Annotated in this window: 46 protein-coding genes (1 of these 46 running past the window's edge); 28 read left to right on the forward strand and 18 right to left on the reverse strand. The window is 63.6% G+C overall.

The window, feature by feature from the left end:
• Window positions 1–351: 351 nt before the first annotated feature.
• Genes BT179_RS11970 through selO form a run of 3 tightly spaced genes read left to right on the forward strand, consistent with a single transcriptional unit; the run spans window position 352 to window position 6,990 of the window.
• Complete coding sequence (locus tag BT179_RS11970) at window positions 352–2,094, forward strand: potassium/proton antiporter (protein ID WP_072398015.1); 1,743 nt, start codon at window positions 352–354, stop codon at window positions 2,092–2,094.
• 34 nt (window positions 2,095–2,128) lie between these two features.
• On the forward strand, window positions 2,129–5,491 hold the full coding sequence (mscK, locus tag BT179_RS11975; RefSeq protein WP_072431650.1) for a mechanosensitive channel MscK: 3,363 nt from the start codon (window positions 2,129–2,131) through the stop codon (window positions 5,489–5,491).
• 35 nt (window positions 5,492–5,526) lie between these two features.
• Window positions 5,527–6,990 (forward strand): protein adenylyltransferase SelO, encoded by a 1,464-nt coding sequence (selO, locus tag BT179_RS11980; RefSeq protein ID WP_072431694.1) that lies wholly within the window; start codon window positions 5,527–5,529, stop codon window positions 6,988–6,990.
• Window positions 6,991–7,071: 81 nt separating this feature from the next.
• Here selO and BT179_RS11985 read toward each other — a convergent pair whose 3' ends face one another.
• Window positions 7,072–7,350, reverse strand: coding sequence for a hypothetical protein (locus BT179_RS11985; RefSeq protein ID WP_072398013.1), 279 nt, complete (start codon window positions 7,348–7,350; stop codon window positions 7,072–7,074).
• Between the two features lie 147 nt (window positions 7,351–7,497).
• On the opposite strand from BT179_RS11985, the gene trxC reads away from it, so the two are divergent.
• A complete protein-coding gene (gene trxC / locus BT179_RS11990) occupies window positions 7,498–7,932 on the forward strand; it encodes a thioredoxin TrxC (protein WP_072398012.1) in 435 nt (144 codons plus the stop codon).
• Between the two features lie 87 nt (window positions 7,933–8,019).
• Here the strand turns inward: trxC and BT179_RS11995 are convergent, their stop codons facing one another.
• Window positions 8,020–8,790 carry a ParA family protein gene (locus BT179_RS11995; protein WP_072398011.1) on the reverse strand — a complete coding sequence of 257 codons (771 nt, stop codon included), beginning with the start codon at window positions 8,788–8,790 and terminating at the stop codon, window positions 8,020–8,022.
• Between the two features lie 347 nt (window positions 8,791–9,137).
• On the opposite strand from BT179_RS11995, the gene BT179_RS12000 reads away from it, so the two are divergent.
• The 20 genes from BT179_RS12000 to BT179_RS12095 all read left to right on the forward strand — a co-directional run bounded on the left by BT179_RS12000 (window position 9,138) and on the right by BT179_RS12095 (window position 30,480).
• On the forward strand, window positions 9,138–9,866 hold the full coding sequence (locus BT179_RS12000; protein ID WP_072431651.1) for a beta-ketoacyl synthase chain length factor: 729 nt from the start codon (window positions 9,138–9,140) through the stop codon (window positions 9,864–9,866).
• Window positions 9,842–10,651, forward strand: coding sequence for a lysophospholipid acyltransferase family protein (locus tag BT179_RS12005; protein ID WP_072398009.1), 810 nt, complete (start codon window positions 9,842–9,844; stop codon window positions 10,649–10,651). The genes BT179_RS12000 and BT179_RS12005 overlap by 25 nt, the downstream gene beginning before the upstream one ends.
• A complete protein-coding gene (locus tag BT179_RS12010) occupies window positions 10,632–10,889 on the forward strand; it encodes a phosphopantetheine-binding protein (RefSeq protein ID WP_072398008.1) in 258 nt (85 codons plus the stop codon). The genes BT179_RS12005 and BT179_RS12010 overlap by 20 nt, the downstream gene beginning before the upstream one ends.
• A gap of 9 nt (window positions 10,890–10,898) precedes the next feature.
• Window positions 10,899–11,153 (forward strand): acyl carrier protein, encoded by a 255-nt coding sequence (locus BT179_RS12015; protein WP_030140951.1) that lies wholly within the window; start codon window positions 10,899–10,901, stop codon window positions 11,151–11,153.
• A complete protein-coding gene (locus BT179_RS12020) occupies window positions 11,150–11,695 on the forward strand; it encodes a COG4648 family protein (protein ID WP_072431652.1) in 546 nt (181 codons plus the stop codon). Before BT179_RS12015 ends, BT179_RS12020 begins: the two co-directional genes overlap by 4 nt.
• Window positions 11,692–13,371: an acyl-CoA synthetase family protein gene (locus tag BT179_RS12025; RefSeq protein ID WP_072431653.1), complete on the forward strand. Its 1,680-nt coding sequence runs from the start codon at window positions 11,692–11,694 to the stop codon at window positions 13,369–13,371. Before BT179_RS12020 ends, BT179_RS12025 begins: the two co-directional genes overlap by 4 nt.
• A gap of 170 nt (window positions 13,372–13,541) precedes the next feature.
• The gene (locus BT179_RS12030; protein ID WP_072398005.1) at window positions 13,542–14,276 is read left to right on the forward strand and encodes a glycosyltransferase family 2 protein; all 735 of its coding nucleotides are present in this window, start codon (window positions 13,542–13,544) and stop codon (window positions 14,274–14,276) included.
• Complete coding sequence (locus BT179_RS12035) at window positions 14,273–15,211, forward strand: LpxL/LpxP family acyltransferase (RefSeq protein ID WP_072398004.1); 939 nt, start codon at window positions 14,273–14,275, stop codon at window positions 15,209–15,211. The genes BT179_RS12030 and BT179_RS12035 overlap by 4 nt, the downstream gene beginning before the upstream one ends.
• Complete coding sequence (hutH, locus tag BT179_RS12040) at window positions 15,192–16,736, forward strand: HAL/PAL/TAL family ammonia-lyase (RefSeq protein ID WP_072431654.1); 1,545 nt, start codon at window positions 15,192–15,194, stop codon at window positions 16,734–16,736. The genes BT179_RS12035 and hutH overlap by 20 nt, the downstream gene beginning before the upstream one ends.
• The gene (locus tag BT179_RS12045) at window positions 16,729–17,154 is read left to right on the forward strand and encodes an acyl-CoA thioesterase (protein WP_072431655.1); all 426 of its coding nucleotides are present in this window, start codon (window positions 16,729–16,731) and stop codon (window positions 17,152–17,154) included. The genes hutH and BT179_RS12045 overlap by 8 nt, the downstream gene beginning before the upstream one ends.
• A complete protein-coding gene (locus BT179_RS12050) occupies window positions 17,151–17,744 on the forward strand; it encodes an outer membrane lipoprotein carrier protein LolA (protein ID WP_072398001.1) in 594 nt (197 codons plus the stop codon). The genes BT179_RS12045 and BT179_RS12050 overlap by 4 nt, the downstream gene beginning before the upstream one ends.
• Complete coding sequence (locus tag BT179_RS12055) at window positions 17,728–20,061, forward strand: MMPL family transporter (protein WP_072398000.1); 2,334 nt, start codon at window positions 17,728–17,730, stop codon at window positions 20,059–20,061. Before BT179_RS12050 ends, BT179_RS12055 begins: the two co-directional genes overlap by 17 nt.
• Window positions 20,062–20,100: 39 nt before the next feature.
• On the forward strand, window positions 20,101–21,348 hold the full coding sequence (locus BT179_RS12060; protein ID WP_072431656.1) for an NAD(P)/FAD-dependent oxidoreductase: 1,248 nt from the start codon (window positions 20,101–20,103) through the stop codon (window positions 21,346–21,348).
• Window positions 21,349–21,358: 10 nt separating this feature from the next.
• The gene (locus BT179_RS12065) at window positions 21,359–22,087 is read left to right on the forward strand and encodes a class I SAM-dependent methyltransferase (RefSeq protein WP_072431657.1); all 729 of its coding nucleotides are present in this window, start codon (window positions 21,359–21,361) and stop codon (window positions 22,085–22,087) included.
• Entirely contained in the window at window positions 22,087–22,590 is a 504-nt protein-coding gene (locus tag BT179_RS12070) for a DUF3261 domain-containing protein (RefSeq protein ID WP_371128616.1), read from the forward strand. Before BT179_RS12065 ends, BT179_RS12070 begins: the two co-directional genes overlap by 1 nt.
• The gene (locus BT179_RS12075; RefSeq protein ID WP_072397997.1) at window positions 22,587–23,783 is read left to right on the forward strand and encodes a beta-ketoacyl-[acyl-carrier-protein] synthase family protein; all 1,197 of its coding nucleotides are present in this window, start codon (window positions 22,587–22,589) and stop codon (window positions 23,781–23,783) included. The genes BT179_RS12070 and BT179_RS12075 overlap by 4 nt, the downstream gene beginning before the upstream one ends.
• Window positions 23,780–24,247 (forward strand): hotdog family protein, encoded by a 468-nt coding sequence (locus BT179_RS12080; protein ID WP_072397996.1) that lies wholly within the window; start codon window positions 23,780–23,782, stop codon window positions 24,245–24,247. The genes BT179_RS12075 and BT179_RS12080 overlap by 4 nt, the downstream gene beginning before the upstream one ends.
• Complete coding sequence (gene fabG, locus BT179_RS12085; RefSeq protein ID WP_072397995.1) at window positions 24,244–24,972, forward strand: 3-oxoacyl-ACP reductase FabG; 729 nt, start codon at window positions 24,244–24,246, stop codon at window positions 24,970–24,972. The genes BT179_RS12080 and fabG overlap by 4 nt, the downstream gene beginning before the upstream one ends.
• The gene (locus tag BT179_RS12090; RefSeq protein WP_072397994.1) at window positions 24,972–26,198 is read left to right on the forward strand and encodes a beta-ketoacyl-ACP synthase; all 1,227 of its coding nucleotides are present in this window, start codon (window positions 24,972–24,974) and stop codon (window positions 26,196–26,198) included. The genes fabG and BT179_RS12090 overlap by 1 nt, the downstream gene beginning before the upstream one ends.
• Window positions 26,199–26,394: 196 nt before the next feature.
• Window positions 26,395–30,480, forward strand: a complete 4,086-nt coding sequence (locus BT179_RS12095) for a dermonecrotic toxin domain-containing protein (protein ID WP_072431658.1) — start codon at window positions 26,395–26,397, stop codon at window positions 30,478–30,480.
• 102 nt (window positions 30,481–30,582) lie between these two features.
• Here the strand turns inward: BT179_RS12095 and BT179_RS12100 are convergent, their stop codons facing one another.
• Entirely contained in the window at window positions 30,583–31,485 is a 903-nt protein-coding gene (locus BT179_RS12100; protein WP_072397992.1) for a LysR family transcriptional regulator, read from the reverse strand.
• Between the two features lie 219 nt (window positions 31,486–31,704).
• Here BT179_RS12100 and BT179_RS12105 point away from each other — a divergent pair, with 219 nt between their 5' ends.
• The gene (locus tag BT179_RS12105) at window positions 31,705–32,880 is read left to right on the forward strand and encodes an MFS transporter (RefSeq protein ID WP_231991119.1); all 1,176 of its coding nucleotides are present in this window, start codon (window positions 31,705–31,707) and stop codon (window positions 32,878–32,880) included.
• 36 nt (window positions 32,881–32,916) lie between these two features.
• Here the strand turns inward: BT179_RS12105 and BT179_RS26990 are convergent, their stop codons facing one another.
• The 12 genes from BT179_RS26990 to BT179_RS12165 form a co-directional block, all read right to left on the reverse strand.
• On the reverse strand, window positions 32,917–33,048 hold the full coding sequence (locus BT179_RS26990; RefSeq protein WP_256327883.1) for a hypothetical protein: 132 nt from the start codon (window positions 33,046–33,048) through the stop codon (window positions 32,917–32,919).
• A gap of 113 nt (window positions 33,049–33,161) precedes the next feature.
• Window positions 33,162–34,229 (reverse strand): uroporphyrinogen decarboxylase, encoded by a 1,068-nt coding sequence (gene hemE, locus BT179_RS12110; protein ID WP_072397990.1) that lies wholly within the window; start codon window positions 34,227–34,229, stop codon window positions 33,162–33,164.
• A gap of 252 nt (window positions 34,230–34,481) precedes the next feature.
• Window positions 34,482–35,900, reverse strand: a complete 1,419-nt coding sequence (locus tag BT179_RS12115) for an FAD-dependent oxidoreductase (RefSeq protein WP_047225960.1) — start codon at window positions 35,898–35,900, stop codon at window positions 34,482–34,484.
• A 33-nt stretch (window positions 35,901–35,933) separates the two neighbouring features.
• Window positions 35,934–40,382: a glutamate synthase large subunit gene (gltB, locus tag BT179_RS12120; RefSeq protein WP_072397989.1), complete on the reverse strand. Its 4,449-nt coding sequence runs from the start codon at window positions 40,380–40,382 to the stop codon at window positions 35,934–35,936.
• A gap of 350 nt (window positions 40,383–40,732) precedes the next feature.
• A complete protein-coding gene (locus tag BT179_RS12130; protein WP_072431660.1) occupies window positions 40,733–42,322 on the reverse strand; it encodes an AAA family ATPase in 1,590 nt (529 codons plus the stop codon).
• A gap of 10 nt (window positions 42,323–42,332) precedes the next feature.
• The gene (aroB, locus tag BT179_RS12135; RefSeq protein ID WP_072397987.1) at window positions 42,333–43,433 is read right to left on the reverse strand and encodes a 3-dehydroquinate synthase; all 1,101 of its coding nucleotides are present in this window, start codon (window positions 43,431–43,433) and stop codon (window positions 42,333–42,335) included.
• A gap of 179 nt (window positions 43,434–43,612) precedes the next feature.
• Window positions 43,613–44,131, reverse strand: a complete 519-nt coding sequence (gene aroK, locus BT179_RS12140; protein WP_072397986.1) for a shikimate kinase AroK — start codon at window positions 44,129–44,131, stop codon at window positions 43,613–43,615.
• 4 nt (window positions 44,132–44,135) lie between these two features.
• A complete protein-coding gene (pilQ, locus tag BT179_RS12145) occupies window positions 44,136–46,208 on the reverse strand; it encodes a type IV pilus secretin PilQ (protein ID WP_072431661.1) in 2,073 nt (690 codons plus the stop codon).
• On the reverse strand, window positions 46,205–46,750 hold the full coding sequence (locus tag BT179_RS12150; protein ID WP_072397984.1) for a pilus assembly protein PilP: 546 nt from the start codon (window positions 46,748–46,750) through the stop codon (window positions 46,205–46,207). Before BT179_RS12150 ends, pilQ begins: the two co-directional genes overlap by 4 nt.
• A complete protein-coding gene (gene pilO / locus BT179_RS12155) occupies window positions 46,747–47,370 on the reverse strand; it encodes a type 4a pilus biogenesis protein PilO (RefSeq protein ID WP_072397983.1) in 624 nt (207 codons plus the stop codon). The genes BT179_RS12150 and pilO overlap by 4 nt, the downstream gene beginning before the upstream one ends.
• Complete coding sequence (locus tag BT179_RS12160; RefSeq protein WP_072397982.1) at window positions 47,367–47,933, reverse strand: PilN domain-containing protein; 567 nt, start codon at window positions 47,931–47,933, stop codon at window positions 47,367–47,369. Before BT179_RS12160 ends, pilO begins: the two co-directional genes overlap by 4 nt.
• Window positions 47,933–48,997: a pilus assembly protein PilM gene (locus BT179_RS12165; RefSeq protein WP_072397981.1), complete on the reverse strand. Its 1,065-nt coding sequence runs from the start codon at window positions 48,995–48,997 to the stop codon at window positions 47,933–47,935. Before BT179_RS12165 ends, BT179_RS12160 begins: the two co-directional genes overlap by 1 nt.
• 206 nt (window positions 48,998–49,203) lie before the next feature.
• On the opposite strand from BT179_RS12165, the gene BT179_RS12170 reads away from it, so the two are divergent.
• Window positions 49,204–51,648, forward strand: coding sequence for a penicillin-binding protein 1A (locus BT179_RS12170; RefSeq protein ID WP_168199086.1), 2,445 nt, complete (start codon window positions 49,204–49,206; stop codon window positions 51,646–51,648).
• 147 nt (window positions 51,649–51,795) lie between these two features.
• Here BT179_RS12170 and BT179_RS12175 read toward each other — a convergent pair whose 3' ends face one another.
• The 3 genes from BT179_RS12175 to rpmE all read right to left on the reverse strand — a co-directional run bounded on the left by BT179_RS12175 (window position 51,796) and on the right by rpmE (window position 54,294).
• Window positions 51,796–53,064: a malic enzyme-like NAD(P)-binding protein gene (locus tag BT179_RS12175; protein WP_072397979.1), complete on the reverse strand. Its 1,269-nt coding sequence runs from the start codon at window positions 53,062–53,064 to the stop codon at window positions 51,796–51,798.
• Window positions 53,065–53,245: 181 nt separating this feature from the next.
• A complete protein-coding gene (locus BT179_RS12180; protein ID WP_072431662.1) occupies window positions 53,246–54,031 on the reverse strand; it encodes a thermonuclease family protein in 786 nt (261 codons plus the stop codon).
• 41 nt (window positions 54,032–54,072) lie between these two features.
• Window positions 54,073–54,294, reverse strand: a complete 222-nt coding sequence (rpmE, locus tag BT179_RS12185; RefSeq protein WP_072397977.1) for a 50S ribosomal protein L31 — start codon at window positions 54,292–54,294, stop codon at window positions 54,073–54,075.
• A 207-nt stretch (window positions 54,295–54,501) separates the two neighbouring features.
• Here rpmE and BT179_RS12190 point away from each other — a divergent pair, with 207 nt between their 5' ends.
• Both BT179_RS12190 and argS read left to right on the forward strand, forming a co-directional pair.
• Entirely contained in the window at window positions 54,502–56,721 is a 2,220-nt protein-coding gene (locus BT179_RS12190; RefSeq protein WP_072431663.1) for a primosomal protein N', read from the forward strand.
• Between the two features lie 195 nt (window positions 56,722–56,916).
• On the forward strand, window positions 56,917–57,671 hold the 5' end (the start) of the coding sequence (gene argS, locus BT179_RS12195) for an arginine--tRNA ligase (protein WP_072431664.1). 982 nt of this gene lie beyond the right edge of the window; only the first 755 of its 1,737 coding nucleotides appear in the window; it begins with the start codon at window positions 56,917–56,919; its stop codon lies beyond the right edge, outside the window.

Consider the following 57,671-nt stretch of genomic DNA (forward strand, 5'->3'; position numbering starts at 1 on the left):
GTGTCACCGGGGGTGGGGGCAGCGTGAGCGGGGGGCAGCGGAGAAAGGCACAGCAAAGCCAAGCACAACCTCGCCCAACGGGCGGGTGAGAACATGTTCGATCCCTCGAATAAAACGGCGTCCAAAAATAGCGGCGCGATGCTAGGGAGCGTCATTTGCGCCGTCAATTAAATATTTGTCTCCAGAGTTATTCCGAGAACCCGTTATCCAGAATCAGACGCATCGGTCCGTGCCCTCGGCCCGGCCCGCAAAACCTTTTTGACAGCATCGTATTTCAACAGGTTAGAATCGCTGGCACGCAGGCTGCATGGTCAGCCTGTGCCCGTCTTTCAGTTTTCCGGAGTACTGCCTTTGACTGCGACGACCATCAACAGCCTGTTCTTGATCGGCGCGTTGCTGGTAGGTGCGAGCATTCTGGTCAGCTCCCTTTCGTCCCGCCTGGGTATCCCCATCCTGGTGATCATCCTGGCCGTGGGCATGGTTGCCGGGGTCGACGGCGCCGGAATTCTCTTCGATAACTACGCCACGGCCTATCTGGTGGGCAACCTTGCGCTGGCGGTGATCCTGCTGGACGGTGGCTTGCGTACCCGGGTCTCCAGTTTCCGGGTGGCCTTGTGGCCGGCGCTGTCGCTGGCGACGGTCGGCGTGCTGATCACCACGGGCCTGACCGGCCTGGCGGCGGCGTGGCTGTTTGACCTTAACCTGATCCAGGGCCTGCTGATCGGCGCCATCGTCGGCTCCACCGACGCCGCGGCGGTGTTCTCGTTGCTGGGGGGCAAGGGCCTGAACGAACGGGTCAGTGCCACCCTGGAGATCGAATCCGGCAGCAACGACCCCATGGCCGTGTTCCTGACCGTCACCCTGATCGGCATGCTCGCCAGTGGTGAAACCGGCCTGCACTGGAGCCTGCTCGGGCATCTGGTGCGCGAGTTCGGCATCGGCGCGGTGATCGGCCTGGGCGGTGGCTGGCTGATGTTGCAGCTGGTGAACCGCATCAACCTGGCCAACGGCCTCTACCCGATCCTGGTGATCAGCGGTGGCCTGGCCATCTTCGCCCTGACCAACACCCTGCACGGCAGTGGTTTCCTGGCGGTGTACCTGTGCGGCCTGGTGCTGGGCAACCGCCCGGTGCGCAGCCGCCACGGCATCCTGCATATGCTCGACGGCATGGCCTGGCTGGCGCAGATCGGCATGTTCCTGGTACTGGGATTGCTGGTCACACCCCACGACCTGCTGCCGATCGCCTTGCCGGCCCTCGGCCTGGCACTGTGGATGATCCTGTTGGCACGGCCGCTGTCGGTCATGGTGGGCCTGATGCCGTTCCGGGCATTCCATGGCCGCGAAAAAGCCTTCATTTCCTGGGTCGGCCTTCGCGGCGCGGTCCCGATCATCCTGGCGGTCTTCCCGTTGATGGCCGGCCTGCCTCACGCCCAGCTCTATTTCAACCTGGCGTTCTTTATCGTGCTGGTGTCCTTGCTGGTGCAGGGCACCAGCCTGCCCTGGGTCGCCAAACTGCTGCATGTCACCGTCCCGCCGGAGCCGCTGCCGATCTCCCGGGCCGCGCTGGAAGTACACGTCACCAGCGAATGGGAGCTGTTCATCTATCGCCTGGGCGCGGAGAAATGGTGCATCGGTTCCCCCCTCCGGGACCTGAAAATGCCCGATGGAACACGTATCGCGGCCTTGTTTCGCGGCCAGCAACTGCTCCATCCGTCGGGTAGTACGGTGCTTGAAACCGACGACCTGCTCTGCGTCATCGGCCATGAACATGACCTGCCGGCCCTCGGAAAACTGTTCAGCCAGGCGCCACAACGGGGCCTGGATCTGCGCTTCTTCGGCGACTTCGTTCTGGAGGGAGACGCCCAGCTGGCTGCGGTTGCGGCGCTGTACGGATTGAAGCTCGACGGTATCGATCCGGACATGTCCCTGGGCCGCTTCATTGCCCAGAAGGTCGGTGGTGCTCCAGTGGTCGGCGACCAGGTGGAGTGGAACAACACCTTGTGGACTGTCGCGGCCATGGACGGGAACAAGATCGGCAAAGTGGGCGTCAGATTCCCCGAAGGAAGTCGCCCGGGTCCCGGCTTGTTCCTCTAAACTGCTCCCTTTCTTATTTGCTTGACCGGTCTCTATGCCTACCCTGCGCTCTTTTTTCGCCATTGCCCTGCTGGGCCTGAGTCTTTCCATCTGCACGCTGCAAGCCGCCGAGCCGCCCACCAGCGAATCGGTTCAGGCCAGCCTGGACAAGATCGCCGACCGCAAACTGCCGGAAGCCGACCAGAAGGCTTTGCAAGCGGTGCTGCAAGGCACCCTGGCCCAACTCGCCAGCAAGGCCGAGTACGAGCAGAAACTGCAGGCACTCAAGCAGCAGTTGGCCAACGCCCCCAAGCAGAACATTGAAAACCAGCGTGAACTGACGCGACTCAAGAGCACACCTGTGGTGCCCGTGGCGCAGCGTTACGCGAACCTGCCGATTCCCCAGCTCGAACAAATGCTGACGGATCGCTCCACCCAGCAGAGCGACTTGCAAAAGGCCCTCGCCGATGCCAACAGCCTGATCATCACCGCACAGACCCGGCCCGAACGGGCCCAGGCCGAAATTGCCAACAGCCAGACTCGCATCCAACAGATCAACGCCATTCTCAAGACGGGAAGAGACGCTGGAAAAACCCTCAGCAGTGAACAGCGCGACCAGCTCAACGCCGAACTGGCGGCCCTCAACGCGCTGATCCCGCTACGGCGCCAGGAACTGGCCGGCAACAGCCAGTTGCAGGACCTGGGCAACGGCCAGCACGACTTGCTGATGGAAAAGATCGCCCGCATGGAGCAGGAGATCCAGGACCTGCAGAACCTGATCAGCCAGAAGCGCCTGGCCCAGTCCCAGGAAACGGTGACCCAGCAATCCATCGAAGCGCAGAAAGCCGGCGGCAGCAGCCTGCTGGCCACCGAAAGCGCGGCCAACCTCAAGCTTTCGGACTATCTGCTCAAAAGCACCGACCGCCTCAACGAAGTCACCCAGCAGAACCTGCAGACCAAGCAACTGCTGGACAGCGTCACCCAGACCGACGCGGCCCTGGACGAACAGATCAGCGTACTCAAGGGCAGCCTCCTGCTTTCCAAGATCCTCTATAAACAACGCCAGACCCTGCCGCGCCTGCAACTGGACCAGAACCTGGCCGACCAGATCGCCGACATCCGCCTGTATCAGTTCGAAGTCAGCCAGCAACGCGAGCTACTGAACAATCCGAGCGCCTACGTCGACAGCCTGCTGGCATCGCAACCGGCGGAACAGGTTACGCCGCAGTTGCGCAAGACCCTGCTGGACCTGGCACTGACCCGGATCGACCTGCTGGAACGCTTGAGCCGCGAACTGAGCGCCGTGCTCAACGAATCCATTACGTTGCAGCTCAACCAGAAGCAACTGCTCAGCACCGCGCAAAACCTGCGGGCGACCCTCGAAGAACAGATGTTCTGGATCCCCAGCAACAAGCCACTGGATCTTGAATGGTTGCGTGGCGTGCCAAGCCGCCTGGAAAAACAGGTGGACTCGCTGCCCTGGGCCTCGAGTCTCAGTGAGCTGGCCGATGGCCTGACCCAGCGCCCACTGCTGTTCCTGCCCCTGGCGCTGCTGATCGGTGCGCTGCTGTGGCGACGCAAGAATCTTTATGCCCGGCTGAACAAGGTTCACCAGGACGTTGGCCACTTCAAGCGCGACAGCCAGTGGCATACGCCCCAGGCGATCCTGATCAACATCCTGCTGGCGATGCCGGTGGCCCTGGCGCTGGCGCTCTGTGGCTATGCCTTGCAGATCGACGCCCGCGGCCAGAACGCCAACCTCGGTGCCGCGCTGTTGCAGATCGGCCAGGCCTGGCTGGTGTTCTACACTGCCTATCGCATACTGGCCCCCGGTGGCGTGGCCGAGCTGCATTTCCGCTGGGAGAAACCCCAGGTCGAATTTCTCCAGGGCTGGATCCGTCGCCTCGGGCTGGTGGTGCTGGCGCTGGTGGCCGTGGTGGCCGTGGCCGAGCTGCAACCTTCGACCCTGGCCGACGACGTACTGGGCATGCCGGTGGTGCTCACCTGCTACGCCCTGATGGCCTGGTTGCTCAGCCGCCTGCTGCTGAGCAGCCCGACCCATCGCAACACCTCTCTGTTCCGCAAGGCGGTCGGGGTGGTGTTCACCGCCTTGCCCATCGCCCTGTTCGTGGCCGTGTGCTTTGGCTACTACTACACCGCGCTGAAACTCAGCGACCGGCTGATCAACACCCTCTATCTGCTGATGTTCTGGCTGGTGATCGAGGCGACCTTCGTGCGGGGCCTGTCCGTCGCGGCCCGGCGCCTGGCCTACCAGCGAGCCCTGGCCAAGCGTCAGGCAGCCAAGGAAGCCGGCGATGGCGAGGCGGTGGTCGAAGAGCCGACCCTGGACATCGAGAAAGTCAACGAACAGTCCCTGCGCCTGATCCGACTGGCCCTGCTGGGTGGCTTCATCGCCGCACTGTACTGGGTCTGGTCGGACCTGATCAGCGTGTTCTCGTACCTGGACAACATCACCCTCTACGAATACACCAGCGGCACGGGCGTCAACATGAGCATGGTGCCCATCAGCATCGGCGACATGCTCGGCGCGCTGATCATCATCGGCATCACTTTCGCCCTGGCGCGCAACCTGCCGGGCCTGCTGGAAGTGTTCGTGCTGTCGAAGCTGAACCTGGCCCAGGGCAGCGCCTATGCCACCACCACGCTGCTGTCCTATGTGATCGCCGGCGTCGGCTTCGTCACCACCCTGTCCACCCTGGGCGTGAGCTGGGACAAATTGCAATGGCTGGTGGCGGCGCTGTCGGTAGGCCTGGGCTTCGGCATGCAGGAAATCTTCGCCAACTTCATATCCGGGATCATGATCCTGTTCGAGCGCCCGGTGCGAATCGGCGACACCATCACCATCGGCAACCTGTCGGGCACGGTGAGCAAGATCCGCATCCGCGCGACCACCATCACCGACTTCGACCGCAAGGACATCATCGTACCGAACAAGACCTTCATCACCGGGCAACTGATCAACTGGTCGCTGACCGACACCGTTACCCGGGTGACCCTGAAACTGGGCGTGGACTACGGCTCCGACCTGGACCGGGTGCGCGAACTGCTGCTCAAGGCTGCCCGGGAGAACCCGCGGGTGCTGAAGGAGCCGGAACCGATCGTGTACTTCCTGAACTTCGGCGAGAGCACCCTCGATCATGAGCTGCGCATGCATGTGCGCGACCTCGGTGACCGCAACCCGGTACTGGACGAGATCAACCGCTTCATCAACCGTGAGTTCAAGAAGGAGCACATCAACATCTCCTTCCGGCAGATGGAAATCTACCTGAAGAACCTTCACGGCCAGGAATACAAGCTGGTACCCGCCGAGCCGGACAAGAAAACCATCCCGCCGGTGCCCTCGGCCGTAGCCAGCATCAAGCCGGTGCAAGAGCCGCCGCAAGAAACACTCGACTGATGTGCGATGCCCAAGGCATCGCGCCGGAGACGGCCATGAAAACGCTGGAAACGTTGACCTTCGATAACCGCTTCGCCCGCCTGGGCGACGGTTTCTCGGCCCATGTACTGCCCGAGCCCATCGACAACCCACGACTGGTGGTGGCCAGCCCGGCGGCCATGGCGCTGCTGGACCTGGATCCGGCCGAAGCCCACACGCCGTTGTTCGCCGAGCTGTTCGGCGGGCACAAGCTATGGGCCGAGACCGAGCCTCGGGCGATGGTCTATTCCGGGCACCAGTTCGGTCATTACAACCCGCAACTGGGGGACGGCCGTGGATTGTTGCTGGCAGAGGTGTACAACGAAGCCGGCCAGCACTGGGACTTGCACCTCAAGGGGGCCGGCCAGACGCCGTTTTCACGGACGGGCGATGGACGGGCGGTCCTGCGCTCGTCGATCCGCGAATTCCTCGCCTCGGAAGCGCTGCACGCTTTGGGCATTCCCACCACGCGCGCCTTGTGCGTAATCGGTTCGGACACCCCGGTCTGGCGCGAAAAGCAGGAACGCGCCGCCATGGTATTGCGCATGGCGCCAAGCCACGTGCGCTTCGGCCACTTCGAATACTTCTACTACACCAACAAACCGGAGCTGCAGGCGACCCTCGCCGAGCATGTGCTCAACCTGCACTTTCCCGAGTGCCGCGAGCAGCCGGAGCCGTACCTGGCGATGTTCCGCGAAATCGTCGAGCGCAACGCCGAGCTGATTGCCAAATGGCAGGCCTATGGCTTCTGCCACGGAGTGATGAACACCGACAACATGTCGATCCTGGGCATCACCTTCGACTTCGGGCCGTTCGCCTTCCTCGATGACTTCGATGCCAATTTCATCTGTAACCACTCCGATGACCAGGGCCGCTATTCATTCAGCAACCAGGTGCCCATCGGCCAATGGAACCTCAGCGCCCTGGCCCAGGCCCTGACGCCCTTCATCAGCGTCGAAGCCCTGCGAGAGACCCTGGGCCTGTACCTGCCACTTTTCCAGGCCCATTACCTGGACCTGATGCGTCGCCGCCTCGGCCTGACCCGCGCCGAAGACGACGACCAGAAACTGGTGGAACGCCTCCTTCAGCTGATGCAGAACAGTGGCGTCGACTACAGCCTGTTCTTCCGCCGCCTGGGAGAAGAGTCTGCGGAGCAGGCCGTCGCCAGGCTGCGGGACGACTTCGTCGACCTCAAGGGCTTCGATGCCTGGGGCAGGCTCTACGTCGAGCGGGTCAGCCGTGAAGGCCCTGTCGACCAGGGTCAGCGCCGCAGCCGGATGCACGCCGTCAACCCGCTGTATGTACTGCGCAACTACCTGGCACAGAACGCCATCGACGCGGCCGAGTCAGGCGACTACACCGAAGTGCGCCGCCTGCACACCGTGCTGGCCAACCCGTTCGAGGAACAACCGGGCATGGACAACTACGCGCAACGCCCGCCGGAATGGGGCAAGCACCTGGAAATCAGCTGCTCGTCGTGACGCGGCTCCATGGCTGAGGAGCCGTTCCTTCGCCAGGAGAATCCATGCAATCGACATGTTTATCTGGATGCCCTTCAGCGCTCACCCCACCTTGTCGTTGCCCTGCTCGGGGGTTTCGATGCCCGGCTCGGTCTCGGCGCCTTCCTTGTCGGACGGTTCGGTCGATGGCTTTTTCTCGGGGTAGCCCGGCATGCCGCGGGCATCTTCCGGGGTGAGCTCGTCCCGATCGTGGCGACGATCGGTTGCATAGGCGGGAGCGGCGTTCGGGTCTTCGTCGCGACCGGCCGTGCCGAGCACGAAGCCGTCGTCGTTGGGGTTGTCCGGTGCTTGGGCGAAGGCTTGATCTTTCGTAGGGCTCATGGGACCTCCATGGGTTGCGAACAGATACGTTGTGGTGTTTTTGAGGTCCAGGCGCGACATCAGTGCGACGCACCTGATGAATGGCAACCTTGATAAACCGCCCCGGCGGCACCAGATCAGGCTCATGATCGTTTTCTGGAGCCCGCCATGCCTGACCCGATGCTGATTCCTTGCCCCCACTGCAACGGCCTCAATCGCCTACCCGCCGACCGCCTGGCAGACCGGCCCAAATGCGGGCGCTGCAAGGCCCAGGTGCTGCTGGACGAACCGTTCGAACTCAAAGAGGGTGACTATGCCAGCCAGATCAAGGGTGACCTGCCATTGCTGGTGGACGTGTGGGCACACTGGTGCGGGCCATGCAAGTCATTCGCGCCGGTGTTCCAGCAGGCTGCCGCGCAACTGACCGGCAAATGCCGACTGGCCAAGCTCGACAGCGAAGCCTACCCGCAACTGTCGGCACAGCTGGGGATTCGCTCGATTCCCAGCCTGATCCTGTTCAAGGATGGCCGGGAAGTCGCACGTCAGAGCGGGGCGCTGCCCTTGCCCCAGTTGATGAGCTGGTTGCGCAGCCAGGGCATCTAAACCCCACGATCATTGTGGGAACCTTGCTCGCGCAAGCGGTTTGGCGAGCAACCCTGCCCACACCGGGACTCGTATGAGCCCGGTCAGTCAGGCGTTTTCAAGCAGTCCGTGCAGTTCCACAAACTGCTGGGTCAACTTGTGCCGCGGGTCCAGGTGGATCAGCGGCAGGCTCGCCTGGTGGGATTCGCGCATGCGTACCGAGCTGCTCAGGTACACCGGCAGCACGGGCAAGCCTTCGGCGATCAGTTCGTCAAGCATCTGCTGCGGCAGGCTGGCACGGGCCTGGAACTGATTGACCACGATGCCTTCGATCTCCAGGCCGTCGTTGTGGTCCTCCTTGAGTTCTTCGATTTCCGCCAGCAGGCCATACAACGCCTGGCGGGAGAAGCTGTCGCAATCGAAGGGGATCAGCACGCGGTCGGCGGCGATCAGTGCCGAAACCGCGTAGAAGTTCAGGGCGGGCGGGGTGTCCAGGTAGATTCGGTCGTAGTCTTCGTCCAGCTCTTCGAGCAGTTTGCGCAGTTTGTTGATCTTGTGTTTCGCCTCCAGCTTGGGCTGCAGGTCCGTCAGCTCGGCGGTGGCGGTGATCACGTGGAGGTTGTCGAAGGGCGTTTCGTAGATGTCGACCTTGTTCTTTTTCGAGAAAGGCCCGGATGACAGGGTCTGCTTGAAGAAGTCGGCAATGCCCATGGGAATGTCATCGCCCGTAAGGCCGGTGAGGTACTGAGTGGAATTGGCCTGGGCATCCAGGTCCACCAACAGCGTGCGATACCCCTCGCTGGCGCTGACTGCCGCCAGATTGCAGGCGATGCTGGACTTGCCTACGCCACCTTTCTGATTGAACACCACGCGCCGCATGTCAAAACCTCCGTGTATCAAAGATTCCCGAGTGTAGTAGGGCAAGACCCCGCTTCGCTACCTTCGGTATGGATGGACTACAGCGTTAGTGGCTTTTTCCGAAAAGGGAACGTCAATTCGCGCAGAATCTTACGGAAGTTACCGACAGACAGGCTCGTGAGAATCGCGACAATGACAGGCCTGTGCCGGGAGGGACCGTCAAATCCCCCCGAGCGCACCAACGTAACCATTATTTGCTACAAGCCAACCGCACCGGGATAATGCGCGCCACTTGGGTCGCAAGATCATGCAGGGTTGGACGCGGGTCAAACCACTGAACCGTGACAATAAAAGCCCGCAGGGGTGGGATGAATTCTGTGATCGATTTCAACATCGCCCAATGGCGCGCCTGGGCCCCAGGGCTCGAAAGCGTGGACGACTGGCAGGCGTGGAGCCGACAGCCGGTCATGCTGCCCCCAGGCGATGGCGCCCCTGACGTCTCGTTCCTGCCGGCCATGCAGCGTCGGCGACTCAGCCGCCTGGCGCGGATGGCCTTCAGTGTCGGCTGGCCCCTGGCGGAAGGCCGGCCGGACCTGCCGTTGGTCTTTATTTCCCGCCACGGTGAAACCCCACGCACTTTTGAGATTCTCAAGGACCTGGCAGCCGACCAACCGCTGTCGCCGACCCAGTTCAGCCTGTCGGTGCACAACGCAGTGATCGGCCTATGGTCGATCATGCGCGGCGAAACCAGCGAAATGACGGCCCTGGCCGCCACCGGCGACGGGCTGGAACATGGCGTACTGGAAGCCGCCGCGCTGTTGAACGAAGGCGCACCGGCGGTATTGCTGGTCATTGCCGAAGAACAACCGCCGCAGGTGTATACGCCCTGGGTGGACGACGTGCCCTTTCCCTATGCGGTAGGGCTTTTGCTGACCCCGGGCGAAGACTGGCAACTGACCCTGTCCACCCCGCAGACCCAACCGCAAGGCAGCGAATGGCCCCATGCCCTGGACCTGGTGCGCACGCTGCTGAACAACGAAACCACTTGCCAACATGCCTGGAAGAATCGCGTATGGACCTGGCAACGCAACCGGTGACCGGTAAACATCGCGACGCCTACTACTGGCGTCTGCTCGCAACCGCGGCCAGCTTTACCCTGTTCGGGTTGGGCGGTCTGTGCCTGCGCTTGCTGGTGTTTCCGTTGCTGGCCTGCTGGCCCGGCGACGCCCAGGCTCATCGGCAACGGGCGCGGCGCACGGTCGGACGGCTGTTCTGGTTCTTCATTCGCTTCATGGCCCGCACCGGCGTGCTCACCTACCGCATCGACGGTGCGGAAAAGCTCGGCCGCCCCGGCCAGATGATCATTGCCAACCACCCTTCGCTGATCGACGTGGTGTTCCTGATCGGGCTGGTGCGCGATGCCAACTGCGTGGTCAAGCAAAGCCTGTGGGACAACCCCTTCACCCGCGGCCCGTTGCGCTCGACCCAATACATCAGCAACGACGGCAGCATGGACATGCTCGATGCCGCCAGCGACGCCCTGAAGGATGGCCAGACCCTGATCGTGTTCCCCGAAGGCACGCGAACCCAGCCAGGCCAGGCGCCGGCCTTTCATCGGGGCGCAGCGGCCATCGCCCTGCGGGGTGCGAAAATCCTTACACCCGTGACGATCAAGGTCAGCCCCACCACCCTGACCAAGGCCGAACCCTGGTATCGCATCCCCCAGCGCCGTGTGCACTTCAGTTTCCATGTGGGGGCCGATATAGATCCACAGGCATTCGCCACGCTCGGTCCTCCACCCCAGGCTTCGCGCAGGCTCAACGATTTCTTGCATCACTATTACATCAAGGAGCTCGCCGAAGATGAGCGATCTGCACCGTGACATCAAACAGCTGATCATCGACGCCCTCGGCCTTGAGGACATCAGTGTCGACGATATCGGCGATCACCAGACCCTGTTCGGCGAAGGCCTGGGCCTGGACTCGGTGGATGCCCTGGAGCTTGGCCTGGCGATCCAGAAAAGGTGGGGCATCAAGATCGATGCCGACGCCAAGGACACCCGCAACCATTTCAGCAACGTGGCAAGCCTTGCTGCCTTCGTCACCGCAAAAAGCGCTTGAGACCGGACCATGCAAACTCGTGATGACATCTTCAATACCCTGCGCGACGCCCTGGTGGAGCTCTTCGAGCTGGACCCGGAGCGGGTGACGCTGGAATCGAACCTGTACCAGGACCTGGAAATCGACAGCATCGACGCGGTCGACCTGATCGATCACATCAAGCGCCAGACCGGCAAGAAAATCGCCGCCGAAGAATTCAAGTCGGTGCGTACCGTCAACGACGTGGTCGAGGCGGTCTATCGACTGGTCCAACCGGCCGCATGAGCCGGTTGATTGGCCTCGGCCTGCTGTTGGCGGGCCTGCTCTACCCCTTTGCGGTGTATTTCGGCATGGAGCACTTCGCACCGTGGCAGTTCGGCCTGCTGCTGGGCAGCCTCTGGCTGGCCCGCGCGCTGCTCGGAAAAGGCGGCCCCGGCACGCTCTGGATGGCGGTCACGGCGATCGTGTTCTGCGCCTTGCTCGCCTTGTTCGACAGCCCGCTCCTGCTGCGCTGGTACCCGGTGCTGATCAGCGCCTTCATGCTCGGGCTGTTCGTCCTGAGCCTGAAGTACGGCCCGCCGATGATCGAACGCGTGGCCCGCCTGCGCGAGCCGCAACTGCCGCCCAAAGCGGTGGTGTATACCCGCCAGGTCACGGTGGCCTGGAGTGTGTTTTTCCTGTGTAACGGTTTGCTCGCCGCCGCCCTGACGCTCTGGGCGCCGCTGAGTTGGTGGATGTTGTACACCGGCCTGATTTCCTACGGACTGATGGGGCTGCTGTTTGCCATTGAATGGCTCATACGACAACGGGTAAGAGGCCGCCCATGAATTGGATAAAACTTGAGCAGATGCTGCTCGAGGCTCGACCGGAGCGCACCGTGGCAGTGGATCCGGTCATGGACCACTCGCAACTGCGCGATGAAGCCCTGCGCCTCGCCGCAGGACTGCAAGCCAAGGGCGTGCAGCGTCTGGCGGTGCACCTTGAAGACGCGGCGGACCTGGCTGTGGCCCTGCTCGGCGCCTGGCAGGCGGGCGTACGGGTCCTGCTCCCCGCCGACCTGCAGGCGCAGACCCGCCAGCGCTGGGCGGCCGAAGTCGACTTGTGGCTGACCGACCAGCCCGGCGACACGCATCCCGGCGAGCTACGCTCTACGCCCCTGGCGCCTGTGGCACTGGACCTCGACCGATGCTGGCTGAGCCTGTGCACGTCCGGCTCCAGCGGCGAGCCCAAGCGCATCGAGAAAACCCTTCGGCAGTTGAGCCATGAAGTCATGGCCCTGGAGCAGTTGTGGGGCGCCGGCCTGGGGCCGGCCTGCATGATCGGCAGTGTCGCCGCCCAGCACATCTACGGCCTGCTGTTCCGGGTGTTGTGGCCGCTGTGCGCCGGGCGTCCGTTCGTACGCCGCCAGGTGGCCTTTCCGGAAGACCTGCAACGCGCCAGCCGCCAGCACCCGGCCTTCGCCTGGGTCGCCAGCCCGGCGCTGCTCAAGCGTATGGGCGATAACCTCGACTGGCCGGCCTTGAGCCATGTTCGCCGGGTGTTTTCCTCCGGCGGCGCCTTACCGGCCGATGCTGCCCATAGCCTGCAGCAACGCCTCGGGCAATGGCCCACAGAGATTTTCGGCAGCTCGGAAACCGGCGGTATCGCCTGGCGCCAGGGCGGCGGATTGTGGCAGCCCTTCACCGGCGTCGAGCTGACCCAGGCCGCCGACGGCGCCTTGCTGGTGTCCTCGCCTTATTTACCCCCCGGCCATGTGGAACATACCGCCGACGCGGCACGGATCGCCGACGATGGTCGCTTCGAACTCCTTGGGCGGCTGGACCGCATCGTCAAGCTGGAAGAAAAACGCATCTCCCTGCCCATGCTTGAACAAGCCCTGCTGACCCATGACTGGGTCAGCGAAGCGCGACTGGGGGTGGTACAGGAAAACCGCGCCTCCCTTGGCGCCCTGCTGGTGCTGAGTGAAACCGGCCTGCACGCCCTGCGCAACCTGGGCCGGCGTGCGCTCACCGACGCCCTGCGCCGGCACCTGGGCGAGCACTGCGAAACCCTCGCCCTGCCACGGCGCTGGCGCTGGCTGCGGCAGTTGCCACTCAACGCCCAGGGCAAACTGCCCCAGGCCGACGTCGAGGCACTGCTGGCGGCACCGCGCCCGAAAAAACCGGAGGTGCTGGAACAGATCCAAAGCGATGGCGAGTGGAGCCTGCAGCTGGCGGTTCCGCCAGACCTGGCCTACTTCAGCGGCCACTTCCCCACCGCGCCGGTATTGCCTGGCGTGGTACAGGTCGATTGGGCGCTGGGCCTGGGCCGGCGCCTGCTGGACATGCCGCCGCGCTTCGTCGGCATGGAAGTGCTGAAATTCCAGCAATTGATACGCCCTGGCGATGAAGTCCAACTGCACCTGCGCTTCGACCGTGAACGCGGCAAGCTGTATTTCGCCTACCGCAATGACACAGCCACCTGTTCCAGTGGGCGGATCGTGCTGGGGGTGGCCGATGACTGACCACACCGCTGCACTCCTGTGGCGAGGCAATTCACCCCCGCAGGGTTGCGCAGCAACCCCGAAGCCTGTGCAACGGCACAGACTGATGGCGAGCGCTTCCCACTCGAGCGGGGCGGTGCAACGTTTCGCCAGATCCCCTGGCCACGATAAACGGGCGGCAGATGAAAGATATGCATAACCCTTGCGCCGTCATCCCGGTCTACAACCACGAGACCGCCGTCTCGGCGGTGGTGCAGGCCTTGCTCGCCAATGACCTGCCCTGCGTCTTGGTGGACGACGCCAGCAGCCCGGCCTGCGCGGCCGTGCTGGAGCGGCTGGCCGAACACGAGCGTGTCCATCTGATCAGGCTGGCAGTCAACCAGGGCAAGGGCGGCGCGGTGATGACCGGCCTGCGGGAAGCCTCGCGCCTGGGGTTCAGCCATGCCTTGCAGGTCGACGCCGACGGCCAGCATGACCTGGGTGACGTGAAGACCTTCATCGATCAATCCCGTACCCACCCGGACGCCCTGATCTGCGGTTATCCGCAATACGATGCCAGCGTACCGAAAGGTCGTCTGTACGCCCGCTACCTCACTCATGTGATGGTCTGGATCAATAGCCTGTCCCTGCAGATCCGCGATTCGATGTGCGGCTTCAGGGTCTATCCCCTGGCTGCGACCCTGGCGCTGATCGGCTCGGCGAACATCGGCAAGCGCATGGACTTCGATTCGGACATCCTGGTGCGCCTGGCATGGCGCAATCAGCCGATGCGCTGGCTGCGCACCCGTGTCCACTACCCCCAGGACGGGGTCTCGCACTTTCGCCTGTTCCACGACAACGTGCTGATTACCCGCATGCACACCCGACTGTTCTTCGGCATGCTGGTGCGCCTGCCCGTGATTCTCTGGCGACGGTGGCGGACATGAGCGCCGACCAACAGCACTGGGCCGACCGCCAGGAGCGCGGCAGTTACTGGCTGATGAAGTTCACCGCGTTCGCTGCCCGGGTGCTGGGGCGCCGGCTGCTGAGCCCGCTGCTGTACGGCATCGTCCTGTACTTCTTTATCTTCGGCCGCAGCGCCCGCCATGCGGCGTGGCAGTACCAGCGGCGCCTGGCCGACTGGAGCGGCCGTGCCGAACTACGTCCGACCCATCGACGAGTCTTCGGGCAGTTCATGGCGTTTGCCGACTCCTTGCTGGACAAGCTCGACGTCTGGAACGGCAAATTGAGCATCGAGCAGATCGAAATCGTCGATACGGCGCTGCTGCGCAATCACCTGCGGGGCGAGCGTGGACAGATGCTGGTGGGGGCGCACCTGGGCAATCTGGAAATGTGCCGGGCCCTGGCCGAACTGGGCGAGAAAGTGACCATGAACGTGCTGGTGCACACCAAGCACGCCGAGCAGTTCAATCGCCTGCTGGGCGAGGCCGGCGCCACGCACCTGCGGCTGATCCAGGTCAGCGAGCTGGAGCCGTTGATCATGCTGCAACTGAGCGAACGCCTGGAGCGCGGCGAGTGGCTGGCGATTGCCGGCGACCGCATACCCTTGCACGGCGGGCGCAGCGTGACCGTGGATTTCATGGGCCATCCCGCCGCGTTCCCCCAGGGCCCATGGCTGCTGGCCGGCCTGCTCAAATGTCCGGTCAACCTGCTGATGTGCCTCAAGCACGAGGGGCGCTATCGGGTCACCCTCGAACCCTTCGCCGAGGCCGTGGAATGGAAACGCAGCGACCGAGAACAAGTGATCGCCCATTGGGCCGGCCGCTATGCCGCACGCCTGGCGCAGTATTGCCTCCAGGCCCCGCAACAGTGGTTCAATTTCTACCCTTTCTGGAAGACCGATGACGATGCCCACTCTTGAACCGGTAACCTTTGGCGAACGCCCCTTGCGCATCGAGGACGTGCTGGCCTTGGCCAATCGTCAGGCGCCGACGCAACTTCAGGATGACCCGGCGTTCCGCCAGCGCATCGCCAAGGGCGCGCAGTTCCTCGACTCCTTGCTGGACAAGGAAGGCGTGATCTACGGCGTGACCACCGGCTACGGTGATTCTTGCGTGGTGGCCGTGCCGCTGCACCATGTCGAGGCCTTGCCGCGTCATCTGTACACCTTCCACGGCTGTGGCCTGGGCAAGCTGCTGGACGCCCAGGCCACCCGCGCAGTGCTGGCGGCACGCTTGCAGTCGCTGTGCCACGGCATGTCCGGGGTGCGGGTGGAGCTGCTGGAACGGCTCCAGGCCTTTCTCGAGCACGACATCCTGCCACTCATCCCGGAAGAAGGTTCGGTGGGCGCCAGCGGCGACCTGACGCCCCTGTCTTACGTCGCGGCCACGCTGTCGGGGGAACGGGACGTGCTGTTTCGCGGCGAGCGCCGCCTGGCGGCCGATGTGCATCGCGAACTGGGCTGGCCCCCGCTGGTGCTGCGGCCCAAGGAAGCCCTGGCGCTGATGAACGGCACCGCCGTGATGACCGGCCTGGCCTGCCTGGCCTTCGCCCGGGCCGACTACCTGCTGCAATTGGCGACCCGCATTACTGCGCTGAACGTCGTCGCCCTGCAAGGCAACCCCGAACATTTCGATGAGCGCCTGTTCGCTGCCAAGCCTCATCCGGGGCAAATGCAAGTGGCCGCGTGGCTGCGCAAGGACCTGGCGATCAACGCCCCCACCGCACCGTTGCACCGCCTCCAGGATCGTTACTCCCTGCGCTGCGCCCCTCATGTGCTCGGCGTACTGGCCGACAGCCTGGGCTGGCTGCGCTCGTTCATCGAAACCGAGCTCAACAGCGCCAACGACAATCCGATCATCGATGCCGAGGCCGAACGGGTCCTGCACGGTGGGCATTTCTACGGCGGACATATCGCCTTCGCCATGGACAGCCTGAAGAACCTGGTGGCCAACGTTGCCGACCTGCTGGACCGCCAGCTCGCCCTGTTGGTGGACGAGCGCTACAACCATGGCCTGCCGAGCAACCTGTCCGGCGCCAGCGCCGAGCGGGCGATGCTCAACCACGGCTTCAAGGCCGTGCAGATCGGTGCCAGCGCCTGGACTGCCGAAGCCTTGAAGAACACCCTGCCGGCCAGCGTGTTCTCACGCTCCACCGAATGCCACAACCAGGACAAGGTGAGCATGGGCACCATCGCCGCCCGGGACGCGATCCGCGTGCTGGAGCTGACCGAGCAGGTAGCCGCCGCGACGCTGCTGGCGGCCAACCAGGGCGTATGGCTGCGCAGCCGCAGCGAAGACGCGCGGCCACTGCCGCCGGCCCTGGCCGCCATGCACGCCGAACTGGCCGGGGATTTCGCGCCGGTCATCGAAGACCGGGCCCTGGAAAGCGAACTGCGCCTGTGCCTGCAACGCATCGCCGAACGGCACTGGAGGCTGCATGCGTAGTCAGGGAGTGCTGCACGTCGACACCCAGGTGGTGGTGCCGTTTTTCGATGTCGATTCGATGAACGTGGTCTGGCATGGCCATTACGTCAAGTACCTGGAAGTGGCCCGCTGCGCCCTGCTCGACCTGATCGGCCACAACTACAACGACATGCTCGCCTCCGGCTATGCATGGCCGGTGATCGACCTGCAACTGCGCTATGTGCGCAGCGCCGTGTTCGGCCAGGCCCTGAGCGTGCGCGCCAGCCTGGTGGAATGGGAGAACCGCCTGAAGATCAATTACCTGATCAGCGACGTGGAAACCGGCGAGCGCCTGACCCGCGCCAGTTCTGTGCAAGTGGCCGTGGACATCGCGACCCGTGAAATGCTGCTGGCCTCGCCCCGGGTCTTCGTCGAAGCCGTCGAAAGGAAATTGCCATGAAACGCCTGTACCTGGGACTGTTGCTCTGGGGCCTGGCGTCCCTGGCCCAGGCCTTCGACCTGCAGCGACTGAGCGAACAACTGGCCCGCCCGGAAGTCATCCACGGCCAGTTCATCCAGGAAAAGCATCTGCGCGCCTTGCCCCAGCCCCTCATCAGCAAGGGGCATTTCGTGCTGGCGCAGAAGCACGGCCTGCTGTGGCTACTGCGAACCCCGCTGCAACAGGACTACCGGATCACCGCCCGAGGCATCGCCCGACGAGACGGCGACACCTGGCAAATGCTGCCGAACAAGAGCGAAGGCGCCGAACAGAATCGCCTGTTCATGGCCGTGCTGCAGGGAGACAGCAGCGGCCTGCAACGGGATTTCGAACTGAGCCTGACGGGTACCGCGCAACAGTGGACACTCAAGTTGGTTCCGCGCTCGGTACTGCTCAAGCAGATCTTCACCCGGATCGACATCGAGGGCGGCGAGCTGGTGCGGCGCATCGAGCTGCTGGAAACCCAGGGCGACAGCACCGTGCTGCGGATGCAAGACAGCACCAGTGCACAGCCCCTGAGCGAAGCGGAGCAACATGACTTTGCCGAGTGAACGCAAGCTGCCCTGGCTGTTCCTGGCCTTGCTCCTGGCAGTGCTGGCGCTGGCCGGCTGGCAGTGGCGCAACGGCGCGCCGTTGTCGGCCAATCTCATGGAACTGGTGCCGGGCACCACGCCCGATGCCCTGGAGCTCATTGCCGAGCGACGCATGCAGGAACCGTTGAACCGCGAGGTACTGGTGCTGGTGGGCCATCACGACCGCCAGCAGGCCATCGCGCTGGCGCAAACCCTCGGTCAGCAATGGCAGGCCAGTGGACTGTTCGACAAGGTCCAATGGACGCTGCAAGCCGATCTGTCGGCATTGCGCACGCAGTTGCTCAACGGCCGGCTGGCGATGCTGTCGGCCACGGACCGCCAGCAGTTGATCGACCATCCCCAGGCATTCATCCAGCAACGGGTACAAGCCTTGTTCGATCCGTTCAGCGGCTTCAGCCTGGTACCCAGCCAGGACGACTGGCTGGGACTGACCGGACGCATCCAGAACAGCCAGCCGCAACACGGCGCAGTAACGCTGGATGTGAGCAGCGGAGCACTGATCGCCGAAGCCGACGGCAAGCACTGGGTGCTGCTGCGGGCCCGAACCCATGGCGACGCCTTCGACATGAACCTGCCGCTGCAAGTGGCGCAGCTGTTGCAGCGCAGCCGCGACCAGGCGAGCCAGGCCCAGGGGCAGTTGCTGGCCGCCAGCGGCCTGCTCTATGCGGCCAACGGGCAGCAGCAAGCCTCGCGTGAAATCACCTGGGTCGGCGGTGGCGCGACGGTGGGCATCCTGTTGCTGCTGTTGCTGGCTTTCCGAAACCTGCGGGTGTGGCTGGCGTTCGTGCCCGTGCTGGTGGGCATGCTGTTCGGCGCGGTGGCCTGCGTGGCCCTGTTCGGACGCATACACGTCATGACTTTGGTGCTGGGCTCCAGCCTGATCGGCGTAGCGGTGGACTACCCGTTGCACTACCTGTCCAAGAGCTGGAGCCTCAAGCCGTGGCACAGCTGGCCCGCCCTGCGCCTGACCCTGCCCGGGCTGAGCCTGAGCCTGGCGACCACCTGCATCGGCTACCTCGCCTTGGCCTGGACACCTTTCCCGGCGCTGACCCAGATCGCGATCTTCTCCGCCGCCGGGCTGGCCGGAGCCTATCTCGCGGCGGTCTGCCTGCTGCCGGCACTGCTCAACGGCGCCGAACTGCGTCCGGCCCAGTGGCCGCTGCGGCTCTGCGAACACCTGCTCCAGGCCCGCGCAGCGCTGCTGGCGCGGGTCTGTACGCCCATCCTGCTGGTGCTGCTGTTGATCTTCTGCGCCGGCGGCCTCTGGCACCTGAGCACCAAGAACGACATCCGCCAGTGGATCGGCACGCCCCAACACCTGACGGACGAAGCCCAGGTGATCGCCCGGATCACCGGTTTCCAGCCGACCAGCCAGTTCTTCCTGATCCGCGCCGACGACCAGGCCCAATTGCTGGAACGCCAGACCGCGCTCAACGAGCGCCTGGACCAGTTGATCGGTCTGAACAAACTCCAGGGCTACCTGTCGCTGAACCAGTTGGTCAGCCCTCCCGCCGAACAGCAGAAGGTGCGCGAAGCCCTGGCCCGGTTGCCGGCGTTCTGGCAGCCGTTGCTGGACCTGGGCGTACCGGTCAGCGCGTTGCAGGCGGAACTCGCGCAATTGCAGGCCCTGCCCGTTACCGACATAGGCACTGCACTCACCGGGCCGCTGGCCGAACCGTATCGCACGCTCTGGCTCGGGCCGACAGCGCAAGGCGTGGCCGCGGTGGTCAGCCTGCAGGGCTTGAACGATGCGGCGCTGCTGCGGGTGCAAGCGGTGGACCTGCCCGGCGTGCACCTGGTAGACCGCCTGGGCGATCTGAACCGGGTCTTCGCCGCCACGCAAATCAGTGCCGCCGAGTTGAAGCTGGCGTCCTGTGTGCTGATCGTCCTGCTGCTGATCTGGCCGTTCGGCGTCGGCGCGGCCCTGCGCATCGTCGCCCTGCCGCTGCTGGCCGCGATGTGCAGCCTGGCGAGCCTGGGCTGGCTCGGCCAGCCGTTGACCCTGTTCAGCCTGTTCGGCCTGCTACTGGTGACCGCCATCGGCGTCGACTACGCGATCCTGATGCGCGAACGGATCGGCGGGGCCGCAGTGAGCCTGCTGGGTACCCTGCTGGCGGCAGTCACCACCTGGCTGTCGTTCGGCCTGCTGGCGCTTTCCAGCACACCGGCGGTGAGCAACTTCGGCCTGGCGGTAAGCCTGGGGCTGGCGTTCAGTTTCCTGCTGGCGCCCTGGGCCGGACACCATGAGCCCCCCGAGGCGGAGCCTGCCCCATGACCCATTCCCTGAACCTCATCGCCCCGGCAAGGAGTGCATATGCCTACGATTGAAATGGAACGGCGCCAGGTCGTCGTCATCGGCGCCGGCCCCTCCGGCGCCATCGCCGCCGCGTTGCTCAAGCGCAAGGGGCACGACGTGCTGGTCATCGAGCGCCAGCACTTCCCGCGGTTCTCCATCGGCGAGAGCCTGTTGTCCCACTGCCTGGATTTCGTCGAAGAGGCGGGCATGCTCGAAGCGGTGAACGCTGCCGGGTTCCAGCGCAAGAACGGTGCCGCCTTCGCCTGGGGCGAGCGCTACAGCGCCTTCGATTTCGGCGATACCTTCAGCGCCGGCAAGCCCACCACATTCCAGGTCCAGCGCGCCGATTTCGATAAGCTGCTGGCCGACCAGGCCGCGTTGCAAGGCGTAGAGATCCGTTATGGCGAAACCATCGCCAGCGCTGACTTCAGCCTGCCCAGCCCACAGTTGGGCGTGCAGCGCGAGGACGGCAGCCAATACCGGGTCGAGGCGCAGTTCGTGCTCGATGCCAGTGGCTATGGCCGGGTCCTGCCGCGCCTGTTGGACCTGGAGGCACCGTCGAACTTCCCGCTGCGCCAGGCCGTGTTCACCCATATCGAGGATCGCATCGACAACCCGGCCTTCGACCGGCAGAAGATCCTGATCACCACGCACCCGAGCAAACGCGACGTGTGGTTCTGGACCATCCCGTTCAGCGACGGTCGCTGCTCGGTGGGCGTGGTCGCGGCGGCGGAGCACTTCGCCGGTGGCACCGACGACCTCGACGCCTGCCTGCGTGGTTTCATCGACGACACCCCAAGCCTGGCCGGCGTCCTGCAGGATGCCGTGTGGGACACTCCGGCGCGGACCATCGGCGGGTACTCGGCCAACGTCAAGACGCTGCACGGGCCTGGCTTTGCCCTGCTGGGCAATGCCGCGGAATTCCTCGACCCGGTGTTTTCCTCCGGCGTGACCATCGCCATGCGTTCGGCGAGCATGGCCGCCGGCGTGCTCCATCGCCAGTTGCAGGGCGAAAGCGTGGACTGGCAGGGCGAATTCGCCGAACCGCTCAAGCGTGGCGTCGATACCTTCCGTTGCTACGTGGAAGGCTGGTACGCCGGCACCTTCCAGGACGTGATCTTCTACACCGACGGCTCGGCCGACATCCGCCGCATGATCAGCTCGATCCTGGCCGGCTACGCCTGGGACCAGAGCAACCCCTTCGTCAGCGAACCCAAGCGACGCCTGCGCATGCTTTCGGAAATCTGCGCGAGCACGGCACCATGAGCCAGCGGCCATGAGCTACCTGAGCGACAGCTACGTCCAGGAGACCCATTTCGGCTTCTGGTTCCTGCGCAGCCACACCTGGCAGCACCATGTGCTGCGAGTGGCGATCAACGACCTGCGCAGCCTGTTCGACACAGCGGTTCCGGCCAGTCCGGTGCTGCTGGATGCCGGCTGCGGCCAGGGCAAATCGTTCCAGTACCTGCGCCAGGTGTTCGCGCCGCAACGCTTGATCGGCGTGGATGCCGATCCCCACAGCCTGGCATTGAGCGCCGAAGAGGCTGAACGCCAGGGCATGACCGTGGAACTGATCGGCAGCGACTGCGCGGTGCTGGCCGTGCCGGATGCCAGTGTCGACCTGTTGTTCTGCCACCAGACCTTTCATCACCTGGTGGAGCAGGAAAAAGCCCTCGCCGAGTTCTACCGCGTGCTCAAGCCGGGTGGCTACCTGATGTTCGCCGAATCCACCAAGGCCTATATCGATACCTGGGTGATCCGCTGGTTGTTCCGCCACCCCATGCACGTTCAGAAAAGTGCCGCCCAGTATCTGGAAATGATCCGTCTCCAGGGTTTCCGTTTCGAGGTGCGTAACGTGTCCTATCCTTACCTGTGGTGGAGTCGCGCCAGGGATTTCGGCCTGCTGGAACGGTTTGGCCTGCGCCGTCCCCGGCCGTTCGGCCAGCGAGAGGAAACCCTGGTCAACGTGGTGGCCCGCAAGCCATTCGAAGAGGTTGCCGGATGATGCGTTCGCCACTGCTCAACAGCCTGCTCCTTGGCTGTCTCTTGCTGCTCGGCGCCTGCGCCAGCCGCACGCCACTGCCCGAGCACGCGCCGACCCTGGTGCTGCCGCTGCAATTGCACATCGAACGCCAACTGGCCGGGCAGCGCCAGGACTGGCTGCTGGTGATCCAGCGCGAAGGCGCCGGCATCCGCTGGTCGATGATGGACCCGCTGGGCATTCCCCTGGCCCGGCAGCGCCTGGTGGATGGCCAGTGGCAGGCCGACGGCCTGTTGCCGCCCAATGCCGAAGCCCGGGAGCTGTTCGCCGCGCTGCTGTTCGCCCTGACGCCGGACGCCGAGCTGCCGGATAACTACCCCACTGCCAGACAGCAGGCACAACCGCAACGGCAGCGAGCCCTGGATTCCCGCTGGCAGGTGCGCTACAAGCAGGCGCTGGATTTCGAACTGAGCCTGTCCCAAGGCCTGCGCTACCGCATTAAACCGTTGAGCGAGACCACCCCATGACCGCCTATTTGAATGCCCTCGGGGTGATCTGCGCCCTGGGCCGCGATAAACGCAGCGTCGCGCGCAACCTGTTTGCCGGCGACTGCTCGGGCCTGCGCATCGAGCACGGCTGGGTGGCCGAACGCGCTTTGCCCGTGGCGGCGGTGGCCGGTGAACTGACCCCCATCCCGGAAACGCTGGCCGCCCACGGCAGTCGCAACAACCAGCTGCTGCTGGAGGCGGCGCTGCAGATTCGTCCCGAAATCGACCGGGCGATCCAGGCCCATGGTCGCGCCCGCATCGGCATTGTCCTGGGCACCAGCACCTCGGGTATCGATGAAGCCAGCCGAGGCATCGCCCATTACCTGCGCGAGCAGCATTTTCCCGACGGTTACGATTACCAGCAGCAGGAGCTCAGCGCGCCGGCCAATTTCCTGTCCGACTGGCTCGGCCTGTGCGGCCCGTCCTACGCGATTTCCACCGCCTGCACCTCCAGTGCCCGCGCCCTGATGAGTGCCCGACGCCTGCTCGACCTGGGCCTGTGCGACGCGGTGCTTTGCGGCGGCGTGGACAGCCTGTGCAAACTGACACTCAACGGCTTTTCGGCGCTGGAAGCGGTGTCCAGCGAACGCTGCAACCCCTTTTCGGTGAACCGCAACGGCATCAACATCGGCGAAGCGGCGGTGCTGTTCCTGATGAGCAGGGCACCTGGCGACGGACCGCCGATCGCCTTGCTCGGCGACGGGGCCAGCTCCGACGCCCATCATATTTCCGCCCCCGAGCCCAGCGGTCGCGGCGCCCGCCAGGCCATGGAGAAGGCCCTGCACTGCGCCGGCCTTGTCGCCAGCCAGATCGACTACCTGAACCTGCACGGTACCGCCACGCAACACAACGACGCCATGGAAAGCCTGGCCGTCGCCGGGCTGTTTCCAGCGGGTGTCCCCTGCTCGTCCACCAAACCCATGACCGGCCATACCCTCGGCGCGGCCGGAGCGCTGGAAGCGGCATTCTGCTGGCTGAGCCTGAGCGCCGAAAATCCCAACCTGACCCTGCCGCCCCACATCTGGGACGGCCAGGCCGATCCTGAATTGCCGACACTGAACTGGACCGGCATCGACAGCCACCTGAAGGCGACTTCGCCCCGTCGCCTGATGAGCAACTCGTTCGCCTTCGGTGGCAACAACGTCAGCCTGATTATCGGAGACGCCCCATGATCGATTGGCCGCCCGCCGAACTGCTGCCCCACGCAGGCGACATGATTCTCATCGACCGCATCGTGGCGTTCGACGATGAACAGATCCATACCCATGCCACCGTCAAGGCCGGCGGGCCGTTCAGCCGCGACGACGGTGGACTGCCGGCCTGGGTCGGCATCGAGCTGATGGCCCAGAGCGTCGCGGCGTTCGCCGGCTGCCATGCGCGCCAGCGTGGCGATGCCGTGGAGCTGGGCTTTCTGCTCGGCACCCGCAAGTTCGAATGCAACGTCGAATATTTTCCAGTCGGCACCGAACTGGCCATCCATGGCCTGCGCTCCCTGGAAGACGACAACGGCATGGGCGTATTCGAGTGCCACATCGACGCACCCGGCATCCATGCCACGGCCCGGCTGAATGTGTTCCGCCCGCCCCAATCCGCCCACTATCTCCATGAACCGTCCGCAACAGGAAACCAGCCATGACTGAATCCGTACTGGTCACCGGCTCCAGCCGTGGCATCGGCCGCGCCATCGCCCTGCGCCTGGCCCAGGCAGGCCATGACATCGTGCTGCACTGCCGCAGCGGTCGCGCCGAGGCCGACGCCGTCCAGAACGAAATCCAGGCCCTGGGCCGTAATGCCCGGGTGCTGCAATTCGACGTATCCGACCGTGCCGCCTGCAAAGCCATCCTTGAGGCCGATGTCGAGGCCCACGGCGCCTATTACGGGGTGGTGCTCAACGCCGGCCTGACCCGCGACGGCGCGTTCCCGGCCCTGAGCGAAGAAGACTGGGACAGCGTGATGCGCACCAACCTCGACGGTTTCTACAACGTGCTGCACCCGGTGATGATGCCGATGATCCGTCGCCGCGCCGCCGGACGGATCGTCTGCATCACCTCGGTCTCGGGCTTGATCGGCAACCGCGGCCAAGTCAACTACAGCGCCTCGAAGGCCGGACTGATCGGGGCGGCCAAGGCGTTGGCAATCGAGTTGGGCAAGCGCAGGATCACCGTCAACTGCGTCGCCCCTGGCCTGATCGATACCGCCATGCTCGATGAAAACGTGCCCGTGGAAGAACTGATGAAAATGATCCCCGCCCAGCGCATGGGCACCCCGGAAGAAGTGGCCGGCGCGGTGAACTTCCTGATGTCCGCCGAAGCCGGCTACATCACCCGGCAGGTCCTGTCCGTCAACGGAGGCCTGTGCTGATGAAGCGCGTCGTCGTCACCGGCATGGCCGGCATCACCTCCCTGGGCAGCGACTGGGATACCATCGCCGCCAACTTCGCCGCCAACCGCAGCGGCATCCGGTACATGGACGAGTGGAACCGCTTCACTGAACTGAACACCCGCCTGGCCGGGCCCGTCGATGACTTCCAGGTCCCGGCCCACTGGACCCGCAAGCAACTGCGCAGCATGGGCCGGGTGTCACGCCTGGCGGTGGGCGCATCGGAACAGGCCCTGGCCGACGCCGGACTGCTGCACGACGCCTCGATCCGGGACGGGCGCATGGGCGTGGCCTGCGGCTCGTCCACCGGCAGTACCGACGAGATCAAGGCGTTCGGCAACATGCTGCTCAATTCCGTGGCCGAGGGGCTGAACGCCAACTCCTACGTGCGGATGATGCCCCACACCACGGCGGCCAATATCAGCATCTTCTTCGGCCTCACCGGGCGGCTGATCCCTACGTCCAGCGCCTGCACCAGCGGCAGCCAGGGCATCGGCTACGCCTATGAGTCGATCAAGTTCGGGCGCTTGCCGATGATGCTGGCCGGCGGCGCGGAAGAACTGTGCCCGACCGAAGCGATGGTCTTCGACGCCCTCTACGCCACCAGCCTGAAGAACGATGCGCCCCAAAGCAGCCCACGCCCCTACGACAAGGGCCGCGACGGCCTGGTCATCGGCGAAGGTGCCGGCATGCTGGTTCTCGAGGAACTGGAACATGCCCTGGCCCGTGGCGCGCGGATCCATGCCGAAGTCGTAGGCTTTGGCAGCAACGCCGACGGCCAGCACACCACCCGCCCCGAGCAGACCACCATGCGCCGGGCCATGGAACTGGCCCTGGAAGACGCCGGCCTCGCACCGGCCGCCATCGGCTACGTCAACGGTCACGGCACTGCCACCGAACAGGGCGACATCGCCGAAACCCTGGCCACCAGCAGCCTGTTCGGCGAACACATGCCCATCAGCTCGCAGAAAAGCTTCCTCGGCCATACCCTGGGTGCGTGCGGAGCGCTGGAGTCCTGGTTCAGCATCGAAATGATGAACCGCGACCGCTACGTGCACACCTTCAACCTCGACGAAGTCGACCCTCAATGCGGCAAGCTCGACTACCTGCGCAATGAGTTCCGCTCGATGAGCAACGAGTACGTGATGAACAACAACTTTGCCTTTGGCGGGGTCAACACCTCACTGATCTTCCGTCGCTGGCGTTGACGCGGTTTCTTCTCACGCAGACCTTTCACCCTGGGGCGAGCCTGCTCGCGCCCAGGGGGCTCGCAAGCTTGATGGGCTGCATCACGCCCATCCTTTCGTACACCGCCCACGGCCATCAGGTGCGGTATCTATGTACCGCCCTCTCCCGGTGCTGCTCCACTAGGTTGTCCTTCCGAAAACTGCTCAGGAAGAGATCATGCCGGACAACCACCCGCCCACACCGTCTTTCAACCCGCCCCAGGCCAATGGCACCGCACTGACCACCCAGCTCGAGGCGTCGCAACAGCGGATGATCCGCCTGAACGATGCCATTCCAAGGGCATCGCAGATCGCGACGCGGCACCTGGACGACTGGTTCAAACGCACCTTTCCCGCCATCGCGGACACGGTCGATGTAAAAGAGCTGGCCCTGTACACATGGCGAGACGAGGCCATCCCCCCCGCACAACGCAACAGCGACGGACCGGCGACGCGCAGGGTGACGGACACGGTGGCCCTCGACACGCTGCTCTGGCGGGCAATCGCCGGCAGGGTCGATACACAGGCGTTTTTCCTCGAACTGGACAACGTCGACGTCATCACGAACCAGGGCGAAACCACCCAGATGCCCGTGGCACTGAACACCCGCATCGCAAAGGAAGAAATCAAGCGCTTGAGCGACACCCTGGCGGAATCGTTCGCAGAGCTTCTGGCGCAGGCACTGGACGACTTCTGGGATGGATCCACCGAGTTCACCCAGGAACGCCACGTCAGCGACTGGCTGGCAATGGAGTTCGGTGTTCAGCTAAAGGCCCAGGCCGATCTTCATCATCTGGACGGAACGTTGAGCCCGCAGATGCACAAGGCAGTGGCCGACCTGGGGGTATCGGCCCCGGACGCGGCCTCTCGCGCCAGCATCACGGAGCGGCTGCGACCTGGCATCCACGCCTTGGCGTTGACCCCCGAAGGCTGGGGATTCAGCGTACCGCTGACCTCCGCCATTGCGCTGACCCAGCACGACAGCCAAGACCATCCCGGACATGCACTGCTGTACAGCCCGGGCGAACCGCTGGAGATCTACCGGGACCTGGCCGCCCTGAAAGCCGGCCTGGCGCAGCACGATAACGCCGGGGACAGGGTGCACATTGCGCCCATGACGCAGAACTTCCTCGCTCATCTGGTCGCCGACCTGCGCGCAACGCAAAAGGCGGCAGTGCATGACACCTTGCTGGACGGCCCGGCCGAAGACGAAAGACTCAGCGCGTGGGTGGCCAGGATCGATGCCGCGGCGAACATCGGGGACAGGCTGGACCTGGCCGCAGCCATGGACGAGCGCGAACTGCGGCTGAACCAGAAAAAACTGGACGACTGGTTGCACGGCAACCCGAACGTCACGGGCTCCGACCGCGTGGCCTGGTGGCGGGCGGTGCAGGACCTGCAGAAAACCCTGGACGATGTGTCGCCCCCGCCGGACCCGGTGACCCTGGCGACCCAGGACGCGCTCCAGGCGCGGATCCGCGAGCTGCTTGTCCGATTCGTCAAGGAAAAACACCCATCAGCCGACCCTGACCGGATCGTCCTGGGGATCCGCAAACAGATCCTCGATCCACACGCCCCGACGGGTGAATCGCCGTTTGGTTCTGGCATTTCACGCGACCCGGTGAAAGCCATCGTGGATGACCGGCGCTCCATGACGCAGTGGGCCATGTCCAACCTGACCCCGCAGGAACGCAATGCCACCCACGTTAGCGTGGAGGGGCCGCTGAGCTTCGCGCAGATCGTGGAGGTCATCGAGCGGGCGAACGTGGGCGCCCGTCTACCGGCCGAACTGCAACTGGCCGCACGTACTCGCCAGCCGCAATGGATGGCCGTCAAGGCGAAACAGATGCGGGCCCAGGCTTGGGCCGCCCATATCTCCGGCGACCTGAGGCACGACCGGGACAAGACCGGACTCAACCTGGTGCTGGCGGCACTGGACAGTCCGGCGCCGGAAGGGCGCAGAAAGGTCAATGGCCACGAGGTGGTGGTCCGGCAGGTCCAGTGGGGCGACAGCGTGCTGAAGGAAATCCTCGCGTTCGGCGTCAGGACACTGGCGAGTCGCCCCTCGCTGACGCTGTATACGCCCGGGGCACCAGACGGCAAGACGTTCAGGGACATCGATGCCAACAGCGACCGAGAGCTGGAAGCCGCGCTGGTGCGGACACTCACGGCCACGCTGGACATGACCCGCTGGCTGATCTCGCAATTGCCCTTGCTCGAGCAAGCCGACCAGCTTGCCAGCCTGGTGCCGGCCTCGGAGAACCTGACGCTCAACGAGAAGATAAGGAAGATCACGCAACCGAGCTTCTCGTGGATAAGACACAGGGTCCTGGATGACTTTGCGTCGAATGTCTATTCGCCCGTGGTCAAGGCAGACCTGTTCAAGGCGCTGCACGAGACCCAGATAACCCATGCAATCAAGACCGCCGACTCGCTGACCGTAAGCAATGCCGAGCGCGACAGCACCGCGGCACAGGAAGGACGCAGAAAGGGTGTCGCGTTATTGACCGGCGCCATGGCCATGTTCTATGCCGGCCGCCTGGGCGGAGTACTGGGGCGCGCGATCCTGCCGACCATGGCCGGCGGCGCCGCGGTATCGGCGATCAAGGACGAGGACGGCAGCTTCAGCCAGTGGGCAGGGGACTTTATCCACGGGCTGGGCGAGGTGTTGGCAGAGGCCGGACAGGACCTGATCATGGCCCGCGCGGCACACCGTCGCAGCAAGGAGCGCCCGAGGCTGTCGTCGCTTGCTCGAATGCCGAACCCGGAACTGGAGCCTTTTGTCCTGAAGGGTTTCAACGGCAAGGGGTTGGCGTCCGAAGGTCGTGACCGGTATCGGGATGCCGGCGGGCAGGGCTACCTGAAGCTGGGCAAGGACTATTGCAAGACTGCGATACAGGAAGGCGAGCAGATTATCTACGCGTCCAACAATCGGTCGAACCAGCGAAGGGTGGCCTGGAAAAACGGTCGCTGGCAACTTCAGGAACCGCTGCGACTGCTCGGCGGGGGAAACCTGCTGAGTCTGTTCAGCCGGACTCCCGAAACTGCGCAACGCAAAACCTGCAACGCCCTGGTCGAGGGGGTCCTGGTGGATCATCACTGGCCTTCGCGCAAGGTGGTCTCCATCGCGAGAAAGGTCATCTACTCGATGCCCGACGAACTGGCAGAGCGTATCCTGCGCGAGAGCATGAGCGACCTCGGCGTCGACAACATAGACACCTATCGCTCACGGATAGACGCCATAAACAAAGGACTGCGCAGCTTCACGCCACATAAGGTCCACCACGAAAACCTGCTGTACAAATACAACGTATGGCAAGCCGTCGATTACTGCACCCAGGACCTCCAGCCCCAAGGCCTGCAACTCAACTCGACCCAGAAAATCCGAATCTTCGACATGACACTGCCGCTCAGGCGCGAGCTTTTCGACAGTGAAGGCAATTTCAAGATGATGATGTCGTCCCTGCCCGACAACCTCACCGGCGCACTGTTCGTCACGATCATCCCCGAACAGGGCAAGAAGAAAGCCGCGATGACCAAGATACAGGCGGATATCCATGATGTGGTTGCCGCTGCCGAACAAAGAGTCTGGCGCGAGCTGGGGACCGACTTCCCCGGGGAAGGACCTGAAGTCGAGGCCGCCAAGAAAGAGTACAAGGAAACGCCTGAAAACCTTGCGCTGTACAAGAGCAAGAAGCTGCAGATCTTCAGGGAAGAAATGCAGAAACGACACAAGCCCGGGCTCCTGACGGAAATCCGCAACAACAGGATTCCTTATCTCATCATCAACAAGGGCAAATCACTGCGCAAAACGCTACTGGTGACCCAGGAGGACATCACGGATTTCAGCAGAAAACTTTCCAACTACGACGCCTTCGATATCGAGGTGGTGACCCAGGTCCCTTCGAAAAAAGTGCCTGGCAAGACCCCGACCACCAGCACGCCTGTAGCCCCGCCGCAAGCATCGCCGGTCAAGGACAGGTTCACCGTAAGCGCCAATACCCTGGCGGAAACACAGATGTCCTACAACAGCTTCCCCGACGCGGCCAAGACCAGGATCACGCAGATCATGGACGACATCCGCGCCGGCAGGGCCACCACCAAGAGAATCAACAGGTTCTACTGGTACGACATGGCCCAGCTCTCCCCCGGCGGCGGCAGAGGGGCCTGGCGCGCGGCGTTCGAACGCAAGGGTGATAGCTGGATACTCCAGGGCTTCTACGACTATCACGTCAATAAACCTGCGACGGTCTGGGAGGGCTGAGTAAAACTGACCGACCAAAGGCAAGCCCTGTGGACAGGGCTTGCTCGCGAACGAGGATGGTTTTGACCGCGTCACTTCCGGCCGAGAGGCTCCTGTCCGGCATCAGGAAACAGACAAAGCCCCCTCGTCGGTCAACAACGCCACGAACCCCTTGGCCATCGGCGAACGCTGGTCCTTGCGCTGTACCAGCCACACGGCCGACACCGCCGCGGGGTCGAGCAGCGGTCGATAGACCACGCCATCGATTCGCATCCGCTGGTAAGACGCCGGCAGCACCGAAACACCCAGCCCCGCCGCCACCAGGCCTATGATGGTCATGGCTTCCCCGGCCTCCTGGGCGAAATGCGGACTGAAGCCGGCGTCGCGAGCCAGGTTCAGGAGCTGCGCATACAGGCCGCTGCCGTAGCTGCGGGGAAAGAATACAAAGGGTTCATGGGCCAGCGCCGATAGAAACAGCCCCTCCTCATTGCCCTGGGCCAGTGGATGCTTGGCGCTGAGCACGGCCACCAGGGGTTCGCGGCTCAACTCGATGACACTCAGGGAGTCGGGCAGCGGCAACGGGCGCATGATGCCGACTTCGATCGCCTCGTCCACCAGCGCATCGGCCACCTGGGTACTGCTCATTTCCCGCAGGTTCAGGTGCACGGCCGGAAATCGCTGGCGAAAGGAGAAGATCGCCTGGGGGATGGTGGAATTGAACGGCGCCGAGGAGGTGAACCCGATTTTCAACTCGCCCAGTTCCCCCTGCTGGGCGCGGCGGGCTACGTCAGCCGCCTTGTCGACCTGGGCCAGGACCCGTCGCGCCTCTTCCAGAAACAGCCGCCCGGCTTCGCTCAGTTCGACCCGACGATTGGTGCGCTCGAACAGACGCGCGCCAATCTCCTGTTCCAACGCCTGGATCTGCTGGCTCAAGGGAGGCTGGGAGATACCCAGCGCCAGCGCGGCACGGCCGAAATGAAGCTCCTCGGCGACGGCGATGAAGTAACGCAGATGACGCAATTCCATGGGCCTTCCAATAAGTCGTTCAACGTCTTAAACAGGTCGAACAATATATTGGATAGAAACATTAGCCGGCTATATGCTTTTTTCATTGCCTGCCTGGCCGTGCTTCCCCCGAGGTTCATCGTGAAAACTGCTGTCGCCCCCCTGGCCCATGAAATCCCTCCCCAGCCGGACAACGTCGCTGGGCAACTGGCGGACATCTACATCGAGAAAGGCACCTCGATGTTCATGCATACAGTCCTGGCGCTGTTCTGCGGCGGGTTCGCGACGTTCGCCCTGCTGTATTGCGTGCAGCCGATGATGCCGCTGTTGTCGGCGGAGTTTTCCATCAACGCCGCCCAGAGCAGCCTGATCCTGTCGGTGGCGACCGCCTTGCTCGCCATCGGCCTTTTGATCACCGGTCCGATCTCCGACCGCATCGGCCGCAAGCCGGTGATGGTCGCGGCGCTGTTCGCCGCGGCGTTGTGCACGATTGCCAGCGCCATGATGCCCACCTGGCAAGGCGTACTGGTACTGCGCGCCCTCGTGGGGCTGTCGTTGAGCGGACTGGCGGCCGTGGCCATGACCTACCTGAGCGAAGAAATCCATCCCAAGCACATCGGCCTGGCGATGGGCCTGTATATCGCCGGCAACGCCATCGGCGGCATGTCCGGACGGCTGATCGCCGGCGTACTGATCGACTTCGTCAGTTGGCACACCGCGATGCTGGTGATCGGCGGTCTCGCACTGATCGCCGCGGCGGTGTTCTGGAGGATTCTTCCCGAGTCGCGCAACTTCCGTCCGCGCTCGCTGCACCCACGCAGCCTGCTGGAAGGGTTCACCATGCACTTTCGCGATGCCGGGTTGCCACTGCTGTTTCTCGAAGCGTTCGTGTTGATGGGGGCGTTCGTGACGCTGTTCAACTACATCGGCTACCGCCTGCTGGCCGCGCCTTATCATCTGGACCAGGCGTTCGTCGGCTTGCTGTCGGTGGTGTACCTGTCGGGTATCTACAGTTCGGCCAAGGTCGGCTCGCTGGCCGACAAACTGGGTCGCCGCAAGATGCTCTGGGCGACCATTGCACTGATGCTGGCAGGCCTGGTGCTGACTCTGTTCACTCCGCTGTCCCTGGTGATCCTGGGCATGCTGGTGTTCACCTTCGGGTTCTTCGGTGCCCACTCCGTCGCCAGCAGCTGGATCGGTCGCCGGGCAACCAGAGCCAAGGGGCAGGCCTCATCGCTCTACCTGTTCAGCTACTACGCGGGTTCGAGTATCGCGGGCACGGCCGGTGGCGTGGCCTGGCACCTGGGTGGCTGGAACGGCATCGGATTGTTCATCGGGGCCTTGCTGGTGATTGCGTTGGGGGTGGCATTGAAACTGGCCAAGCTACCGGTGTTGCCGGGCAACATGCAGGTCTAGCCTGGAGATTGATCGAGCCCGGGCCTGCCGCCCGGGTCATTGCTGCATCGTCATCCGCGCCTCCAGGATTCCCTCGCGCACTTCCAGGCTCAGCGTCTGCAGGGTCGCACCATCCCGCTCGTGCCGATCCAGCCAGTCGAGCAGTCGATTGACATCGCCACTGGCCATCGTCGAGATCTTCGTTGATGCCGCCGAAGCGCTCTTATTCAAAGTGAATGATAAAGAGGCGAAAAAAAGCCTGCCTGGAACGAATCCCGGCAGGCTGGGTGAGCAGGCTTTGATCAGCCGTGGTATTGCGCCGACAACTCATGCACGGCGCGCAGGAAAGCACCGGCGTGTTCCGGATCGACTTCCGGGGTGATGCCGTGACCCAGGTTGAATACGTGGCCGCTGCCCTTACCGTAGCTGGCCAGGATTCGACCAACCTCGGCACGAATGGCTTCAGGCTTGGCGTAGAGGACGGTCGGGTCCATGTTGCCTTGCAGGGCCACCTTGTCACCGACCCGCGCACGGGCGTTGCCGATATCGCAGGTCCAGTCCAGGCCCAGGGCATCGGCGCCCGCGTCGGCGATACTCTCCAGCCACAGGCCGCCATTCTTGGTGAACAGGATCACCGGTACCTGGCGCCCTTCATGTTCGCGAATCAGGCCGCTGACGATCTTGCGCATATAGGCCAGGGAGAACTCCTGATAGGCCGCCGCCGACAGGTTGCCGCCCCAGGTGTCGAAGATCTGCACCGCCTGCGCCCCGGCCATGATCTGGCCATTGAGGTAGGAGGTGACCGACTGCGCCAGCTTGTCCAGCAGCAGGTGCATGGCTTGCGGGTTGTCGTAGAGCATCGCCTTGGTCTTGCGGAAGTCCTTGGACGAACCGCCTTCGACCATGTAGGTCGCCAGGGTCCAGGGGCTGCCGGAAAAACCGATCAACGGCACGCGACCGTTGAGCTCGCGGCGAATGGTGCTGACCGCATCCATGACGTAGCCCAGGTCCTTTTGCGGATCCGGGATCGGCAATGCCTCGATGTCGGCCAGGGAGCTGACGACCTTCTTGAAGCGTGGGCCTTCGCCGGTCTCGAAATACAGACCCTGGCCCATGGCGTCGGGGATGGTGAGGATGTCGGAGAACAGGATCGCCGCATCCAGCTGCGGGTAACGATCCAGGGGCTGCAGCGTGACCTCGCAAGCGAATTGCGGGTTCATGCACAGGCTCATGAAATCGCCGGCCTTGGCGCGGCTGGCGCGGTACTCCGGCAGATAGCGACCGGCCTGGCGCATCATCCACACAGGGGTGACGTCTACGGGTTGCTTGAGCAGGGCGCGAAGGAAACGATCGTTCTTCAGGGCAGTCATGTCGGCATCCGGAAAAAAAGTGCGGGCATTTTCTCAGAGCGCGACGCAAAAGGCACGGCAAGAGCCGTGCCTTTTATCTATCGGGGCAATTTGTCGCGGTGTCATGCAATGTTCAGCAACACCAAAAAACAATTGTGGGAGCGAGCTTGCTCGCGATGAGGGCATCACATTCAACATGTTCGTTGACTGATCCACCGTTATCGCGAGCAAGCTCGCTCCCACATCTGATCGCACTCCAGCGTTAGGAAGTGATCAGACCCCCAGGTAATCCAGGATCCCTTCCGCCGCGTTGCGGCCTTCGAAGATCGCCGTCACCACCAGGTCGGAGCCCCGTACCATGTCGCCGCCGGCGAAGATCTTCGGGTTGCTGGTCTGGTGCTTGTACTGGCCCTGCTCCGGAGCCACCACACGGCCCTGGCTGTCGGTCTGGATGCTGAACTGCTCGAACCATGGCGCCGGGCTCGGACGGAAACCGAAGGCGATGACCACGGCGTCGGCCGGGATGATCTCTTCGGAACCCGGGATCGGCTCGGGACTGCGACGACCACGGGCGTCTGGCTCGCCCAGACGGGTCTCGACCACCTTCACGCCTTCGACCTTGTCTTCACCGACAATGGCGATCGGCTGGCGGTTGTAGAGGAACTTCACCCCTTCTTCCTTGGCGTTCTTCACCTCTTTGCGCGAGCCGGGCATGTTGGCCTCGTCACGACGATAGGCACAGGTCACCGACTTGGCGCCCTGGCGGATCGAAGTCCGGTTGCAGTCCATCGCCGTGTCGCCACCGCCGAGCACCACGACCTTCTTGCCCTTCATGTCGACGAAATCTTCCGGCGACTTTTCAAAGCCCAGGTTGCGGTTGACGTTGGCGATCAGGAAATCCAGGGCGTCGTACACGCCGGGCAGGTCTTCGCCGGCAAAGCCACCCTTCATGTAGGTGTAGGTGCCCATGCCCATGAACACGGCATCGTATTCTTCGAGCAGTTGCTCCATGGTCACGTCCTTGCCCACCTCGGTGTTCAGGCGGAACTCGATGCCCATGCCGGTGAAGACTTCGCGACGATTGCTCAGCACGGTCTTTTCCAGCTTGAACTCGGGGATGCCAAAGGTCAGCAGGCCACCGATCTCCGGGTTCTTGTCGAATACCACCGGGGTCACGCCGCCGCGCACCAGCACGTCGGCACAGCCCAGGCCCGCCGGGCCGGCACCGATGATGGCGACCCGCTTGCCGGTCGGCTTGACCTTGGACATGTCCGGGCGCCAACCCATGGCGAACGCGGTGTCGGTGATGTACTTCTCCACCGAACCGATGGTCACCGCGCCGAAACCGTCGTTCAAGGTGCAGGCACCTTCACACAGGCGGTCCTGCGGGCACACCCGGCCACAGACTTCCGGCAGGGTGTTGGTCTGGTGGGACAGTTCGGCGGCCTGGAGGATGTTGCCCTCGGCCACCAGCTTCAACCAGTTGGGAATGAAGTTGTGCACCGGGCACTTCCATTCGCAGTACGGGTTACCGCACCCCAGGCAGCGGTGGGCCTGGTCGGCCGACTGCTGGGGTTTGAAGGGCTCGTAGATTTCCACGAACTCTTTCTTGCGTTGACGCAACAGTTTCTTCTTCGGATCCTTGCGCCCGACATCGATGAACTGGAAGTCGTTACTCAGACGTTCAGCCATTGTTAAAACCTCATCAAACTCTTCAGGCGCATATCACTGCGGGTTGGCACGGGTGCTGGAAAGCAACGACTTCAGGTTGGCAGCCTTGGGCTTGACCAGCCAGAAACGGCGGACGTAGTCATCGAGGTTCTCGGCGAGCTCACGCCCCCACTCGCTGTGGGTTTCCTCGACATACTCGTCCAGCACGCGTTGCAGATGGCTGCGGTAGGCTTCCATCGCCTCGCCGCTGATCCGCTGGATTTCCACCAGTTCGTGGTTGACCCGGTCAACGAAGGTGTTGTCCTGGTCGAGCACGTAGGCGAAACCGCCGGTCATGCCAGAGCCAAAGTTGTAACCGGTCTTGCCCAGCACACAGACGAAACCACCGGTCATGTATTCGCAGCAGTGATCGCCGGTCCCCTCCACCACGGTGTGGGCCCCGGAGTTGCGCACGGCGAAACGCTCGCCCGCGGTACCGGCGGCGAACAGCTTGCCGCCAGTGGCGCCGTACAGGCAGGTGTTGCCGATGATGGCACTGTCCTGGGTGCGATAGGCGCTGCCCTTGGGCGGAACGATGACCAGCTTGCCGCCGGTCATGCCCTTGCCGACGTAGTCGTTGGCATCGCCTTCCAGGTACATGTTCAGGCCGCCGGCGTTCCAGACGCCGAAGCTCTGGCCAGCGGTGCCCTTGAAGCGGAATGTGATCGGCGCCTGGGCCATGCCCTGGTTGCCATGGCGGCGGGCGATCTCGCCGGAGATCCGCGCACCGATGGAGCGATCGCAGTTGCAGATGTCCAGTTCGAACTCCGCGCCGCTCAGGTCGTTGATCGCCGAAGTGGCCATGTCGACCATCTTCTCGGCCAGCTCGCCCTTGTCGAACGGCGGGTTGCGGTCCACCTGGCAGAACTGCGGCTTGTCCGCCGGAATGTGGTCGCTGCCCAGCAACGGGGTCAGGTCCAGATGATGCTGCTTGGCGGTCTGGCCTTCGAGCACTTCCAGCAGGTCGGTACGGCCGATCAGCTCTTCGAGCGAGCGCACGCCCAGCTTGGCCAGCCACTCACGGGTTTCCTCGGCCACGTAGGTGAAGAAGTTCACCACCATGTCGACGGTGCCGATGTAGTGGTCCTTGCGCAGCTTCTCGTTCTGGGTCGCCACGCCGGTGGCGCAGTTGTTCAGGTGGCAGATGCGCAGGTACTTGCAGCCCAGCGCGATCATCGGCGCGGTACCGAAGCCGAAGCTCTCGGCACCGAGGATGGCGGCCTTGATCACGTCCAGGCCGGTTTTCAGGCCACCGTCGGTCTGCACCCGGACCTTGCCGCGCAAGTCGTTGCCGCGCAGGGTCTGGTGGGTTTCGGCCAGGCCCAGTTCCCACGGCGCACCGGCATACTTGATCGAAGTCAGCGGCGACGCACCGGTGCCGCCGTCATAGCCGGAGATGGTGATCAGATCGGCATAGGCCTTGGCCACACCGGCGGCAATGGTGCCGACGCCGGCCTCCGCCACCAGTTTCACCGAAACCAGCGCCTTGGGGTTCACCTGCTTGAGGTCGAAGATCAGTTGCGACAGGTCTTCGATCGAGTAGATGTCGTGATGCGGCGGCGGCGAGATGAGGGTCACGCCGGGCACGGCATAACGCAGCTTGGCGATCAGGCCGTTGACCTTGCCGCCAGGCAGCTGGCCGCCTTCACCGGGCTTGGCGCCCTGGGCGACCTTGATCTGCAGTACCTCGGCATTGACCAGGTATTCCGGTGTGACACCGAAACGACCGGTGGCCACCTGCTTGATTTTCGAGCTCTTGATGGTGCCGTAGCGCGCCGGATCTTCGCCGCCCTCACCGGAGTTGGAACGCGCACCGAGGCGGTTCATGGCTTCGGCCAGTGCTTCGTGGGCTTCCGGGGACAGGGCGCCGAGGGAAATACCGGCGGAATCGAAGCGCTTGAGCACCGACTCCAGGGGTTCCACTTCGCTGAGGTCCAGCGGCGTGTCGAGGGTCTTGACCTTGAGCAGGTCACGGATCATCGACACCGGACGGTTGTCCACCAGCGACGTGTATTCCTTGAACTTGGCGTAGTCGCCCTGCTGCACGGCGGCCTGCAGGGTATTGACCACATCCGGGTTGTAGGCATGGTATTCGCCGCCGTGGACGAACTTCAGCAGGCCACCTTGCTGGATCGGCTTGCGCGGGCTCCAGGCTTCGGCGGCCAGGGCTTTCTGCTCGGCTTCGATGTCGACGAAACGCGCACCCTTGATGCGGCTCGGCACGCCACGGAAGCTCAACTCGCATACTTCTTCGGACAGGCCGATGGCCTCGAACAGTTGCGCACCGCGGTAGGACGCAATGGTGGAGATGCCCATCTTCGACAGGATCTTGAGCAGGCCCTTGGTGATGCCCTTGCGGTAGTTCTTGAAAACCTCGTAGAGGTCGCCCAGCACTTCACCGGTACGAATCAGGTCGCCCAGCACTTCGTAGGCCAGGAACGGGTAGACCGCCGAGGCACCGAAACCGATGAGCACCGCGAAGTGATGCGGGTCGCGGGCGGTGGCGGTTTCCACGAGGATGTTGGAATCGCAGCGCAAGCCTTTTTCGGTCAGGCGATGGTGCACCGCACCCGTGGCCAGCGAAGCATGGATCGGCAGCTTGCCGGGCATGATGTGCCTGTCGCTGAGCACGATCTGGGTACGACCGGCGCGCACGGCTTCTTCAGCCTGGTCGGCGACATTGCGGATGGCCGCTTCCAGGCCGACGCTCTCGTCGTAGTTCAGGTCGATGACCTGGCGCTGGAAGCCCGGGCGATCGAGGTTGGTCAGCGAGCGCCACTTGGCCGGGGAAATGACCGGCGAGCTGAGGATCACCCGTGAGGCGTGCTCCGGGGACTCCTGGAAGATATTGCGCTCGGCGCCCAGGCAGATTTCCAGGGACATCACGATCGCTTCACGCAGCGGGTCGATCGGCGGGTTGGTGACCTGGGCGAACTGCTGGCGGAAATAGTCGTACGGCGTGCGCACGCGTTGCGACAGCACCGCCATCGGCGTGTCGTCGCCCATGGAACCGACCGCTTCGTAGCCCTGCTCGCCCAGTGGGCGCAGCACCTGGTCACGCTCCTCGAAGGTGACCTGGTACATCTTCATGTACTGCTTGAGCTGGTCGACATCGTAGAAAGCCGAGCCGTGGTCGTTGTCTTCCATGGTCGCCTGGATGCGCAGGGCATTCTTGCGCAGCCATTGCTTGTATGGATGACGGGACTTGAGACGGTTGTCGATGGCGTCGGTGTCGAGGATCTGGCCGGTCTCGACATCCACGGCGAAGATCTGGCCCGGGCCCACGCGGCCCTTGGCGATGACGTCCTCGGGCTGGTAGTTCCAGACGCCGATTTCCGATGCCAGGGTGATGAAACCGTTGGTGGTGGTGACCCAGCGCGCTGGACGCAGACCGTTACGATCCAGCAGGCAAACGGCGTAGCGACCGTCGGTCATGACGATCCCCGCCGGGCCGTCCCACGGCTCCATGTGCATGGAGTTGTATTCGTAGAAGGCACGCAGGTCCGGATCCATCGTCTCGACGTTCTGCCAGGCCGGCGGCACGAGCATGCGTACGCCACGGAACAGGTCGATACCACCGGTCACCATCAGCTCGAGCATGTTGTCCATGCTCGAGGAGTCCGACCCCACGCGGTTGACCAACGGGCCAAGCTCTTCGAGGTCCGGCATCAGGTCGTTGGCGAACTTGGTGCGACGGGCCAGGGCCCAGTTGCGGTTGCCGGTGATGGTGTTGATCTCGCCGTTGTGGGCGAGGAAGCGGAATGGCTGGGCCAGCGGCCATTTCGGCAAGGTGTTGGTGGAGTAGCGCTGGTGAAACACGCAGATGGCGGTTTTCAGGCGCTCGTCGCTCAGGTCCGGATAAAACGCGGCGAGGTCCGCCGGCATCATCAGGCCTTTATAAATGATGGTCTTGTTGGAGAAGCTGCAGATGTAGTGGTCGGTGTCGGCAGCGTTGGCCACGGACGAACGACGACGGGAACTGAACAGCTTGATCGCCATTTCCTGGTCGCTCAGGCCTTCACCAGCGATGAACACCTGTTCGATCAGCGGGAGGCGCTCCAGGGCCAGGCGGCCGAGGACGCTGGTGTCGATCGGCACTTTGCGCCAGCCAACCAGTTGCAGGCCAGCGGCCAGGATCTCGCGGTTCATGTTCTCGCGAGCGGCCTGCGCCTTCACCGGGTCCTGATTGAAGAACACCATGCCCACCGCGTACTGCTTGGGCAGGGTCACGCCAAACGTTTCCTGGGCAACGGCGCGCAGGAACTCGTCAGGCTTCTGGATCAGCAAGCCGCAACCGTCACCGGTCTTGCCGTCGGCGTTGATCCCACCGCGGTGGGTCATGCAGGTCAGGGCCTCAATGGCGGTTTGCAAAAGGGTATGGCTAGGCTCGCCCTGCATATGGGCTATCAGGCCAAAACCGCAGTTATCCTTGAATTCATCTGGTTGGTACAGACCTGCTTTCATAGACACTTTCTCACCAGGCTGCCTCTTGCCGAGGCAAATTTCTTTTCAATTCAACCAGTTGCATTTCGCGCCGAACGTACGCCGGCTTTGCGGGGGCAAAAGGGAGGTCATTGTACATGCCGACACAGACGCTCACAAATTTGACGACGAACTGTCGCAAATCCATGTCGCATTTGTGAAAGGTTTAAAGCTATATGCTGTGCTAGTCAAAACTTTTTTGGGTTCGACCGCTACGACTCAAACGCTACTGTGACGCAGACACCGCAAGGCGCGCGGCCTGAAAGGTCGCCCGCCCCTGCGGAAATGTTGAGGTTGCCGGGAGAGGCGGCCTGGGTAAGGCCGCCGAATCTTCAGCGAGTTGCAGCCAGTTCCTGTTGGACGCTGGCGACAGTGCGAGGCCAAGGTTTACCAGCCTGAACCTTCGCTGGCAAGGCCTTGATGGCGGAAACGGCCGCATCGCGGCTGGCAAAGCTGCCGTAGGTGATGACATACAGCGGCTTGCCGTTGAGCACCTTCTTGAAATAACGATACTCGCCGCCCTGCTCCTTGACGAAGTTCTGGGCGGCCGCCTCGGAGCTGGTACCGAGGATCTGCACCACGTAGTTGCCTGGTGCCTGGCCGGCGTACCAGCTGCCACCCGTGGCCTTGGCCGTGGTAGTGGCAGGCTTGGCGGCCGGCGCAGGTGCCGGCTTGGCCACCGGTGCTGGCGTCGGCGCGGGCTTGGCGGTAGCGACCTGGGCTGGGGCAGGCGTCGGCTTGGCGGCTGGAGCCGGTGCCGGTGTCGGGGTTGGTGCCGGACCTGCCGGCACGCCGACGGGCGGTGCCGTGGTGGTCACGGTTGGCGGCGTATCGCTGCTGTCGTCGATCGGAGGCGCCGAGCCGTCATCACCCTCGGTGATACCGCCGGCCGCTTCGGCCAGGGGACCGCGCATGACCGGTTGCGACTGGCCGACCAACGGCAGCGGCATCGGCTGGGTATTGCCGGCGAACTCCACCGCTGGCGCGCCGCCGTTGGGTTGCGGCGTGCCCTGGCCAAGGGGCAGTTGCGCCTGTTCGTTTGCCGGTGTGCCCGTGGAGGGCGCCTTGTTGCGACCCGGCATCAGCCACGCGGCGGCAATGGCGACCACGACCACGGCGGAAATCGCCAATACGTGCTTCTTCGGCATGTTGAACCCCATACTAGGACGCTTCACCGCTGAGCGGCTGGCAATCATGATTTCGATCAAGGCATCGCGGGCGACCTGATTGATGTTGCCAGGCCAGCCGTCGGAGCTTTCGTGAATCTCAGAGATCTGATCGGCGGTGAAAAGTTCGATACCCCGGCCGGCTCCTTCAAGACGCTGGGCCAGGTATTCGCGGGTTTCTTCCTCGGTGTAGGGTGCCAGCTCGATGATGTGGAACCGCTCTTCCTCGAGCTGCAACTGCTCCAGACCGGCAATCAGCGACGACTCGCCGAAGAGGAACACATGAGGGCGACCTTCCGGCGCACCGGCAGCCAGTTCCAGCAGCACTTCGAGGGCCGATTCGTCGAGCTGCTCGGCGTCATCCACCAGCAGGTAGACCTCCTGACCGGTCAACGCCAGCTGAACGATCTGCTCGAGAATCGCGCCGATTTCAGCCTGGGCGACATTCAGCGCCTGGGCCACCTGGCGCAACACACCCGCTGCGTCGCCGGCACCACGGGCCGAGACCACCACGCTTTGCACCGACTGCTTGTTGGTGCTGGCCACCAGGGCCTGGCGCAGCAGAGTCTTGCCGCTGCCCTGGGGACCGGTGACCACCAGCAGCAACTGGCTGTAGCGCGCCAGGTGATGCAATTGCCCAAGCACCGGCTTGCGCTGGGCCGGGAAGAACTTGAAGCCGGGGACCCGAGGAGCGAAAGGGTCGTGGCTCAACTGGAAATGGCCGAGGAAAGCCTCGTCGGCATGCAAACTAGTCATCGGAATCTTATTAACCTTTAAGCTGAGCCAGGGCGCGATAATCCGCTCCCAGCGTGGCCTGTAGAACCTCTTTCGGATAATCGTCGGTCACTACCGCTTCGCCCATGCGGCGCAGCAGCACCAGGCGCAGGCGACCGTCGATCACTTTCTTGTCGATAGCCATGTGTTCGAGGAAATCGGCCTCGGTCATTTCCTCCGGCGGCACCACCGGCAGCCCGGCCCGCTGGAACAGGCGAATGCCACGATCACGCTCCTCCTGGCTGATCCAGCCCAGGCGCGCGGACATTTCCAGGGCCATGACCGTGCCGGCCGCGACCGCCTCGCCATGCAGCCAGACACCATAGCCCATATGGGTCTCGATGGCGTGACCAAAAGTGTGGCCCAGATTGAGCGTGGCGCGCACACCCGACTCCCGCTCATCGGCGCCTACCACGGCGGCCTTGGCGGCGCAGGAGCGCTCGATGGCGTAGGTCAGGGCGCCCTGGTCCAGGGCCCGCAAGCGGTCGACATTCTCCTCGAGCCAGCCCAGGAACGGCTCGTCGCAGATCAACCCGTACTTGATGACCTCCGCCAGCCCGGCGGACAGCTCGCGAGCCGGCAGGGTCTTGAGGGTAGCGGTATCAATCAGCACCACGTTGGGCTGATAGAACGCACCGACCATGTTCTTGCCCAGGGGATGGTTGATCCCGGTCTTGCCACCCACCGACGAGTCGACCTGCGACAACAGCGTGGTGGGGATCTGGATGAAGTCGACGCCGCGCTGGTAACAAGCGGCGGCAAAACCGGCCATGTCGCCGATTACGCCACCGCCCAGGGCAACCACCGTGGTACGGCGGTCATGCCGTGCGGTCAGCAGGCCGTCGAAAATGAGTTGCAGGGTTTCCCAGTTCTTGAAGGCTTCGCCGTCGGGCAACACCACGGAAATGACCGAAAAAGCCGACAGGCTGCGGGTCAGACGCTCCAGATACAGAGGCGCGACGGTTTCATTGGAAATGATCGCCACTTGCCGCCCTGCGATGTGCGGCGCCAGCAGTTCGGGCTGGTCCAGCAAGCCTTCGCCAATATGGATCGGGTAGCTGCGCTCGCCCAGGTCGACCTTAAGTGTCTGCATGTGTCCCCACAGTGAAGATGGAATCAGGCGTCCTGCCTGCGATTAACAAAAGTGCCCAACGGGGTTAAATCCCCTCGCTACAGGTCCCGGTGCTGGCCATGACACCACGGGATGGTCATCCGCCGCGCCCCAGGCGGGCCATGACGGGACGTCGAGGATAGCGCATTTCGCCAGGCGCATTAACGGGGAGGCAATTGCTGCAGACGTTCGAGAATGTCCAGCACCACCATTCGTGGTGGCCGCTCGTCGGTTTCCACCACCAGATCGGCGATCTCGCGATACAGCGGATCGCGCAACTCCAGCAAGTCCCGCAGGGTCTTGGCCGGATCGGCAGTGCGCAACAATGGACGGTTGCGATCCCGGGCGGTACGACCGACCTGCTGCTCCACGGAAGCATGCAGATAGACCACTCGTCCGCCAGCGTGCAGCGCCTGTCGATTGGCCTCGCGCATCACTGCGCCGCCACCGGTGGCCAGCACCACGCCATCGAATGCGCAGAGCTCGGCGATCATCGCCTGCTCGCGATCACGAAAGCCGGGTTCGCCTTCCTTGTCGAAGATCCATGGGATATTGGCACCCGTGCGCAATTCAATTTCCTTGTCGGAATCTTTGAACGGCAGGCGCAGCTCTTTGGCCAGCAAACGGCCGATGGTGCTTTTTCCAGCCCCCATCGGCCCAACAAGAATCAAATTTCGCACAGAATCAACGACTCACAGCAATCGCCTGGTTGTTCATGATACGCGGAGTGAGGAATACCAGCAGCTCGGATTTTTTCTCCGAAACCACATCACGCCGGAAAAGGCGGCCAAGATACGGCACATCGCCAAGAAATGGCACTTTATCTACGACCTTGCTCTGAGTATTTGAGAAAACGCCGCCAATCACAATGGTCTCGCCATCGTTGACCAGCACCTTGGCATTGACCTCGTTTTTCTTGATGGGCGGTACATCCTGCACCTTGTTCAGGTAATCCGGCTCGTCCTTGGTGACCTTGACCTCCATGATGATGCGATTATCCGGGGTGATCTGCGGCGTCACCTCCAGCGACAGCGAGGCCTCCTTGAAGGACACCGAGGTCGCCCCGCTGGAACTGGCTTCCTGGTAAGGGATTTCCGTGCCCTTGAGGATTTTCGCCGTCTCCTTGTCGGAGGTCACCACCTTGGGCTGGGAGACGATTTCCCCGTTTCCGGTCTTCTCCATGGCGGTCAGTTCCAGGTCCAGCAGGACATTGTCGGTGATGAACGCGATGCCGATTCCCGATGTGTTGCCCGACGCGCCCATGTCCACGAACGGCTGGTTGGTGCTGGTGCTGCCCGGTGTGCCGATGGTGGTGGAGTCCCCGGTGCTGACCCCGGAAGCGTTCCAGTTACCCTTGTTCTGTATCGAACCACCCCAGCGCACCCCCAGGCTCTTGTCGTAATCGACGTTGGCCTCGACGATACGTGCCTCGATCATCACCTGGCGCACCGGGATATCCAGCTGGGCGACGATCCGTCGCAGTTCATCGAGCCGGTCCTGGGTCTGGTAGGCGATGATGTTGTTGGTTCGCTCATCGACCGTGATGGTGCCGCGCTCATCGGCCTTGGCCTCGGCGCTGGTCACCGACTGGAACAGCTTGGCGATGTCCGCCGCCTTGGCGTAGTTGACCTGCAGCAGTTCACGCCGCAATGGCGCCAGGTCGGCGATCTGCTTCTGGGACTCCAGCTCCTGGCGCTCGCGCGCGGCGATTTCATCGGCCGGAGCCACCAGCAACACGTTGCCGACCTTGCGCTTGTCCAGCCCCTTGGTCTTGAGCACCAGGTCCAGGGCCTGGTCCCATGGCACATTCTGCAAGCGCAGGGTAATTGCGCCCTGCACCGTGTCGCTGGCCACCAGGTTCAGGTTGGTGAAATCGGCGATCAACTGCAGGACCGAACGCACTTCGATGTCCTGGAAGTTGAGGGACAGCTTCTCGCCACTGTAGGCGGCCCGATCGCTATTGCGTTTCTGCAGGTCTTCGACGGTCATGGGCCGGACGCTGACGGTCAGCCGGTTATCGGTCTGGTAGGTGGAGTAATCGAAGGTACCACCGGGCTCGATACTGACGGTGGCCTGGTCCGAGCCGGCGCTGGCATTGACGAACTGCACCGGGGTGGCGAAGTCCTTGACGTCCAGGCGCACCCGCAGCGGTTCCGGCAGTTGGGTCCTGGCAAAGTTGAGGATGATCTTGCCTTCGCGCTCCTGGATGTCCGGAGCGATGGAAGGGTCCGACAGATCGATCACGACATTGCCCTCGCCCTGGGTTCCTCGCTGGAAATCCACGCCGCGAATGGCCCTGCCCGTCGGCGCCCTGGCCCTCGCCGGCGCAGGACTGGCGGCACCGAGGGGCGACGCCTGGGCCGTGGTCCTGGGGGTCGCGCCCTTGCCGATCACCACGAACAGGCTGTTGCCCTCGACCCGGGCGTCATACGGCGCCAGCTGGGTGAGGCCGATGATCAGCCGCGTACGATCCCCCGCCTCGACCACGGTGGCGCTGCGCGCATTGCCGCCCCCCAGGTCATGGGTCTTGCGGGCCAGCTGGCTGGTGACCCCGGGCAAGTCCAGGGCAATCCGGGCCGGCTGCTCGGTGGTATAGCCGCGAGGCGTCGGTGGCGGCCCGTCGAAGGACAGCTTCAACTCGACTCGGTCTCCCGGCAACGCCGCGACATCCAGGGCCTTGAGGCTGGCCGCATGGGCCATCGGCGACATCAGCGCTATCCATAGCGAAATACCGAGGGCTGTCAAAATCCTGTTCATTGTTGGGATTCCACTAATGAGTGCTCTTTCAAAGGAATGGTCCGTGGTCGCTCCAGCCACGTCCCCTCGCCGTCAGGTACGATTTCCACCACATCGACCTGAGTGGCACTGATGGCGACGATCCGCCCGTCGTTGCGTCCAAGGTAGTCACCGACCTTGAGCCGATGCACCCCGCCCGCGCCACGCAGCAGCGCGAAGGAACCACTGGCATTGGCAATCGTGCCGACCATTTCGAACTGTTCGATATTGAAGCCTTCCAGGTATTGCTTGGTCCGGTTGGGGTCGGGCCGCACATTGCGCGAGCCCTGCTGCCGACCGGCCTGGTCCACCGGGACTTGCCGGGAAAACGGACTGCGCAGGTTGGCGGCGCTGTAGGTAAAGGTCTCATAGGGCCTGAATACCGGCATCGGCTCGATCTTGCCGGGCGGGCGCAAGCGGACCTCGTTCATATAGGCGTCCAGGTCGTCGAAGCCATCGCCGCCGTTGCAGCCCGCCAGCACGACCAGGCCCGCCAGCAGGCCGGCGCAGCGAAACGACCTCATGGCTGCTCCTCCTGCTCGTTGTAGCGATAGGTCTTGGCCTGGATGCTCATGCGCAGCTTCGATCCGCCGTTGGGCTCCAGGGGGGCAATCTCGAAATCGTGCAGCGTGACGATGCGGGGCAACCCGGCGACACCGCTGACGAAGGTCGCCAGGTCATGGTAGCCGCCGGTCACAGTGATCTGGATCGGCAGTTCGATGTAGAACGGCTGGGTGGCTTCGGGGAGCAGCTTGATCTCCTCGAACTCCAGGCCACTGCCCAGGCCGGTTCGGGTGATGTCCTCCAGCAGTCCGGGGACCTCGGTGTCGCTGGGCAATTGGCGCAACAACACGCCGAAGGACTCCTCCATCTGCTTCATCTGTTCGGTGTAGCGCTCCAGGTTCGCGGCCATGTGGGCCTTGCCCGCGAACTGCGCCTTGAGGGTACTTTCCTCCCCGCGCACCTGCTGCAGCTGATCCTCCAGGTCGCTGAGGGCAAAGTTGTAGCCCAGGCCCAGGACCAGGATCACCAGCAGGACACCGGCCAGCCATTTGACCGGCATGGGCCAGGAGCCCAGGTTATTGGTGTCCAGGTCGCTGATATCGATCTTGCGCAGCGCGTCGAACCACTCCGCCGGTCTCATTGGGCCTCCTCGATGTCAGCCGGACGGGTCTGGCGTACCGTCAACTGGAACACATTGGCCTGGTCGAGCTGGCCGGCCGTGGTGGCCTTGACCTCCGTCAGGCTGGGAGCATCGAACAGGTCCGATGAGTCCAGGTTGCGCATCAGGTCCGAGACCCGGTTGTTCGACTCGGCGGCCCCCTTGATGGACAGCGTGTGGTCTTCCATCGTCACTTCGGTGAAATACACCCCGTCGGGCAAGGTGCGCACCAACTGGTCGAAGATGCGCCCGCTGACCGGCCGGTTGCCCTGCAAGTCCTGGATGATGCGCATGCGCTCCAGCAACTGCTGGCGACGGGCTTTCAGCTCGCTGATCTGCTTGATGCGCTCATCCAGTTCCGCGATCTGCTGCGAGAGGTGATTGTTACGGGCCAGCTGGTAATCGATGGCGCTGTTGAGGTACTGGACCGCAATTAGTATCACGCCTACCGCGCCGACGAGCGCTCCGGTCAAGGCCAGCAGAAAGCGTTTGCGGCGCTCTTCGCGAAGCTCTTCGCGCCAGGGAAGCAGGTTGATCCGCGCCATCAGTCGAAGCTCCTGAGGGCCAGCCCGCAGGCAATCATCAGTGCCGGCGCATCACTGGCCAGGGCACCGGCATTGACCCGGCTGCCCAGGGCCATGTTGGTAAACGGGTTGGCCACCTGGGTCGGCGTGCCCAGGCGCTGTTCGATCAGCCGGTCCAGCCCCGTGACCGACGCCGTGCCACCGGCCAGCAGGATGTGGTCCACCGCGCTGTACTGGCCCGACGCGAAGAAAAACTGCAGGGAGCGCGACACCTGCTGCACCAACGCTTCGCGAAAGGGCTGCAACACTTCGCCGGAATAGTCGTCCGGCAGGCCACCCTGCTTCTTTGCCAGCCCGGCCTGCTCGAACGTCAGGCCGTAGCGACGCTGGATCTCCTCGGTCAGCTGGCGACCGCCGAACAATTGCTCACGGGTATAGATGATGCGGCCGTTGTGCAGCACGCTCAGGGTGGTCATGGTGGCGCCGATGTCGATCACCGCTACCGTGAGCCGTTCCTGGGACGCGGCCAGTTGCGTGGCCAGCAGGCCGAAGGCGCGCTCCAGGGCGTAGGCCTCGACATCCACTACCCGCGCCGTCAGCCCGGCCAGCGCCAGGGCGGCCTCGCGGACCTCGACGTTCTCCTTGCGACAGGCGGCCAGCAGCACTTCGACCCGCTCGGCGCTGCGCGGCGAGACGCCCAGGACTTCGAAATCGATGGCCACCTCATCCAAGGGATAGGGAATGTACTGGTCCGCCTCGATCTTGAGCTGGTTCTCCATGTCGTCGTCGGACAGCCCGGCGTCCATCTCGATGGTCTTGGTGATCACGGCGGACCCCGCCACGGCCACGGCGACGTTGCGCAAGGGTGTCCTGGCCTTGGCCACCACCCGCGACAGCGCCTGGCCCACCCCTTCGAGCTCGGCGATGTTCTTCTCGACCACGGCGTTGGCCGGAAGCGGTTCGACCGCGTAGGATTCGACACGGTACCGGTCGCCCTGGCGACTCAACTCGAGCAGCTTCACCGATGTGGAGCTGATATCTATCCCCAGAAGCGCATGGGCTTTTTTATTGAAGAGTCGTAGCACTACCAATTCCCTATGACTATCCGTGAGTTACGGACTCTCTAATACGCATTGCGTTCAATCACGCCGGTCCGACGGATGTCCGGATGGCGTTTGCACCGCGAAAAAATGCTTATAATGCGCAGCGTTTTTTTCGCTTTGTTGCTCGCATGGGTCCTTCCCTGCACCTGACGCCTTTTCATTCTTTGCCTGGATATCCAAAAGCCTTGATTCGTCTGCTGAAATTTTTCGGATGGTCCATCGTCGCCGTTTTCTGCGGACTGCTCCTGGGTCTGAGCGGTGCGTTTCTTTACCTTAGTCCGGGATTGCCATCCGTGGAGGCGCTGAGAAGCATTCAGTTGCAGATTCCCCTGCGGGTCTACAGCAGCGACAACAAGCTGATCGCCGAATTTGGCGAAATGCGCCGCACGCCGATCCGTTTCGCCGACATTCCCCCCAATTTCATCAATGCGTTACTGAGTGCTGAAGACGACAACTTCGCCAACCACTACGGCGTCGATCCCGGCAGCCTGATGCGAGCCGCGAGCCAGTTGATCAAGAGCGGGCATATCCAGTCCGGCGGCAGCACCATCACCATGCAGGTGGCCAAGAACTTCTTCCTGACCAGCGAGCGCAGCTTCTCGCGCAAGACCACCGAGATTCTCCTGGCCCTGCAGATCGAGCGGCAGCTGACCAAGGACGAGATCCTCGAGCTGTATGTGAACAAGATCTACCTGGGTAACCGCGCCTATGGCATCGAGGCGGCGGCCCAGGTGTACTACGGCAAGTCGATCCGCGAGGTCAGCCTGGCACAGATGGCGATGATCGCCGGCCTGCCCAAGGCCCCGTCGCGCTTCAACCCCCTGGCCAACCCGGCGCGCAGCAAGGAGCGCCGCGACTGGATCCTGGGACGCATGTACAAGTTGGGCAAGATCAGCGAAGCCGAGTACACCGCCGCGATCAACGAGCCCTTGAACGCCAGCTATCACGTGCCGACCCCGGAAGTGAACGCCCCGTATATCGCCGAGATGGCCCGGGCCGAAATGGTCGGCCGCTACGGCAGCGATGCCTACACCGAAGGTTTCCGCGTGACCACCACGGTACCGAGCAATCTGCAGGAAATGGCCAACACCGCGCTGCACGAAGGCCTGATGACCTATGACCAGCGCCACGGCTACCGCGGGCCTGAATCGCGCCTGCCAGGCAAGACCAAGGAAGCCTGGGCCCTGGAACTGACCAAGCAGCGCACCATCAGCAGCCTGGAGCCGGCCATCGTCACCCAGGTGGACAAGGACGGCATCAAGGTCCTGACGCGTAATGGCGAGCTGGAAGAACATGTGAGCTGGGACACCATGAAATGGGCGCGTCCTTTCCTCAATACCAACAGCATGGGCGCAGTCCCCCGGCAGCCGTCGGACGTCGCCCAGGTCGGTGACCTGATCCGGGTGCAGCGTCAACCGGACAACTCCTTGAAGTTCAGCCAGATTCCGGCGGCCCAGGGTGCCCTGGTGTCCCTCGACCCGCAGGACGGCGCCATTCGCTCTCTAGTGGGTGGCTTCGCCTTCGAGCAAAGCAATTACAACCGGGCGTTGCAGGCCAAACGCCAGCCCGGCTCGAGCTTCAAGCCGTTCGTCTACAGCGCCGCCCTGGACAATGGCTACACCGCCGCCAGCCTGGTGAACGATGCGCCCATCGTGTTCGTCGACGAGTACCTGGACAAGGTCTGGCGGCCGAAGAATGACACCAACACCTTCCTCGGCCCGATCCGTCTGCGCGAAGCGCTGTACAAGTCCCGCAACCTGGTGTCTATCCGCCTGCTTCAGGCCCTGGGCGTCGACCGCACCATCGACTACATCAGCAAGTTCGGCTTCAACAAGCAGGACCTGCCTCGCAACCTCTCCCTGGCCCTGGGCACCGCGACCCTGACGCCAATGGAAATCGCCACGGGCTGGAGCACGTTCGCCAACGGCGGCTACAAGATCACCCCGTACATCATCGACAGGATCGAAAGCCGCAACGGCGAGACGCTGTTCGTCGCCAATCCGCCACGGGTGCCGACGGGCGAGCAGGCCAGCGATGGCGTCGCGGCACCCGCCGCCGAAACGTTCACGGTGAACGCGCCCCCAGGCGAAGCCACGACTGCCCCGGCGGTACCGCAGGCCCCGGTCATTGCCGAGCGCATCATCGACGGCCGGACCACCTACATCCTCAATAGCATGCTGCAGGACGTGATCAAGCTCGGCACCGGCCGGCGCGCCCTGGCGCTGGGTCGAACCGACCTGGCGGGCAAGACCGGCACCACCAACGAATCCAAGGACGCCTGGTTCTCGGGCTACAACGGCGATTACGTCACCACCGTCTGGACCGGCTTCGACCAGCCTGAGAGCCTCGGCCGCCGCGAGTTCGGCGGCACCGTGGCGCTGCCCATCTGGATGACCTACATGGGCGCCGCCCTCAAGGACAAACCGCCTCACACCCAGCCGGAACCGGAAGGCATCCTGAGCCTGCGGGTCGATCCGGTCAGCGGCCGCGCCGCGACGCCAGGCACCCCAGGGGCGTATTTCGAGCTGTTCAAGAGTGAAGACACCCCGCCGTCGGTCAACGAGCTGGGCAACGGTGTAGCGCCAGGCAGCCCGCTGCCGGCGGACGAAGCGGCACCGATCGATTTGTTCTAGGGAAGCCGCGGCGAGCTTCAAGCCGCAAGCTTCAAGTAAAGCCAAAGCAAGCGCGGTAGGCTTCGCTTCCAATGCAGCTTGAAGCTTGCCGCTCGAAGCCCATAAAAAAACCTGGCCGAGGCCAGGTTTTTTTATGGGCGGCTGCTTTTAACCGTTGAACACATCATCCACGCTCTTGAGCGGGTAATTCTTCGGGTACGGCAGGGTGGCCACGCCGGTCTCAATCGCGGCCTTGGCCACGGCGTCGGAGATCAGGGTGATCAGGCGGGCGTCCATAGGTTTCGGAATGATGTACTCACGACCGAATTCCAGCTTGATGCCGCCGTAGGCGTCGCACACTTCCTGAGGCACCGGCAGCTTGGCCAGTTCGCGCAAGGCGTTGGCGGCCGCGACTTTCATTTCTTCGTTGATGCGCTTGGCGCGTACGTCCAGGGCGCCGCGGAAGATGAACGGGAAGCCCAGTACGTTGTTGACCTGGTTCGGGTAATCCGAACGGCCGGTGGCCATGATCACGTCGCTACGGGTGGCGTGAGCCAGTTCCGGGGAGATTTCCGGGTCCGGGTTCGAGCAGGCGAACACGATCGGGTTCGGCGCCATGCGCAGCAGGTTTTCCGGGCTCAACAGGTTCGGACCCGAAAGGCCGACGAAAACGTCGGCGCCGTCCAGCGCTTCAGCCAGGGTGCGCTTGTCGGTGGCGTGGGCGAAGACCGCCTTGTACTGGTTCAGGTCGGTACGGCCGGAGTGGATCACGCCGGTACGGTCGACCATGAAGATGTTCTCGATCCGGGCGCCCATGCTCACCAGCAACTTCATGCAGGAGATGGCCGCGGCACCGGCGCCCAGGCAGACGATCTTGGCTTCCGGCAGGGTCTTGCCGGCGATTTCCAGGGCGTTGATCATACCGGCCGCAGTCACGATGGCGGTACCGTGCTGGTCATCGTGGAACACCGGGATATCGCACTGTTCGATCAGGGCGCGCTCGATCTCGAAGCACTCGGGTGCCTTGATGTCTTCCAGGTTGATGCCACCGAAGGTGATGGAGATACGCTTGACGGTGTCGATGAAGGCCTGCGGGCTTTCGGAATCGACTTCGATGTCGAACACGTCGATACCGGCGAAGCGCTTGAACAGGACACCCTTGCCTTCCATGACCGGCTTGGAAGCCAGTGGGCCCAGGTCACCCAGGCCGAGAATCGCGGTGCCATCGGAAATGACTGCAACCAGGTTGCCCTTGCCGGTGTACTTGTAGGCCAGCTCAGGGTCGCGAGCGATTTCGCGTACTGGTTCGGCTACGCCGGGGCTGTAGGCCAGCGACAGATCGCGGGCAGTAGCGGTGGCCTTGGTGAGCTCGACACTCAGCTTTCCTGGACGAGGATTAGCGTGATATTCGAGAGCGGCAGTTTTCAGATCAGACATGTGGGCATTCCGCTTTTTACTGTGTTGGACAGACGGACCGCCGAGGATACGCCCCTCGCAAAGTCCCTACAAGACTGACCAGTCACCGCTGTCAAGCGCCCTGCCCTACGACTTTGGGCCTAGAGCCGCGAAACACAAGGGCTTGATGCATACAATCCACATTAAAAATGTCTACAATTTTTTATCGAGGCAGGGCGGTCAACATGGCCGGATCGGTCAATGGCAGCAACCAGCGCTCCCGTCCCGGTTCCAGGGCTGCGCGCCGCGATCGATCCACCACCCAGCCACGCGCCTCGACCTGCCGGCCCTGGAGGCGCTCAAGCGAAGCCATATCGAAACGGTTCGCCACATCGGGAGCGACACGCAATACAACCGCCCCCTCCATTTGCAGCCAGATTCCGCCACGATTGCGCCTGATCGTGTTCACGCGACCGCTGAGCACGGCGAAGCCGGCAGCCTGGATCTGTTGCGTCTTGAGCACGGGTGACTGTTTCCATAGCCCAAGACGCGCCTCGCGAGCCTGGCGTTCGGCGGCACCCTGGCAGTCCGCCAAGCCGGTATTCGGTGCCACCGCCACATGAAACCCCAACCCCTCGGCGAGCAGTTGCGCTTCGAGGTTACGGCCGTCAGCGTCATAGACATGAGCCAGGGTTCGCCCATAGCGATCGCGACCCTGCTGACCAGGAAGCAACCCCACCTGCCCGTCGCTGGCCGCCACCAGCGCTTCGAGACGCCGACGGGCCGCAACGGCAAAAGGCTCGTCGGATCGTCCTTGCCGCCCCAGTTCCGGGCTGTTGAGACCGATCATGCGCACGCTTCGGCCATCCGCCAGGCGCAGGGTGTCGCCATCCACCACCCGCTGCACCTTCACCCGGGCCAGCCCTGCCGGGGCCGGACAGAAGGCCTCGGCCCCGCCCAGCCAAATCGCGGACACAAAAAAGGCGCCCACAAGGGACGCCTTTTTCATCACTCTGGAGCCGCCGGAGCGAGCCTCCAAAATGATCAGCCTCAGGCCTTTTTGGTAGCGCCGAAAGCACCGAAACGATCGGCGAACTTCTGAACGCGACCACCGGTATCCAGAGTCTTTTGCTTACCGGTGTAGAACGGGTGGCATTCGTTGCAAACGTCGATCGCCAGGGCTTTGCCGTAGGTCGAACGGGTTTCGAACTTGTTGCCGCAGCTGCAGGTTACGGCAACCACTGGGTATTCTGGATGGATATCGGTCTTCATGGTGTTTCCCTCAGGCTAGCGTGCCGCCACCCAACACTATTGTTGAATACCGCACGTAATTAGGGCGCGGATTCTACCAGACATCGACAATGACGCAAGCTGTCGCTTGTACCAACCGTCTGCTAGGCTCGCGCCCTCATGCACACCCTCGCTCCTACAAGGGTTGTGCCAAGCTTTCCGCCATTTTTCTGTTTATCGAGACCTCGCGTGTCCGACGCCATCCTGCGCCTCGCCCTGCCTTCGCCCCTGCGCCGACTGTTCGACTACCGCGCTCCGGCCGGGGTCCCGCATGACCGGTTGCAACCCGGCATGCGCTTGCGGGTACCGTTCGGCCGGCGGGAGATGATCGGCATCCTGGTGGAAGTCACCGATCACAGCGAGGTCCCGGCCGACAAGCTCAAGCCGGCCCTGGCGCTGCTCGATGCCACGCCACCGCTGCCGGCGTCGCTGTTCAAGTTGTGCCTTTGGACCGCCCAGTATTATCAGCACAGCCTCGGCGACACCTTGAGCTGGGCACTGCCGGTGCTGCTGCGCCAGGGTGAGCCGGCCGAGGCGCGCCAGGAACGGTTCTGGTCTGTGGCGCCGGGCGCCTCCACGGACGATCCGCGCATCGCCCGTGCCCCGCGTCAACGCGAAGCGCTGGCGACCCTGGCCCAGCATCCCCATGGGGTGGCCCATCAGTTGCTGAGCAAGCTGATGCTCAGCAAGGACAGCCTCGATTTGCTGCTGGCCAAGGGCCTGGTCCAGGTGGAGGTGCGCAGGCACATCCCGGGCGCCCGCCACGAGCATTGGCTGGCCCAGCCGGAACTGCCGCTCAATGCCGAACAACGGGCCGCCTGCGAGGCGATTCGCGCGGGCTTCGACAGCTACCACGCGTTCCTGCTCGCGGGCGTCACGGGCAGCGGCAAGACCGAAGTCTACCTGCAGTTGATCCGCCAGACCCTGGAGGCGGGCAAGCAAGCCTTGGTGCTGATCCCGGAAATCAACCTCGGCCCGCAGACCCTGGCGCGCTTCGAGCAACGCTTCAACGCCCGGATCGCCCTGGTGCACTCGGCGGTCAACGACCGCGAGCGCCTGGAGGCCTGGCTAGCTGCCCGCGACGGCGAGGCCGACATCATCATCGGCACCCGCTCGGCCCTGTTCACGCCGATGAAGAATCCCGGCCTGATCATCATCGACGAAGAACACGACGGCTCCTATAAACAGCAGGAAGGCCTGCGCTATCACGCCCGCGACCTGGCGCTGGTACGCGCCCGCCAGGAAAACATCCCCATCGTCCTTGGCTCGGCGACGCCCTCCCTGGAGAGCCTGCACAATGCCTACACCGGTCGTTATGGCCTGCTGCGCCTGAACGAACGGGCCGGCGGTGCCAAGCAGCCACGCTTCCTGCGCCTGGACGTGAAAAGCCGTCCGCTGGACAGCGGCATCAGCGGCCCGATGCAACAAGCCATCGGCCAGACCCTGGCCGCCGGGCAACAGGTGCTGGTGTTCCTCAATCGCCGGGGATTCGCTCCGACCCTGCTGTGCCACGACTGCGGCTGGATGTCCGGGTGCGAACGCTGCGACGCGCGGATGACCGTGCACCAGCGCCATGGGGAGTTGCGTTGTCACCACTGCGGCCATAGCGAGCGCGTGCCGAGGCATTGCCCGCAGTGCGGCAAGGTGGACCTGCGCCCGGTGGGTGCTGGCACCGAACGCGCCGAGGAGCGGCTGGGCATCCTGTTTCCCGACTATCCGGTGCTGCGGGTGGACCGCGACAGCACCTCGCGCAAGGACGCGATGAACCACCTGTTCGCCACGATCCAGAAGGGCCAGCCGTGCATCCTGGTGGGCACCCAGATGCTTGCCAAGGGGCATCATTTCCCGCGGGTCACCCTGGTGGCGATCCTGGATGCCGACGGCGGGCTGTTTTCCGGCGACTTCCGCGCCAGCGAGCGCATGGCGCAGCTGATCGTCCAGGTTGCGGGCCGGGCCGGACGAGCCGAGGAGCCGGGCAAGGTGATTATCCAGACTCACCTGGCGGACCATCCGCTGCTGATACAACTGACCGAGCAAGGCTACTTCGCCTTCGCCGAGCAGGCATTGAGCGAACGGCGCGGCGCCGGCCTGCCGCCGTTCGCCCACCTGGCGCTGTTGCGGGCCGAAGCCCACAAGCCCGGGCAGGCCGAAGGCTTCCTCGACGAGGCCTGTGGCGAGGCAGAGCGCTTGCTGGCCCAGCAGAACCTCACCGGGATCGAACTATTGGGCCCGGTACCGGCTCCGATGGAGCGCCGGGCCGGGCGCTACCGGGCCCAGCTTTTATTACAGGCCAGCGCCCGGGCACCGCTGCACCGCCTGTTGAGCGCCTGGCTGCTGGTGCTGGAACAGATGCCCAGCGGGCGGGCGGTACGCTGGTCGCTGGACGTGGACCCGGTGGACTTGTATTGAATGGACCGCAAGCCTGCCCCCCGGTGGGAGCAAGCTCACACAGGGGATCGCGTGCATCCAGGCCAGCAAGAATAGTCACCACACAACCCCAACCGACCCGCTACAGTTGGCAAGCTCGTCCGGGCCACGGATAATGCCCAGTTTTTCCACCAGCGCATCGAAGCGCCGCCGCGCCTGCGGTTGAAAGAGAAGACCATGAAAGACACCATTCGCCAGCTCATCCAGCAAGCCATCGCCCAACTCGTCACTGAAGGTGTGCTGCCAGAAGGCCTGTCGCCGGCGATTCAGGTCGAAAACACCCGCGACAAGACCCACGGCGACTTTGCCAGCAACATCGCCATGATGCTGGCCAAGCCGGCCGGCATGAAGCCGCGGGACCTGGCCGAGAAAATCATCGCCGCGCTGCCGGCCGACGAGAACGTCTCCAAGGCGGAGATCGCCGGTCCCGGGTTCATCAATTTCTTCCAGAACACCCAGGCCCTGGCTTCGCGCCTGGACGCGGCCCTGGCCGACGAACGCATCGGGGTTCGCAAGGCCGGCCCGCTGCAGCGCACCGTGGTGGACCTGTCGGCCCCCAACCTCGCCAAGGAAATGCACGTCGGCCACCTGCGTTCCACCATCATCGGCGACGGCGTGGCCCGGGTACTGGAATTCCTCGGCGACACCGTGATTCGCCAGAACCATGTCGGCGACTGGGGCACCCAGTTCGGCATGCTGATGGCCTACCTGCAGGAAAACCCCATCACCAGCGATGAACTGTCGGACCTGGAGAACTTCTACCGCGCCGCCAAGCAACGCTTCGACGAATCCCCCGAGTTCGCCGACCGCGCCCGCGGCCTGGTGGTCAAGTTGCAGGCCGGCGACGCCGAGTGCCTGGCGCTGTGGACCCGGTTCAAGGACATCTCCCTGTCCCACTGCCAGAAAATCTACGAGCTGCTGAACGTTAAGCT

It is taken from the genome of Pseudomonas sp. NFACC43 (assembly GCF_900119645.1).
GTDB lineage: Bacteria > Pseudomonadota > Gammaproteobacteria > Pseudomonadales > Pseudomonadaceae > Aquipseudomonas.

What these genes read in the sequence shown, in the direction of transcription:
- trxC (WP_072398012.1), top strand. Translation starts at nt 7,498, where the DNA reads ATGCCTGACCCGATGCTGATTCCTTGCCCCCACTGCAACGGCCTCAAT.
- BT179_RS12000 (WP_072431651.1), top strand. Translation starts at nt 9,138, where the DNA reads ATGAATTCTGTGATCGATTTCAACATCGCCCAATGGCGCGCCTGGGCC.
- pilO (WP_072397983.1), bottom strand. Translation starts at nt 47,370, where the DNA reads ATGAGACCGGCGGAGTGGTTCGACGCGCTGCGCAAGATCGATATCAGC.
- fabG (WP_072397995.1), top strand. Translation starts at nt 24,244, where the DNA reads ATGACTGAATCCGTACTGGTCACCGGCTCCAGCCGTGGCATCGGCCGC.
- BT179_RS11985 (WP_072398013.1), bottom strand. Translation starts at nt 7,350, where the DNA reads ATGAGCCCTACGAAAGATCAAGCCTTCGCCCAAGCACCGGACAACCCC.
- BT179_RS12075 (WP_072397997.1), top strand. Translation starts at nt 22,587, where the DNA reads ATGACCGCCTATTTGAATGCCCTCGGGGTGATCTGCGCCCTGGGCCGC.
- aroB (WP_072397987.1), bottom strand. Translation starts at nt 43,433, where the DNA reads ATGCAGACACTTAAGGTCGACCTGGGCGAGCGCAGCTACCCGATCCAT.
- BT179_RS12130 (WP_072431660.1), bottom strand. Translation starts at nt 42,322, where the DNA reads ATGACTAGTTTGCATGCCGACGAGGCTTTCCTCGGCCATTTCCAGTTG.
- BT179_RS12100 (WP_072397992.1), bottom strand. Translation starts at nt 31,485, where the DNA reads ATGGAATTGCGTCATCTGCGTTACTTCATCGCCGTCGCCGAGGAGCTT.
- BT179_RS12005 (WP_072398009.1), top strand. Translation starts at nt 9,842, where the DNA reads ATGGACCTGGCAACGCAACCGGTGACCGGTAAACATCGCGACGCCTAC.
- BT179_RS12020 (WP_072431652.1), top strand. Translation starts at nt 11,150, where the DNA reads ATGAGCCGGTTGATTGGCCTCGGCCTGCTGTTGGCGGGCCTGCTCTAC.
- BT179_RS12090 (WP_072397994.1), top strand. Translation starts at nt 24,972, where the DNA reads ATGAAGCGCGTCGTCGTCACCGGCATGGCCGGCATCACCTCCCTGGGC.
- BT179_RS12025 (WP_072431653.1), top strand. Translation starts at nt 11,692, where the DNA reads ATGAATTGGATAAAACTTGAGCAGATGCTGCTCGAGGCTCGACCGGAG.
- BT179_RS12045 (WP_072431655.1), top strand. Translation starts at nt 16,729, where the DNA reads ATGCGTAGTCAGGGAGTGCTGCACGTCGACACCCAGGTGGTGGTGCCG.
- BT179_RS12070 (WP_371128616.1), top strand. Translation starts at nt 22,087, where the DNA reads ATGCGTTCGCCACTGCTCAACAGCCTGCTCCTTGGCTGTCTCTTGCTG.
- BT179_RS12160 (WP_072397982.1), bottom strand. Translation starts at nt 47,933, where the DNA reads ATGGCGCGGATCAACCTGCTTCCCTGGCGCGAAGAGCTTCGCGAAGAG.
- hutH (WP_072431654.1), top strand. Translation starts at nt 15,192, where the DNA reads ATGACGATGCCCACTCTTGAACCGGTAACCTTTGGCGAACGCCCCTTG.
- BT179_RS12115 (WP_047225960.1), bottom strand. Translation starts at nt 35,900, where the DNA reads ATGGCTGAACGTCTGAGTAACGACTTCCAGTTCATCGATGTCGGGCGC.
- BT179_RS12065 (WP_072431657.1), top strand. Translation starts at nt 21,359, where the DNA reads ATGAGCTACCTGAGCGACAGCTACGTCCAGGAGACCCATTTCGGCTTC.
- BT179_RS26990 (WP_256327883.1), bottom strand. Translation starts at nt 33,048, where the DNA reads ATGGCCAGTGGCGATGTCAATCGACTGCTCGACTGGCTGGATCGGCAC.
- BT179_RS12050 (WP_072398001.1), top strand. Translation starts at nt 17,151, where the DNA reads ATGAAACGCCTGTACCTGGGACTGTTGCTCTGGGGCCTGGCGTCCCTG.
- hemE (WP_072397990.1), bottom strand. Translation starts at nt 34,229, where the DNA reads ATGACTGCCCTGAAGAACGATCGTTTCCTTCGCGCCCTGCTCAAGCAA.
- mscK (WP_072431650.1), top strand. Translation starts at nt 2,129, where the DNA reads ATGCCTACCCTGCGCTCTTTTTTCGCCATTGCCCTGCTGGGCCTGAGT.
- BT179_RS12015 (WP_030140951.1), top strand. Translation starts at nt 10,899, where the DNA reads ATGCAAACTCGTGATGACATCTTCAATACCCTGCGCGACGCCCTGGTG.
- BT179_RS12150 (WP_072397984.1), bottom strand. Translation starts at nt 46,750, where the DNA reads ATGAGGTCGTTTCGCTGCGCCGGCCTGCTGGCGGGCCTGGTCGTGCTG.
- rpmE (WP_072397977.1), bottom strand. Translation starts at nt 54,294, where the DNA reads ATGAAGACCGATATCCATCCAGAATACCCAGTGGTTGCCGTAACCTGC.
- BT179_RS12030 (WP_072398005.1), top strand. Translation starts at nt 13,542, where the DNA reads ATGCATAACCCTTGCGCCGTCATCCCGGTCTACAACCACGAGACCGCC.
- BT179_RS12175 (WP_072397979.1), bottom strand. Translation starts at nt 53,064, where the DNA reads ATGTCTGATCTGAAAACTGCCGCTCTCGAATATCACGCTAATCCTCGT.
- BT179_RS11995 (WP_072398011.1), bottom strand. Translation starts at nt 8,790, where the DNA reads ATGCGGCGCGTGGTGTTCAATCAGAAAGGTGGCGTAGGCAAGTCCAGC.
- gltB (WP_072397989.1), bottom strand. Translation starts at nt 40,382, where the DNA reads ATGAAAGCAGGTCTGTACCAACCAGATGAATTCAAGGATAACTGCGGT.
- BT179_RS12010 (WP_072398008.1), top strand. Translation starts at nt 10,632, where the DNA reads ATGAGCGATCTGCACCGTGACATCAAACAGCTGATCATCGACGCCCTC.
- BT179_RS12055 (WP_072398000.1), top strand. Translation starts at nt 17,728, where the DNA reads ATGACTTTGCCGAGTGAACGCAAGCTGCCCTGGCTGTTCCTGGCCTTG.
- BT179_RS12095 (WP_072431658.1), top strand. Translation starts at nt 26,395, where the DNA reads ATGCCGGACAACCACCCGCCCACACCGTCTTTCAACCCGCCCCAGGCC.
- BT179_RS12105 (WP_231991119.1), top strand. Translation starts at nt 31,705, where the DNA reads ATGTTCATGCATACAGTCCTGGCGCTGTTCTGCGGCGGGTTCGCGACG.
- selO (WP_072431694.1), top strand. Translation starts at nt 5,527, where the DNA reads ATGAAAACGCTGGAAACGTTGACCTTCGATAACCGCTTCGCCCGCCTG.
- BT179_RS12060 (WP_072431656.1), top strand. Translation starts at nt 20,101, where the DNA reads ATGCCTACGATTGAAATGGAACGGCGCCAGGTCGTCGTCATCGGCGCC.
- BT179_RS12035 (WP_072398004.1), top strand. Translation starts at nt 14,273, where the DNA reads ATGAGCGCCGACCAACAGCACTGGGCCGACCGCCAGGAGCGCGGCAGT.
- BT179_RS12180 (WP_072431662.1), bottom strand. Translation starts at nt 54,031, where the DNA reads ATGAAAAAGGCGTCCCTTGTGGGCGCCTTTTTTGTGTCCGCGATTTGG.
- pilQ (WP_072431661.1), bottom strand. Translation starts at nt 46,208, where the DNA reads ATGAACAGGATTTTGACAGCCCTCGGTATTTCGCTATGGATAGCGCTG.
- BT179_RS12080 (WP_072397996.1), top strand. Translation starts at nt 23,780, where the DNA reads ATGATCGATTGGCCGCCCGCCGAACTGCTGCCCCACGCAGGCGACATG.